At 75.7% G+C, this 56024-nt stretch carries 56 protein-coding genes (2 of these 56 only partly in view); 13 read left to right on the top strand and 43 right to left on the bottom strand.

The annotated features are described in order from the left end of the window. Positions 1–113, bottom strand: partial view of a fumarate reductase/succinate dehydrogenase flavoprotein subunit gene (locus LN037_RS21295; RefSeq protein ID WP_230756456.1) — the 5' portion only. It extends 1870 nt beyond the left edge of the window; 113 of the gene's 1983 nt are visible here — the first part of the coding sequence; the start codon lies at positions 111–113; its stop codon lies beyond the left edge, outside the window. 2 nt (positions 114–115) lie between these two features. Then, positions 116–805, bottom strand: coding sequence for a succinate dehydrogenase cytochrome b subunit (locus tag LN037_RS21290; protein WP_230756453.1), 690 nt, complete (start codon positions 803–805; stop codon positions 116–118). 77 nt (positions 806–882) lie between these two features. Between LN037_RS21290 and LN037_RS21285 the strand changes: the two genes are divergently transcribed. Beyond that, a complete protein-coding gene (locus tag LN037_RS21285; RefSeq protein WP_230756451.1) occupies positions 883–1854 on the top strand; it encodes a LysR family transcriptional regulator in 972 nt (323 codons plus the stop codon). A 54-nt stretch (positions 1855–1908) separates the two neighbouring features. Here the strand turns inward: LN037_RS21285 and LN037_RS21280 are convergent, their stop codons facing one another. Genes LN037_RS21280 through LN037_RS21240 form a run of 9 tightly spaced genes read right to left on the bottom strand, consistent with a single transcriptional unit; the run spans position 1909 to position 11317 of the window. After that, positions 1909–2694: a PIG-L deacetylase family protein gene (locus LN037_RS21280; protein WP_230756448.1), complete on the bottom strand. Its 786-nt coding sequence runs from the start codon at positions 2692–2694 to the stop codon at positions 1909–1911. After that, positions 2691–3935, bottom strand: a complete 1245-nt coding sequence (locus LN037_RS21275; protein WP_230756445.1) for a glycosyltransferase family 4 protein — start codon at positions 3933–3935, stop codon at positions 2691–2693. Before LN037_RS21275 ends, LN037_RS21280 begins: the two co-directional genes overlap by 4 nt. After that, positions 3932–4768 (bottom strand): sugar phosphate isomerase/epimerase family protein, encoded by an 837-nt coding sequence (locus LN037_RS21270; RefSeq protein WP_230756444.1) that lies wholly within the window; start codon positions 4766–4768, stop codon positions 3932–3934. Before LN037_RS21270 ends, LN037_RS21275 begins: the two co-directional genes overlap by 4 nt. Beyond that, entirely contained in the window at positions 4765–6294 is a 1530-nt protein-coding gene (locus LN037_RS21265; protein WP_230756440.1) for a YcaO-like family protein, read from the bottom strand. The genes LN037_RS21270 and LN037_RS21265 overlap by 4 nt, the downstream gene beginning before the upstream one ends. Beyond that, positions 6291–7121, bottom strand: a complete 831-nt coding sequence (locus LN037_RS21260) for an MBL fold metallo-hydrolase (protein WP_230756436.1) — start codon at positions 7119–7121, stop codon at positions 6291–6293. Before LN037_RS21260 ends, LN037_RS21265 begins: the two co-directional genes overlap by 4 nt. Further along, positions 7112–8116 (bottom strand): Gfo/Idh/MocA family protein, encoded by a 1005-nt coding sequence (locus LN037_RS21255; protein WP_230756433.1) that lies wholly within the window; start codon positions 8114–8116, stop codon positions 7112–7114. The genes LN037_RS21260 and LN037_RS21255 overlap by 10 nt, the downstream gene beginning before the upstream one ends. After that, the gene (locus LN037_RS21250; RefSeq protein ID WP_230756431.1) at positions 8110–9246 is read right to left on the bottom strand and encodes a class I SAM-dependent methyltransferase; all 1137 of its coding nucleotides are present in this window, start codon (positions 9244–9246) and stop codon (positions 8110–8112) included. The genes LN037_RS21255 and LN037_RS21250 overlap by 7 nt, the downstream gene beginning before the upstream one ends. Beyond that, on the bottom strand, positions 9243–10142 hold the full coding sequence (locus LN037_RS21245) for a hypothetical protein (RefSeq protein WP_230756430.1): 900 nt from the start codon (positions 10140–10142) through the stop codon (positions 9243–9245). The genes LN037_RS21250 and LN037_RS21245 overlap by 4 nt, the downstream gene beginning before the upstream one ends. Beyond that, complete coding sequence (locus LN037_RS21240; protein WP_230756428.1) at positions 10142–11317, bottom strand: inositol-3-phosphate synthase; 1176 nt, start codon at positions 11315–11317, stop codon at positions 10142–10144. The genes LN037_RS21245 and LN037_RS21240 overlap by 1 nt, the downstream gene beginning before the upstream one ends. A gap of 158 nt (positions 11318–11475) precedes the next feature. Between LN037_RS21240 and LN037_RS21235 the strand changes: the two genes are divergently transcribed. Further along, positions 11476–12456 carry an NAD-dependent epimerase/dehydratase family protein gene (locus tag LN037_RS21235; protein WP_230756426.1) on the top strand — a complete coding sequence of 327 codons (981 nt, stop codon included), beginning with the start codon at positions 11476–11478 and terminating at the stop codon, positions 12454–12456. On the opposite strand, the gene LN037_RS21230 is transcribed toward LN037_RS21235, so the two are convergent. Further along, a complete protein-coding gene (locus tag LN037_RS21230) occupies positions 12443–13699 on the bottom strand; it encodes a winged helix-turn-helix domain-containing protein (protein ID WP_230756574.1) in 1257 nt (418 codons plus the stop codon). The two genes, LN037_RS21235 and LN037_RS21230, sit on opposite strands and share 14 nt — an antisense overlap. Positions 13700–13807: 108 nt before the next feature. Between LN037_RS21230 and LN037_RS21225 the strand changes: the two genes are divergently transcribed. After that, positions 13808–14074, top strand: a complete 267-nt coding sequence (locus LN037_RS21225; protein ID WP_230756424.1) for a DUF8836 family protein — start codon at positions 13808–13810, stop codon at positions 14072–14074. Between the two features lie 9 nt (positions 14075–14083). Here the strand turns inward: LN037_RS21225 and LN037_RS21220 are convergent, their stop codons facing one another. Then, complete coding sequence (locus tag LN037_RS21220) at positions 14084–14575, bottom strand: beta-class carbonic anhydrase (RefSeq protein WP_230756422.1); 492 nt, start codon at positions 14573–14575, stop codon at positions 14084–14086. A 100-nt stretch (positions 14576–14675) separates the two neighbouring features. Between LN037_RS21220 and LN037_RS21215 the strand changes: the two genes are divergently transcribed. Continuing rightward, complete coding sequence (locus tag LN037_RS21215) at positions 14676–15260, top strand: GNAT family N-acetyltransferase (protein ID WP_230756418.1); 585 nt, start codon at positions 14676–14678, stop codon at positions 15258–15260. 15 nt (positions 15261–15275) lie between these two features. On the opposite strand, the gene dapB is transcribed toward LN037_RS21215, so the two are convergent. From dapB to rimP, 16 genes are all read right to left on the bottom strand, one after another. Further along, the gene (dapB, locus tag LN037_RS21210; RefSeq protein WP_308286172.1) at positions 15276–16022 is read right to left on the bottom strand and encodes a 4-hydroxy-tetrahydrodipicolinate reductase; all 747 of its coding nucleotides are present in this window, start codon (positions 16020–16022) and stop codon (positions 15276–15278) included. Beyond that, positions 16019–17311: a M16 family metallopeptidase gene (locus LN037_RS21205; RefSeq protein WP_230756413.1), complete on the bottom strand. Its 1293-nt coding sequence runs from the start codon at positions 17309–17311 to the stop codon at positions 16019–16021. Before LN037_RS21205 ends, dapB begins: the two co-directional genes overlap by 4 nt. A 56-nt stretch (positions 17312–17367) precedes the next feature. After that, positions 17368–19647: a polyribonucleotide nucleotidyltransferase gene (locus LN037_RS21200; RefSeq protein ID WP_230756411.1), complete on the bottom strand. Its 2280-nt coding sequence runs from the start codon at positions 19645–19647 to the stop codon at positions 17368–17370. A gap of 213 nt (positions 19648–19860) precedes the next feature. Further along, positions 19861–20130, bottom strand: coding sequence for a 30S ribosomal protein S15 (rpsO, locus tag LN037_RS21195; RefSeq protein WP_230756408.1), 270 nt, complete (start codon positions 20128–20130; stop codon positions 19861–19863). Between the two features lie 151 nt (positions 20131–20281). Further along, entirely contained in the window at positions 20282–20788 is a 507-nt protein-coding gene (locus LN037_RS21190; protein ID WP_230756406.1) for a 2'-5' RNA ligase family protein, read from the bottom strand. After that, positions 20788–21729 carry a bifunctional riboflavin kinase/FAD synthetase gene (locus LN037_RS21185; RefSeq protein WP_230756403.1) on the bottom strand — a complete coding sequence of 314 codons (942 nt, stop codon included), beginning with the start codon at positions 21727–21729 and terminating at the stop codon, positions 20788–20790. The genes LN037_RS21190 and LN037_RS21185 overlap by 1 nt, the downstream gene beginning before the upstream one ends. A gap of 119 nt (positions 21730–21848) precedes the next feature. Beyond that, positions 21849–22775: a tRNA pseudouridine(55) synthase TruB gene (truB, locus tag LN037_RS21180; protein WP_230756400.1), complete on the bottom strand. Its 927-nt coding sequence runs from the start codon at positions 22773–22775 to the stop codon at positions 21849–21851. 39 nt (positions 22776–22814) lie between these two features. Beyond that, positions 22815–23504 (bottom strand): hypothetical protein, encoded by a 690-nt coding sequence (locus tag LN037_RS21175; RefSeq protein ID WP_230756396.1) that lies wholly within the window; start codon positions 23502–23504, stop codon positions 22815–22817. Between the two features lie 50 nt (positions 23505–23554). Continuing rightward, positions 23555–24316 carry a 3-oxoacyl-ACP reductase FabG gene (gene fabG, locus LN037_RS21170; protein WP_230756394.1) on the bottom strand — a complete coding sequence of 254 codons (762 nt, stop codon included), beginning with the start codon at positions 24314–24316 and terminating at the stop codon, positions 23555–23557. Positions 24317–24393: 77 nt separating this feature from the next. Then, positions 24394–25710 carry an MATE family efflux transporter gene (locus tag LN037_RS21165; protein ID WP_230756391.1) on the bottom strand — a complete coding sequence of 439 codons (1317 nt, stop codon included), beginning with the start codon at positions 25708–25710 and terminating at the stop codon, positions 24394–24396. Positions 25711–25781: 71 nt separating this feature from the next. Beyond that, positions 25782–26273 carry a 30S ribosome-binding factor RbfA gene (gene rbfA / locus LN037_RS21160; protein WP_230756388.1) on the bottom strand — a complete coding sequence of 164 codons (492 nt, stop codon included), beginning with the start codon at positions 26271–26273 and terminating at the stop codon, positions 25782–25784. A 21-nt stretch (positions 26274–26294) separates the two neighbouring features. Continuing rightward, positions 26295–26591, bottom strand: a complete 297-nt coding sequence (locus LN037_RS21155; protein WP_230756385.1) for a DUF503 domain-containing protein — start codon at positions 26589–26591, stop codon at positions 26295–26297. 4 nt (positions 26592–26595) lie between these two features. Beyond that, a complete protein-coding gene (gene infB / locus LN037_RS21150) occupies positions 26596–29706 on the bottom strand; it encodes a translation initiation factor IF-2 (protein WP_230756382.1) in 3111 nt (1036 codons plus the stop codon). 61 nt (positions 29707–29767) lie between these two features. Beyond that, on the bottom strand, positions 29768–30157 hold the full coding sequence (locus LN037_RS21145; RefSeq protein ID WP_230756380.1) for a YlxR family protein: 390 nt from the start codon (positions 30155–30157) through the stop codon (positions 29768–29770). Positions 30158–30207: 50 nt separating this feature from the next. Continuing rightward, positions 30208–31206, bottom strand: coding sequence for a transcription termination factor NusA (gene nusA, locus LN037_RS21140; RefSeq protein WP_230756377.1), 999 nt, complete (start codon positions 31204–31206; stop codon positions 30208–30210). Beyond that, positions 31203–31802 carry a ribosome maturation factor RimP gene (gene rimP, locus LN037_RS21135; RefSeq protein WP_230756374.1) on the bottom strand — a complete coding sequence of 200 codons (600 nt, stop codon included), beginning with the start codon at positions 31800–31802 and terminating at the stop codon, positions 31203–31205. Before rimP ends, nusA begins: the two co-directional genes overlap by 4 nt. A 114-nt stretch (positions 31803–31916) precedes the next feature. On the opposite strand from rimP, the gene LN037_RS21130 reads away from it, so the two are divergent. Further along, positions 31917–32375: a hypothetical protein gene (locus tag LN037_RS21130; RefSeq protein ID WP_230756372.1), complete on the top strand. Its 459-nt coding sequence runs from the start codon at positions 31917–31919 to the stop codon at positions 32373–32375. Continuing rightward, positions 32372–32830, top strand: coding sequence for a ferritin-like domain-containing protein (locus LN037_RS21125; RefSeq protein ID WP_230756370.1), 459 nt, complete (start codon positions 32372–32374; stop codon positions 32828–32830). Before LN037_RS21130 ends, LN037_RS21125 begins: the two co-directional genes overlap by 4 nt. 12 nt (positions 32831–32842) lie before the next feature. Here the strand turns inward: LN037_RS21125 and LN037_RS21120 are convergent, their stop codons facing one another. Next, positions 32843–34156 (bottom strand): hypothetical protein, encoded by a 1314-nt coding sequence (locus LN037_RS21120; protein WP_230756367.1) that lies wholly within the window; start codon positions 34154–34156, stop codon positions 32843–32845. A gap of 89 nt (positions 34157–34245) precedes the next feature. Further along, the gene (locus tag LN037_RS21115) at positions 34246–35031 is read right to left on the bottom strand and encodes an SDR family oxidoreductase (RefSeq protein WP_230756365.1); all 786 of its coding nucleotides are present in this window, start codon (positions 35029–35031) and stop codon (positions 34246–34248) included. 124 nt (positions 35032–35155) lie between these two features. Here LN037_RS21115 and LN037_RS21110 point away from each other — a divergent pair, with 124 nt between their 5' ends. Together LN037_RS21110 and LN037_RS21105 are read left to right on the top strand one after the other, a co-directional pair. Further along, positions 35156–35566: a secondary thiamine-phosphate synthase enzyme YjbQ gene (locus LN037_RS21110; protein WP_230756362.1), complete on the top strand. Its 411-nt coding sequence runs from the start codon at positions 35156–35158 to the stop codon at positions 35564–35566. A gap of 24 nt (positions 35567–35590) precedes the next feature. Then, a complete protein-coding gene (locus tag LN037_RS21105) occupies positions 35591–36835 on the top strand; it encodes a geranylgeranyl reductase family protein (protein WP_230756355.1) in 1245 nt (414 codons plus the stop codon). Positions 36836–37691: 856 nt separating this feature from the next. Here the strand turns inward: LN037_RS21105 and LN037_RS21100 are convergent. The 4 genes from LN037_RS21100 to LN037_RS21085 form a co-directional block, all read right to left on the bottom strand. After that, the gene (locus LN037_RS21100) at positions 37692–38735 is read right to left on the bottom strand and encodes an alcohol dehydrogenase catalytic domain-containing protein (protein ID WP_230756351.1); all 1044 of its coding nucleotides are present in this window, start codon (positions 38733–38735) and stop codon (positions 37692–37694) included. A gap of 149 nt (positions 38736–38884) precedes the next feature. Beyond that, positions 38885–40696 carry a helix-turn-helix domain-containing protein gene (locus tag LN037_RS33785; RefSeq protein ID WP_230756348.1) on the bottom strand — a complete coding sequence of 604 codons (1812 nt, stop codon included), beginning with the start codon at positions 40694–40696 and terminating at the stop codon, positions 38885–38887. A gap of 75 nt (positions 40697–40771) precedes the next feature. Further along, positions 40772–41212: an SRPBCC domain-containing protein gene (locus tag LN037_RS21090; RefSeq protein WP_230756336.1), complete on the bottom strand. Its 441-nt coding sequence runs from the start codon at positions 41210–41212 to the stop codon at positions 40772–40774. Then, complete coding sequence (locus tag LN037_RS21085) at positions 41196–42473, bottom strand: ROK family transcriptional regulator (RefSeq protein WP_230756333.1); 1278 nt, start codon at positions 42471–42473, stop codon at positions 41196–41198. Before LN037_RS21085 ends, LN037_RS21090 begins: the two co-directional genes overlap by 17 nt. A gap of 56 nt (positions 42474–42529) precedes the next feature. On the opposite strand from LN037_RS21085, the gene LN037_RS21080 reads away from it, so the two are divergent. Continuing rightward, positions 42530–43123, top strand: coding sequence for an HAD-IA family hydrolase (locus LN037_RS21080; protein WP_230756331.1), 594 nt, complete (start codon positions 42530–42532; stop codon positions 43121–43123). Continuing rightward, the gene (locus LN037_RS21075; protein ID WP_230756323.1) at positions 43120–44319 is read left to right on the top strand and encodes an MFS transporter; all 1200 of its coding nucleotides are present in this window, start codon (positions 43120–43122) and stop codon (positions 44317–44319) included. Before LN037_RS21080 ends, LN037_RS21075 begins: the two co-directional genes overlap by 4 nt. A gap of 291 nt (positions 44320–44610) precedes the next feature. On the opposite strand, the gene LN037_RS21070 is transcribed toward LN037_RS21075, so the two are convergent. Both LN037_RS21070 and LN037_RS21065 read right to left on the bottom strand, forming a co-directional pair. Further along, a complete protein-coding gene (locus tag LN037_RS21070; RefSeq protein WP_230756320.1) occupies positions 44611–45270 on the bottom strand; it encodes a hypothetical protein in 660 nt (219 codons plus the stop codon). A 42-nt stretch (positions 45271–45312) separates the two neighbouring features. Next, positions 45313–47064: a proline--tRNA ligase gene (locus LN037_RS21065; RefSeq protein ID WP_230756317.1), complete on the bottom strand. Its 1752-nt coding sequence runs from the start codon at positions 47062–47064 to the stop codon at positions 45313–45315. A 59-nt stretch (positions 47065–47123) separates the two neighbouring features. Here LN037_RS21065 and LN037_RS21060 point away from each other — a divergent pair, with 59 nt between their 5' ends. Further along, positions 47124–48275, top strand: coding sequence for an outer membrane protein assembly factor BamB family protein (locus LN037_RS21060; RefSeq protein WP_230756314.1), 1152 nt, complete (start codon positions 47124–47126; stop codon positions 48273–48275). 1 nt (position 48276) lies between these two features. On the opposite strand, the gene LN037_RS21055 is transcribed toward LN037_RS21060, so the two are convergent. The 3 genes from LN037_RS21055 to LN037_RS21045 all read right to left on the bottom strand — a co-directional run bounded on the left by LN037_RS21055 (position 48277) and on the right by LN037_RS21045 (position 52707). Beyond that, entirely contained in the window at positions 48277–51003 is a 2727-nt protein-coding gene (locus LN037_RS21055; protein WP_230756311.1) for a hypothetical protein, read from the bottom strand. A 127-nt stretch (positions 51004–51130) separates the two neighbouring features. Beyond that, entirely contained in the window at positions 51131–52219 is a 1089-nt protein-coding gene (locus tag LN037_RS21050) for a class I tRNA ligase family protein (protein ID WP_255694594.1), read from the bottom strand. Between the two features lie 50 nt (positions 52220–52269). Continuing rightward, positions 52270–52707 carry a LapA family protein gene (locus LN037_RS21045; protein ID WP_230756309.1) on the bottom strand — a complete coding sequence of 146 codons (438 nt, stop codon included), beginning with the start codon at positions 52705–52707 and terminating at the stop codon, positions 52270–52272. A gap of 171 nt (positions 52708–52878) precedes the next feature. Here LN037_RS21045 and LN037_RS21040 point away from each other — a divergent pair, with 171 nt between their 5' ends. Next, positions 52879–53145, top strand: a complete 267-nt coding sequence (locus LN037_RS21040) for a hypothetical protein (RefSeq protein ID WP_230756308.1) — start codon at positions 52879–52881, stop codon at positions 53143–53145. A gap of 55 nt (positions 53146–53200) precedes the next feature. Then, a complete protein-coding gene (locus tag LN037_RS21035) occupies positions 53201–53794 on the top strand; it encodes a GNAT family N-acetyltransferase (protein ID WP_230756307.1) in 594 nt (197 codons plus the stop codon). Here LN037_RS21035 and LN037_RS21030 read toward each other — a convergent pair. The 3 genes in view from LN037_RS21030 to LN037_RS21020 are tightly spaced (each overlapping or abutting the next) and all read right to left on the bottom strand, a layout consistent with a single transcriptional unit that may run on beyond the window. Continuing rightward, entirely contained in the window at positions 53748–55253 is a 1506-nt protein-coding gene (locus tag LN037_RS21030) for an ABC transporter ATP-binding protein (RefSeq protein ID WP_230756306.1), read from the bottom strand. The genes LN037_RS21035 and LN037_RS21030 overlap by 47 nt on opposite strands. Beyond that, entirely contained in the window at positions 55250–56020 is a 771-nt protein-coding gene (locus LN037_RS21025) for an ABC transporter permease subunit (protein ID WP_230756304.1), read from the bottom strand. The genes LN037_RS21030 and LN037_RS21025 overlap by 4 nt, the downstream gene beginning before the upstream one ends. Continuing rightward, positions 56017–56024, bottom strand: the 3' end of a protein-coding gene (locus LN037_RS21020) for an ABC transporter permease (RefSeq protein WP_230756303.1). Its footprint extends 967 nt past the window's final position; only the last 8 of its 975 coding nucleotides appear in the window; the start codon falls outside the window, past its right edge; the stop codon is at positions 56017–56019. Before LN037_RS21020 ends, LN037_RS21025 begins: the two co-directional genes overlap by 4 nt.

Genomic DNA, 56024 nt, shown 5'->3' with positions numbered 1-56024 from the left:
CTCCACCGGTCGCCCACCGGGCTGTCGGGGGCGCGGTCGTCGGCGATCGGGTCGCCGAGCAACCAGCGGCCCTCGCCCTGCACCGCCGTCGGCTCCTGCTGCAGCTCTGACATGGTCACCTCACCAGACCGAACATGACGGACACCGGGATGATCGCGAAGCCGACGGCGATGACGACGCCGACGACGATCGAGAACGACTTCAACGCGTGCTGCTTGACGGCACTGTTGCCGCCCAGCGTCTGGATGCCCGACCACAGGCCATGGCTGATGTGGAAGCTCAGGGCGACCATCGCGACGATGTAGAAGATCGCCACGATCGGCCGGTCGAAGCTCGCCACGAGCTTGGCGTAGGCGCCCCCGGCGGGGTCCGGGTTCACGGTGCCGAGGGTGAGGTCGAGGATGTGCCAGATCACGAACAGCGCGATGATCACGCCGCCCCACCGCATGGTGCGGGCCGCGTAGCTGCCCTGGTGCCCCTTGTGCTGGTACCCGACCGGCCGCGCGCGCTTCGCCTTGTACCAGAGGCTGAAGGCCGCGGCCATGTGCAGCACGACGGACGCGAGCAGGACGACGCGGATGATCCACAGGACGCCCTCGTAGCCGAAGATCTCGGCCCCGAGCGTCCGGAGGTGTTCGGAGTACGCGTCGAACGTCTCCTGCCCGAAGAAGATCTTCAGGTTGCCGATCATGTGGGCGATCACGTACAGCAAGAAGATCACGCCCGTCACGGCCATGACGAACTTCTTGCCGACGGACGAACCCCACGTCCTCGTCACGATGTTGCGCTGCTGGGTCAGGACCACGGCGACACGCTAAGCCCGGGAACACGCCGACTGCCAATGCATGCAAGTCGGTTCAGCGATGCTCTTAAGCTATCGAGGTGACCCTCAAACAGCTCATCTACTTCCTCGCTGTGGCGGACACGGGACGGTTCGTGCAGGCAGCGGCGGATGTGCGGGTCGCCCAGCCCACGCTGAGCCGACAGGTCCAGGCACTCGAAGATGATCTCGGTGAGACCTTGTTCACGCGGGGTAGGGATCACGTCACACTCACATCGGCGGGCGAGACCCTGCTGCCCCTCGCGCGGCGCATCGTGGCCGACGTCGAGACCGCCCGGCTGGAGATCGCCGAGCTGGCGAACCTGCGCCGCGGGCGCCTCCGGCTGGGGGCCACGCCCTCCCTCTGCGTCAGCGTCGTCGCGGACGTCCTCGCGGTGTTCCACGACTCCTACCCCGGCGTCTCCCTGCAGATCTCCGAGGGCGGGTCGCGGGATCTCGTGGGCGACCTGGAGGACGGGCAGCTCGACCTCGCGCTGGTCATCCACCAGGCCGACGGGTTCCCGACGACGGGTCCGGCGGGGGTCCCCCTCGCGCTCACCCCGGTCCTGCGCGAGGAGCTGGTGGCGGTCTCCGCGACGGCCGGCCGGGCCCCGCTCGACGAGGTGCTCGGCGACCACGCGGGCATCGCCGAGATCGCCCGGCACCCCCTGGTGCTGAACCGCCCCGGCTACGAGCTGCGCGAGGCGGTGCTGTCCGCGTGCGCGGCGGCCGGGGTGACGCCGCGGATCGCCGTGGAGGGCGGCGAGATGGACGCGGTGCTGCGCATGGTGGAGCGCGGGCTGGGCGTGGCGATCGTGCCGAGCCTGGTCCTCGCGGGCCGCACGGGGCTGCACACCACGCGGCTCGACGGCACCGGCTGGACGCACCGCACGATCGTGCTGGCGCACCGCACCGACGTCGCGCCCACGCGGGCGGCGGAGGCGTTCCGCGAGACGCTCCTGGCCGTGCTGGCCCGCACCTCGCGCACCGGCGGCCTGCCGCCGGGAGTCCGGTTCATCCATCCGTCGTCCTAGGTCACTCGATCCTGACGGCGGGTACCCACGGCCGCGCCCGCTCCACCCCGCGGGTCAGGACGCCCCGAGCAGCGCGGCCAGCACCCCGCCCGCGCGCGGGCCGACCCGCAGTGCCTCCACCGCGGTCCCCGTCCCGGTCCGCGCGGCCTCGTCCCGGGCCAGGGCCTCGAGGGCCGGGCCGGCGGCGTCGGCCGACCCGAACTGGAACGGCACCTGGGTGCGGTAGCAGGCGACCGCGGCGGCCTTGCGGTCCAGCTCGCCGGTGACGTCGACGGCGACCTCCCGCCCCGTCACGTGGTCCATCGGCGTCGCGTCGGGGCGGCGCGCGACGTAGGGGGTGTCGCGCCACCAGCCGCAGCGCGCGGGATCGACGAGCCCGGCCACGACCGCCGACACCCACTGGTGGTCGACGTGGTCGCCGAGGGCCTGCGGGGCGAGCACGAGGTCGGCACCCGCGAGCACCGGGGCCAGGGCCTCGGTGAGCGGGCGCGCCACGACGTCGCCCCCGCGCCGGCCCGCGAACAGCGCCGCGGCCGAGTCGTACCCGCGGTGGGGCGCCTCGAGCAGGCCCAGGTGCCGCGGCGCCGCGCCGAGGACGTCGAGCGCGTCGCGGTCCTCCGTGCGGCGCAGCGCCATGTAGTCGACGTCCGCGGCCAGGCCCTTGTCGAGCTGGGTCGACAGGGCGAACGGGGTCGCCACCGCGGGGTCGACCGAGCCGGTGAAGCAGGTGACGACGGTGACCCCGGTGACGTCCGACGATCCCGCGAGCCGCGCCAGGGTGCCGCCCACCGAGAACACGGCGTCGTCGAGGTGCGGGCTGACCGCCACGACCCGCGTCACAGGAGGTGGGGCGCCGCGCGGAACCGGCAGGACGGGTCCACGGGCGGGTCGGGGATCGCGGGCACGGGGACGTCGCGGACCGTGTCGTACACGTCGGTGACCCGGTCGGCGATCACCGGCCAGGACCACACCGCCCGCACCTCGTCGAGGGCACGGGCGGCCATGGCCCGCCGCAGGGACCCGTCGTCGAGCACCCGCGCGATCCCGGCCGCGAGGGCCGCGGGGTCCTTGGCCGGGACGAGGACACCGTTGTCGTCCGGGCGGACGCAGTCGCGGACCCCGACCACGTCGGTGGACACCACGGGCAGGCCGGAGGCCATCGCCTCGAGGATGGTGTTGGAGAAGCCCTCGGCGTAGGTGGGGCTGACGAAGACGTCGCCGAGCCCGTACACCTCGTGGGCCCGCTCGTAGGGCGTGTAGCCGAGCTGGGACACGTGGTCGTCCAGGCCCAGCTCGGTGACCCGCTCCGCGACGAGGGCGGTGTCCGGCCCGATCCCGGAGACGACGAGGCGGACGTCGCGCCCGCCGTCGAGCAGGGTGCGGTGCGCCTCGAGCAGGTCGAGCACGCCCTTCCGGGCGTCGACGCGACCGTGGTAGAGCAGCGTCGGGGGCTCGCGCAGGGCCCCCGGCTCGTGCGCCGGGGTGAAGCGCTCGGTGTCGGTGGCGCCGGAGACGATCGTCCAGCGGGCCGGGTCGACGTCGTGCCGGGCCGACACCTCCGCGGCGAACGACGGCGACCCGATCACCAGCGCCGGGGCGTGCGTGAACACCGCGCGGACGAGGTCGCGGTGGGTGTCGCAGCAGGTGCCGACCCAGTGGCCGTCGCCGCCCTGCACGCTGACCACCGCGGGCAGCCCGAGACCGTGCGCGGCCCGCAGCACCGCCAGCCCGTTGGGGTAGGCGTACTGGGCGTGCAGCACGTCGAACGGCCGCTGCGCGTGCAGGCGGGCGATCGTGGCCTGCATCGTCGCGACGTCGGCCTCGAACGCGGCGGGCCGGCCCGCGACGACCTCCTGCTCGCCGTGGGCCTCCAGCGCCACCACCTCGACGCCTGCGGGGACGCGCTCGGGCGGCGGGGGGCCGCCGCCGTACACCGCGCGTCCGGCCGGGTCGCCGCGGTACTGCGAGATCATCGTGACGTCGTGGCCCGCCCGCACCAGGTGGCGCAGCAGGTTCTCCGCGTAGGCGCTCATGCCCGACACCGCGGGCCAGTAGCGGCGCGAGACGAAACAGATCCTCATCGGGCGTCCTCCAGGGCGCGCAGCGTCGCGATGGCCTCCGGCACGAGCCGGTCGGCGCGGTGGGAGTCGCGGGAGAGCTCGAGGCTGACCAGCCCGTCGTGCCCCACCGCGCCGAGCGCCGCGACGACCGCGCCGAGGTCCATGTCCCCCTCGCCGGGGGCGCGGTGGTCGTGGACGCCGCGCGGCATGTCCTCGACGGCGACCGCCCCGAGCTGCGGGGCGAACGCCCGGACCGCGTCGGCGGGGTCCCAGCGCCCGGACACGATGCAGTGCCCGGTGTCGAGCGCGAGCGCGATGCCCGGCACCTCGGCCTGCAGCGCGGACCAGTCGTCGAGGTCGTCGACGAGCATGCCGGGCTCCGGCTCGACCGCGACCGTCACGCCCCGGCCTCGGGCGTACTCGGTGACGGCGGCGACCCCGTGCACCAGCTGTTTCCACGCCTCGTCGCGGTCGAGCCCGGCGGCGAGCACACCGGCCCAGAACGAGACGGCCTCGCTCCCGAGGTCGGCCGCGACGTCGACGCACAGCCGCAGGAACGCGACGCGGCGGGTCCGGTCGGCCGGCTCGGCGCTGACGAGTGTCGGGTGGTGCTTGCGCCGCGGGTCGAGCAGGAACCGGGCACCGGTCTCGACGACGCTGCACAGCCCGAGTCCCCGGAGCCGGTCGGCCAGGGCCGCGGTGCGGCGCGCGAGCTCGGGGGCGAAGGGGTCGTGGTGGGCGACGTCGAGGGTCAGCGCGACGCCGGCGTAGCCGTGGTCGGCGAGCAGCGCGAGGGCGTCGTCGAGCCGGTGCGACGACAGGCCGTTCGTGTTGTAGGCCCAGCGCAGGCTCATCGCAGCTCCACCTCCTCGCCCGCGGCGACCCGGGCGACGGCGTGCCGGGTCGGTTCGCGGTAGAGGGGGTAGAGGTCGCCGACCACCCGGTCGACGCGGTCGCGGTCGAGCCAGGCGCGGTCGTCGCCACGCTCGTCGCCGAGGCGCGCCGCCTCGTCGTCGGGCAGGAGCACCGGCCGCGCCCCGGGCGACGGCGGGGCGCCCAGCCCGACGAGGCCGAACGCCGGGTCGTGCGGGTCGGCCGCCCGGTCGAGCAGCCGGTCGACGCCGCGGCGCCCGATCCGGCCGTAGGACATCGTCTCGACCTCGAGCCCGGGCACGATCACCTTGACCGCACACGCGCCGTCCCGGTCGGCGAGGACCGCGAGCACGTCGAACTCCCGCAGCCGCCCCATGAGGTCGTCGAGGAGGGCGACGGGCTCGCCGACCGCGGTGGTGGGCAGCTCGTCGAAGCGCATCCGCGTGTGCTCGGCGAGCACGGGCTCGAGCAGGCCGCGCAGCTCGTCGGCGCCGCGGGCGGTCCAGTCCTGCATGGTGGTGAAGGCGCGGGCCTCCTGCGCGGGCAGCGGCTGGGCGAGCTCGCGGTCCCAGTAGCTCGTCGGCGCCAGCGGCCGGACGGTGTCGAGGGCGGCGTGGGCGAAGGTCTTGCGCACCCGCGCGGAGCAGAACTCGAGCAGCGCCTTCTGCAGGGCGACCTCGCGGTCGGGGTGCGCGGCCTCCCCGCAGGCCGTCAGGGCGATCGGGTGCGGCGGGTCCCCCGCCACGTCGTGGCCGACGACGTGCAGGTCGGTGACGCCGAAGGCGGTGGTGGCGAGCTTCGGCACGACCCGGATCCCGACCGAGCGCAGGTGCGCGAGCAGCGCCCGGGTGTCCGGGTCGGCCACGAACCCGTCGTCGGGCCCGGTGTCGAGGACGATCCCGCGGTCGAGGGCCCGGAACGCGGTGCTGTTGCCGTCGCGCTGGAGGAGCTCGCCGAGGGCGTGCGCGAGGGCGCGCTCGACGGTGTCGCCGGCGCCGCAGCCGTTGGTGATGACGGTGGTGAGCCGCTCGGCCGGGTCCTGCCACGGCAGGTCGACGGGGTACGCGGCCGCGAACTCGGCCGGCACCAGGACGGTCTCCCCCGTGCGCACGCGGGTGGCGGGGAGCCACCAGCGCTCGGCGTCGGGGTCATAGGTGCCGCCCGCCGGCAGCGTCAGGCGGAGCGGGTCGACCACGCCGTCGTCGCCGTACCGGGCGCGCAGCGCGGTCCAGGAGTCGCGGGTGCGTGTCAGGGTCCGCAGGTGCCGGGAGAGCAGCATCTCCTCGGCGAGCTCTGCGCGGGCCGCGACCCGGGCGCGCTCGACGGACAGGCCGTAGCCGAACGAGCCCGACCGCGGCCACTCGCCGGTGGGGTCGGCGAAGTCGGCGGCGACCACGTGGACCCCGGTGCGGTCGGCCTCCCGGAGCTCGATCTCGTCGGTCTCCCCCGGGGGCAGCGCCGCGGTGTAGTCGCGGGCCGTGGCGTCCAGGGCGTCGAGCACGCTCACGAGAGCTCCGCCAGCGGGATCGGCCCGGCGACCGGCTGCGCGGACAGCAGACGGTCGTAGAGCGCGAGCACGTGGGCGGTGGTGACGCCCTCGACGAACTCGAACGGCGTGGCGACGGCGTCGAACTCGAGGTTGCCGATGACCTTGTACGCGTCCCGGATCTCCTGGTGGGAGAGCGGGATCTGGGCGTGGTAGGCCTTGTGGGCGGAGAGCCCCGTCGCGCGGCCCTCGTCGTCGAGCGCGGCCTTGAGCATGTCGCCGCAGAACAGGACCCGGCGCCGCTCGTCGTGCAGGACCATGTGGCCGTCGAAGTGCCCGCCGGTGCGGTGGGCGACGAGGCCGGGCGCGAACTCGTGGCGGTCGTCGAGGGGCCAGGTGACCCGGAAGGCCTTCGTCCACTCCAGGTCGCGCACCCCGATCGCCAGGACCGGCGGGTCGAGCGCGTCCTGCAGCTGGAACAGCGCGCCGTAGCCGTGGACGTGGCTCGCCGCGAGCGCCGCCAGGCCGCCGCGACGGCGGATCTCGGCGAGCCCGTCGTCGGGGTAGAAGCCCGCGCCCTCCCAGCCGATCAGACCGGCCTCGGTCTCGATGACCCAGCCGCACGTGCCCAGCCCCACCTGCGGCTCGCACCAGAACCCCGTGATGCCGGGGCGCACCTCGGCCCAGCGCGCCTCGCGGCCGCGGGCGATCTCCGTCAGCGGCCGGAAGTCCCAGCCGTCGTCGGGCAGGGCGTTGCGGACGTCGACGCACACCGGGCAGGCCGGGGGCGTGGCGAACCAGCGCTGCCAGTGTCCGCAGTTGGTGCAGGTCCAGGGGCTCAGGGGCACGGTGCCTCCAGGGCGGTCAGGAGCAGGTCGTGGAGGGCGAGGTCGCGGGCGAGCGGGTAGGGCCAGGCCACCTCGCCGCGCACGGCGGCGCCGAACGCCGCGACCTGGCGCTCGAAGGGGCCGTCGGAGTCGAACGCGATCACCTCGGCGTCGCCGGTGGCGGCGTCGAGGAACGTCAGCGCCCCGCCCGCGACCTGGCCGAGCGTGTCCTCGGCGACCAGCTGCCCGCGGGTGCCGACGACCTCGAGGCGCCGGCGTGGCAGGGCGTCGGGCAGGGCGAAGCTGACGTGGGCGCTGAACAGCGTGCCGGTGGCGGTGGCGCCCACGAGCACGGCGCCGTCGTCGGCCGCCGGGTCGGCGTAGGGGTGCACCCGACGGCGGGTCACGGCGGTGAGGCTCGTGACGTCCTCACCGAGCAGGGTGCCCGCGAGGTCGAGGCCGTGCGGCGCCAGGTCGATCGCCGCGCCGCCGCCGGCCAGGGCGGTGTCGACGCGCCAGTTGGTGTCGGCGCGGCTGTGCGGCGGGGTCCACGCCGGCGGCAGCCAGCAGCCGTAGACGATCCGGACGGCCGTCACGGTGCCGACGCGACCGTCGGCGACCAGCGCCGCGATCCGGCGGTGGGCGGGGTGGAACCGCTGGTCGAACGCCGTCGCCACGAGCACCTCACCGGCGGCGTCCACCATGGCGCCCGCGTCCTCCCGGGTGTGCGCCATCGGCTTCTCGCACAGCACCGGGACGCCGGCCCCGGCGACCGCGCGGACCACCGGCAGGTGGGCGTGGTTGGGGGTGGCCACGTAGACCGCGTCGGGCCGCTCCCCGAGCAGCACGTCGAGGTCGGTGGTGGCGACGACGTCCCCGGGCAGGCCGTCGAGCGCGGCCGGGTCGCGGTCGCAGACGCCGACGAGCCGCGCCCGCGGGTCGGCGGCGATCGCGGGGAGCACGTGGTCGCGGGCCACCCAGCCGAGCCCGACGACACCCCACCGGGTGCTCACCATCGCGTCGGCAGCTCGACGAGGACCCGGCGGCGCACGGCCTGCTCGCGGTCGAGGTCGGCGGGCACGTGCTCGGGCAGGTAGTCCGCGACCCGGTCGCCGTACTCGGCGCCCCACCGCGCGTTCGGCCAGTGCCGCACGCCGTCGCGGTAGAGCGGGTTGCGGTGCAGCTCCGCGCCCGGCGACGGCCCGAGCAGCGCCGGGCGCGGCGGCACGGCGGCCCGGTCGAGGGCCAGGGCCACGGCCTCGGTGGCGTCGAGGTCGGTCCCGACGGCGGGTCGCGCGGGCCGGGCGTCCAGCGCGGCGCGGGTGAGCTCCTCCTCGGTGTACGTGCGCGCGTCGGGCAGCATCGCCGCCCACTCGGCCGGGCGGCGCGGACGGCCGGCGGCCCCCAGCGGGTGGTCGGCGTTGTGGCAGTGCGCGGCGAGCACCGCACCGCCGGGGCCCGCCAGGTCCGCGGCGCGGTGCAGGACGTCCGCGGGCTCGTCGAGGAAGTAGAGGGTGTCGTGGCAGGAGACCCAGGCGTCGCCGGTGGTCGTCAGGGGCCAGGGCGAGCGGAGGTCGGCGCAGACCAGGCGGACGTCGGCGTCGGCCGGCAGCACGAAGCGGCGGGCGAGCCACAGCTTGGCGAAGACGATGTCGATCCCGGTGGCGCCGGCGCACTCCCCCGGCTCGAGGACGAGGCGGCGCAGCAGGTGTCCCGCACCGCACGCGAGGTCGACGACCTCGCGGCCCGCGGGCGGGTGGGTGGCGACGAGCGCCGTCACCGCGAGTCCCGACGGGTCGTGGTCGCGGTGCAGGAAGTAGTCGCCGACCCGTCCGAGCCCGAGCGCGGCGGCCGCGTCCCGCAGCGTCGTCGTGGGGTCGGCGGCCGCCGCGTGGACGGCGGCGAGCCGCTCGGGCGGCGGGGGCGGCTGGTCCCACCAGTCGTCGTTGTCGGCGAGCAGCACGGCCGCGGCGTCGGCCACGCGGCCGTCGTCGAGGGCGGCCAGGGCCTCGGCCGCGAGCTCGTCGCGGCCGGTCCGCAGGTAGGGGATGCCGTCGAGGACGGGCCGGCGTCGCTCGCCGTCGGACAGCGAGTGCACGGTGTCCGCCACCAGCGGGCGACGCGATTGCGGGTCGAGGAGCGTCACGGTGCCAGCCCCGCCTCGGTGAGCACGGCGTCGTGGAAGGCCGAGACCGGCGAGACGTGCACCAGCTCCAGGTCGACGAGCGCGTCGGCGGCGGTGAACGCGGCGGCCCGCGCGTGGTGGTGGACCTGCAGCACCCGGTCGAGCACGTCGGCGGCGTGGAAGGCGCGCCCGAGCGGGGTGTCGGCGTCGGTGCGCGCGGCGAGGAGCAGCCGCAGGCGGTCGGCGAGCAGCGGGGGCAGCGCCGCGAGCTCGCGCTCGGTGAGCCGCTCGAGCACGCCGTCGAGGTGGTCGCCGAGCAGGATCTCGCCGGCGAACCCGGCGTCGGGCAGCGCGACGTTGTGCAGGTGGTGGGCGAGCCCGAGCAGGAACGCCTCGCCGAGGTCCGCGCCGTAGCCCGGGGCGAGCAGCGCGCCGTACACCGCGACCGCCCAGCAGTGCTCGCCGTGGTCCTCCGGGGGCTCGACGATCAGGCGGGGCCGGCCGGGAGCGGTCGCCCCGGCCCGCGGCTGGTCGACGAGGGTGACCGCGAAGGGCGGGGCGGTCAGCGGGTCGCCGACCGGGTCGGGCGCGTTCGTGAGCCGGGCCCGGAGCTCGGCGGGAAGGACGGCGCCGACCTCCGCGACGGCCCGGGCCCGGACGGCCCGCGCCTCGTCGTCGGTGAGCCCGGCGTCGCGCAGGACCGCGCCGTCGAGGCCGGCGAGGCGGGCCCCGGCGACCGCGGCGGCGCACTCCGCCTCGGCCACCGTCGTGGGGTCCGCCCCCGCGACCAGCGCCGACCAGGCGCGCAGGAAGGCCTGGTCGGCAAGGGAGCCGGGGCGGCCGGCGACGTGCACGCGCTTCAGGTCGCCGATCTCCCGGAACGTCCCGACGAGCTCGCCGGGACCGGCGGTGACCATCACGCGAGCCAGTCGCGCAGCACCTGCTCCTGGCGGTAGAGCGCGTGCTCGGGCTCGGAGCCGTCGCGGGTGATGGGCTGCTTGAAGAAGTAGCCGAGCTGCTCCTGCGCACCGCCCTCGCCGCGGCGGGCGGCCTCGTCGACCATGCGCGCGAGCTCGAGCACCAGCGGCGCGGCCAGGATCGAGTCCCGGCACAGGAAGTCCACCTTGACCTGCATCTTCTGCCCGAGGAAGCCGGTCAGGTCGATGTTGTCCCAGGCCTCCTTCTGGTCCCCGCGCGGCCGGTAGTAGTCGATCCGGACGATGTGGTCCTCGACCTCGTAGCCGAGGCACTGGTCGAGGACCGTGCCCTTGGTCTGCAGCTTGCTCGACAGCGAGTCGGCGTCCTCGAGGATCTGGCCGTCGCGGTTGCCGAGGATGTTGGTGGAGTACCAGCCGTCGACGTGCAGCGACCGCGACCGGAACGCCGGGGCGAGGACCGTCTTCATCATCGTCTGGCCGGTCTTGCCGTCCTTGCCCGACACGGGGACACCGCGCTCGAGGGCCAGCTCGAGCAGGGCGGGGATGTCCGCCGACGCGCTCGGCGTGAAGTTCACGTACGGCGAGTCCGAGGTGATCGCCGCGTAGGCGTAGATCATGCTCGGGCTGATCACCGGGTCGTCCGCGTCGAGCGCCGACTCGAACGCCTCCGGGGTCTGCAGCGACGGCAGCGTCAGGTCCGGCCACCGCTCGGTGGACGCGAGGTTCACGACGACGACGCGGTCGAGGTCGTGCTCGGTGCGGAAGCGCTCGATGTCGCTGCGGATGTGGTCGACCCGCCCGCGCAGCGTCGAGATCGGGATGACGTTCGCCCCGATCGCGTTGCGGCAGTAGTCCGGGTCCGCGACGGCGGGCCACGGCGCCACGGCCGCGAGGCCCGCGCCGGCGGCCTCGACCACGCGCGGCTCGAGCACGCCGTGCAGGTGGGCGGCCTTCGCGAGGTCGTCCCCGTCGAGGTCCCAGCCCCCGAACACCAGCGAGGTGTAGGGCACCAGCGAGGTCACGTCCGCGAACGGCAGGCCCTCGTGGCCGCACGCCCCGACCTTCAGCAGCTCGACCCCCGCGATGGCCGTGGTGGCGACCGCGCCCCCGACCCCGACCACGGCCACACCGACCTTGCGCTGCTCGTCCGACACCCGAGTCCTCCTCGTCGCAGGCGCGGTCCGGCGGTTCCCCGCGGACCGACTCCGGTGTGCTCCCCGACCGGCCGGGCCGCGCAAACGGCGGTTCTCCTGCTCCGTGGCGTCGGCGACGCGGGCGCGTGACCGGACGCGGCGGGTGGGTAGCCGCGCGGGTGCACCTCCTCGTCCTCGGCGGCGGGGGGTTCCTCGGCCGCCACGTCGCGGCCGCGGGCCTCGACGCCGGCCACGCCGTCACCGTGCTCTCCCGCAGCGGCTCGCCGCCCCTCGACGGCGTGGAGGCGCTGGCCGGGGACCGGCAGGGCGACCTCTCCGCCCTGGACGGCCGCCGCTTCGACGCCGTGCTCGACACGTTCTCCGACCCCGACGCGGTGGCCCGCACCGCGGCCTCGCTCTCCGGGGCGGCCGGGGTCTACGGCTACGTGTCGGGGATGAGCGTCTACGACCCGGAGGGCCCGACGGTGCCGGGCGCCGGTGACCCGGTGCGGCGGCCCGGGGCCGCGGACGACGTGCTGCAGGACCGGTCCCTCGACAAGCTCGCCGCCGAGGCCGCCGTGGCCGACCGGTTCGACGGGCCGGCACCGGTGTTCCGGGTCGGGATCATGGTGGGGCCGCACGACCCCACCGACCGGTTCACGTGGTGGCCGGTGCGGGCGGCCCGGGCCCTGGCGGGCTCGGCGTCGCGCACCGTGCTCGCGCCCGGCGACCCCGGCCGCGTCGTGCAGTACAGCGACGCCCGCGACATCGCCGCCTTCATGGTGTCGGCGCTCGACCGCCGGCTCGCGGGCGTCTTCGACACCGTCGGCCCGGGCCGCGCGCAGCCGCTGTCCGCGGTGCTGGAGGAGTGCGTGGTCGCCGCCGGCGGGCGGCCGGGTGACGTCGAGTGGGCGTGGGCGGACGAGGACTACCTCCGGACGTCGTTGCGCGACGTCGACGAGGAGGCGCGGCCGCTGTGGTTCCCCGAGGACCAGATCCCGCAGGACGCGATCGACGCCTCCGCGGCCCTGCAGGCCGGACTGCGGTTCCGCCCCGCCGTCGAGACCGCCCGGGACGTGCTGGAGCAGGCCGCCGGGCGGTGGGACCTCGCCGCGGGCTTCGACGCGGCCCGGGAGGCGGCGCTCGTCAGGGCACGGTGAGTCGCTCGCTCGCGAGCGCCCGGGAGAGCGCCGGCGCGAGCGGGCCGCCCTCGACGACGACGTCGTCCACGCCGAGCCAGGCGGCCATGTCCCGCAGCGCGCCCGCGAGCTCGGCCGCCACCCGGGCCTCGTCGGCGCCGCGCTCGACGCACTCCGGCTCGGCGAACGCGGCCGGCACGCGCAGCACGCCGGCCGCCCGGTCGGTCTTGAGGTCGACCCGGCCCACGAGCTGCCCGTCGAGCAGGAACGGGAAGACGTAGTAGCCGTGGGTGCGCTGCTCGGCGGGCGTGTAGATGCCGATGCGGTAGGTGAAGCCGAAGATGCGCACGGTGCGGGGGCGGAACCAGATCAGCGGGTCGAACGGGGCGAGCAGCGCCCGCCCGGTGACCCGGCGCGGGACGCGCGTGCCCGGCAACCGGTACGCGGGCGCACCCCACCCGGCGACCTCCACCTCCTCGAGCTCCCCCGCGTCGACCAGCTCGGCCACCGCGACCCGGCTCTCCGCGGGCGGCAGCCGGTAGTGGTCGCGCAGGTCGGGTTCCGTGGCCACGCCGTGCGCCGCCGCGGCCCGCAGGGTGAGCCGCCGCATCGACTCGGCGCGGTCGGGGTGCTGCGCGAACACGTCGGGCGGGAGCACGTCCTCGCTCACCGCGTAGGCGCGGCGGAAGCCGCGCCGCGTCCCCGTCGTCAGGACCCCCGTGGCGAAGAGGTGCTCGCAGGCGACCTTGACGTCCGAGCGGTGCCACCACCCGCCGTGCGCGCGGGCGCGGCGCTCCCCGCCGTCGCCGAGCACCGCCTCGACCTCGCGCGCCTCGAGCGGACCGTGCGCGGCGACGGCGTCGTGCACCGCGTCGAGGATGTCCGGCCGATGGTCCATGGCGTTGCCGAGCCACCGGCTGGTGCGCGCGGTGTTGTCCCGCATCCGCCAGCGCAGCAGCGGCCAGTCCTCCACCGGCACCAGGCTCGCCTCGTGCGCCCAGAACTCGACGAACGCCCGGCGGCGCCGGTCGGCCGCCGTGTGCGGCCAGGCCAGCGCGTCGAGGACGTCCCGGTCGTACGCGCCGAGGCGCGCGAAGACCGGCGCGTAGTGCGCCCGCACCGCGACGTTCACCGAGTCGAGCTGGAGCAGACCGAGGTGGCGGACGAGCCGGGTGAGCCCGCCACGGTTCGGCGCGCCGGGCCGCGGCGGGGCGTCCAGCCCCTGCGCGCCGAGCACCGCCCGCCGCGCCGCCGCCGCGCCCATCCGCTCCGGTGCTCCCACGGGCCCGAATCCTGCCAGCCACCCCCGACAACCACCGGAATGGAGCTGCCCGCACCGGCGTTGACCAGGGAGAACGCTGAAGGAGGACCCATGATCGGAGATCGTGTCGAGATCGTCGTGGACGCCGGTGGCAGCACCCGCACGTGGGACGTCACGGCCACCCGGGCGGGCCGTCGGGTCGAAGTGGCGCACGGGCGCGGCGTCGTCGAGGTGAGCGAGGTGACCCGCGGCGGCACGCCGGTGCGCACCGCGCGGTTCATGTCCTCGCGCGTGCTCGCCCTCGTCGAGCACCCGGCCTCGGCGGTGCGGCTCGCCGACGACGAGCCGCCCGCGCTGCCGCTGCCGCGCCCGGCCTGAGCAGCGCGGTCAGGAGACCTCGGTGAGCGTGCCGGCGTCGACGTCGTAGACGAACCCGCGCACCGCGTCGGTGTGCAGCAGGAACGGGCAGGAGCGGACCGCGGCCAGCGAGTCGCGGACGTCCTGCTCGGTGTCGGAGAACGCGCCCGGGGCCCACGACGGCTTCTGCCCGCAGGCGCTCTCCAGCTCGCCCACGAAGTCGTCGTCGGCGAAGGTCGCCATGCCGCACCTGGTGTGGTGAACGAGCACGACCTCGGTGGTGTTCAGCTTGCGCTGGCTGATCGTCAGCGACCGCAGCACGTCGTCGGTGACCACGCCGCCCGCGTTGCGGATGACGTGCGCCTCCCCCGGCCCCAGTCCGAGCGTGCGGTAGACGTCGAGGCGGGCGTCCATGCAGGCAACCACGGCGACGTGGCGCGACGGCGGGCCGGGCTGCCCGCCGTCGGTGAAGCCCGCGGCGAACGACTCGTTGGCGGCCAGCAGCTCGTCGGTGACGGACACGGGAGCTCCCTGTCTCTCGGGGGTATGCGTCGTCGGTGATCATTCCCGACGCCGGGTGGGGTCGACGTCGGGCGGTGACCCTCGTCCTAGTGTCGTGGGCATGGCCCTCGCGCACGTCCGCCCCGCGACCCCCGACGACGCCGCCGCCGTCACCGCGGTGCAGCGCGAGGTCTGGACGACCGCCTGGGCCGGTTTCCTGCCCGCCGGCCTCACCGAGGGGTTCGACGACGAGGCCGTGACCGCCGCGTGGGGCCGCTCCGTCGAGGGGCTGCTCGTGGCCACCGAGGGCGACGCGGTGACCGGGTTCGCGCTCGCCGGACCCGCCTCCTCCGACGACCTCGCCGACGCCGTCGGCTCCGTCCCCGACGACGCCGGGTCGGTGGGCCTCGTCGCGACGCTCCTGGTGTCACCACGCTGGGGCCGCCGCGGGCACGGGGGTCGGCTGCTCGTCACCGCGGCCGAGGCGCTGCGCGCCGGCGGCGCCACCCGGGGCGTGACCTGGGTGCCCGAGCGCGACGCCGCGTCGCCGGCGTTCTACGCGCGGGCCGGGTGGGAGCCGGACGGCACGGTGCGCACGCTCGACGCCGGTGGCCGCCCGCTACGCGAGGTCCGGCTCGGCGGGCCGCTCGACCTCGGGTTCGCCGTGGTGCCGACCGCGGAGGACCTGGGCCTGCCGCTGCTGTGACGGGCGGCCCCGGGCTCACTCGAGGTCGAGCACCGACTCCAGGCCGATCGTGAGGCCCGGGCGGGACACGACCGAGCGCACCGCCAGGAGCACGCCGGGCATGAACGAGGCGCGGTCGAACGAGTCGTGCCGGATCGTCAGGGTCTCCCCCGCGCTGCCGAGCAGGACCTCCTGGTGGGCGACCAGGCCCGCCATGCGCACCGCGTGGACGTGCACGCCGTCGACGGTGGCGCCGCGGGCGTGGTCGGGGTCGTGGGTCGTCGCGTCCGGGCCCGCACCGAGCCCCGCCGCCGCCCGCGCCTCGCCGATCATCTGGGCGGTGCGCGTCGCCGTGCCGGAGGGGGCGTCGGCCTTGTTCGGGTGGTGCAGCTCGACGACCTCGACCGAGTCGTAGAACCGCGCCGCCTGCGCCGCGAACCGCATCATCAGCACGGCGCCGATCCCGAAGTTCGGGACCACCATGACGCCGAGCCCGTCGGTGCCCTCGAGCCGTCCCCGCAGCTCGTCGAGCGCCTCGGTGGTCAGGCCGCTCGTGCCGACGACGCCGTGGACGCCGTGGTCCACGAGCCAGCGGACGTTGTCGGCCACGGCCGCGGGGTGGGTGAAGTCGACGGCCACCTGCGCGCCGGCGTCGGCGAGCGCCGAGATCGGGTCGCCCTCGTCGACGGTGGCCACCAGCTCGAGGTCGTCCGCGCCCTCGACGGCCCGGCACGTCTCGGATCCCATGCGTCCCCGGGCCCCGAGCACTCCGACGCGAATCACTCCGCCACCTCACGCACCTCGTCGGGAAGATCGTCGGCGTCAGCGTAGGGCCCGACGACGGCGGCGGTCACCGGCGTGGTCAACAGCTCGCGGGCGACCGCGGTGACGTCGTCGACGGTCACCGCCTGCACCCGCGCGAGCGCCTCGCCCAGGTCGAGCGGGGCCGCCGGTCCGTCGAGCTCGCGGCGGCCGAGCCAGCTCATCCGCGACGGCGTGTCCTCGAGCCCGAGCACGTACTCGCCCCGCAGCTGCCCCTGCGCGCGGACCAGCTCGGCGTCGGTGATCCCGTGGGCGGCGAGGTCGCCGAGCTGGGCGCGGAGCACCCCGGCCGCCGTCCCGAGCCGCTCCGGCGCGCAGCCGACGTAGACGCTGAGCACGCCCAGGTCGGAGTAGCCGGTGGCCGAGGAGTACACCGAGTACGCCAGGCCCCGGCGTTCCCGGACCTCCTGGAACAGCCGTGAGCTCGTGCCGCCGCCGAGCACGGTGGACAGCACCAGCTGCGCCTCCCACCGCGGGTCGCCGCGGCGGATCGACGGCACGCCCAGCATGAGGTGGGCCTGCTCGGTGTCGTCCTCGCGCACGGAGAGCCGGTCGGCGGGGGTCGGCACGGCGGCGGGTGCGCCCGACCGGGCCGCCGCCGCGGCGGCGCTACCGGTGAGCCGGTCGCCGAACGCGGCCGCGACCGCCTCGAGCACCTCGGCGTGCGCGACGTTGCCCGCCACGGCCAGGACCGACCGCGACGGCACGTAGTGCGCGCCGTGGAAGCGGGCGAGGACGTCGCGGGTCATGTCCCCGACCGACTCCTCGGACCCCACCACCGGGCCGCCCAGCGGGTGGTCGCCCAGCAGGAGGTCGTCGAAGTCGTCGGCGAGCAGGTCCTCGGGGTCGTCGTCGCGGCCCGCGATCTCGGAGAGGACGACGTCACGCTCGAGTTCGACGTCGGCGGCGTCCATGACCCCGTTCAGGACGACGTCGCAGACCACGTCGACCGCGAGCCGGAGGTCCGAGTCGAGCACGTGCGCGTAGAAGCACGTGTGCTCCTTGGAGGTGAACGCGTTGAGATCGCCCCCGACGGCGTCGATCTCCTCGGCGATCTGCCGCGCGGTGCGCCGTGGCGTGCCCTTGAACAGCAGGTGCTCGAGGAAGTGCGCCGCGCCGCGCGCGGCCGGGTCGAACCCCGGCTCGTCGCGCGAGCCGACGTCGACCCACAGGCCGACGGCGGCCGACCGGGCCCCGGCGACGTGCTCGGTCACCACCCGCAGGCCCCCGGGGAGCACGGTGCGTGCCACCCCGGGGCCCGGGTGTTCGGTGGTGACGAGCCCGTCGGCGGGACCGATCAGGCCGGTCAGGAGGACGCCTCCGCGGTGGCCTTCTCGTCGGCGGAGTCGGTCGCCTCGGGCGCGGTGCCGTTCGAGGCGTCCTCCTCCTTGACCGGGAGCAGGCTGATCTTGCCGCGGTTGTCGATGTCGGTGATCTCGACGCGGATCTTGTCGCCGACGTTCACGACGTCCTCGACCTTGCCGATCCGCTTGCCGCCACCGAGCTTCGAGATGTGGACCAGGCCGTCGCGGCCGGGCACCAGCGACACGAACGCGCCGAAGGCGGCCGTCTTGACGACGGTGCCGAGGTAGCGCTCGCCGATCTTCGGCATCTGCGGGTTGGCGATGGCGTTGATCTTGTCGACCGCCGCCTGGGCGCTGGGCCCGTCGGCCGCACCGACGTAGATCGTGCCGTCGTCCTCGATGGAGATGTCGGCGCCGGTCTCCTCGGTGATCGAGTTGATCATCTTGCCCTTCGGGCCGATGACCTCGCCGATCTTGTCGACCGGGACCTTCACCGTGGTGATGCGCGGGGCGAACTCGCTCATCTCGTCCGGCGAGTCGATGGCCTCGGCCATGACGTCGAGGATCGCGAGGCGGGCGCCGCGGGCCTGGGTGAGGGCCTTGGCCAGGACCTCGGAGGGGATGCCGTCGAGCTTCGTGTCCAGCTGCAGCGCCGTCACGAAGTCCTTGGTGCCGGCGACCTTGAAGTCCATGTCCCCGAACGCGTCCTCGGCGCCGAGGATGTCGGTCAGCGCGACGAAGGTGTCCTTGCCGTCGACCTCGCCGGAGACCAGGCCCATCGCGATGCCCGCGACCGGCGCCTTCAGCGGCACACCGGCGTTGAGCAGCGACATCGTCGAGGCGCAGACCGAGCCCATCGACGTCGAGCCGTTGGAGCCGAGGGCCTCGGAGACCTGCCGGATCGCGTAGGGGAACTCCTCGCGGGTCGGCAGGACCGGCACCAGCGCGCGCTCGGCGAGCGCGCCGTGCCCGATCTCGCGGCGCTTCGGGGAGCCGACGCGCCCGGTCTCGCCGGTGGAGAACGGCGGGAAGTTGTAGTGGTGCATGTAGCGCTTCGTCGTCTCCGGGGTGAGGGAGTCGATCGACTGCTCCATGCGCAGCATGTTCAGCGTGGTGACGCCGAGGATCTGCGTCTCGCCGCGCTCGAACAGGGCCGAGCCGTGGGCCCGCGGGATGACCTCGACCTCGGCGGCCAGCGGGCGGATGTCGGTGACGCCGCGGCCGTCGATGCGGAAGCCCTCGGTGAGAATCTTCTTGCGGACGGTCGACTTGGTCAGCGACCGGAACGCCTCGCCGATCTCCTTCTCGCGGCCCTCGAACTTCGGGGCGAGCTCGGTGACCAGACGCTCCTTGACCGCGTCCTGGGCGGCGTCGCGCTCCTGCTTGCCGGAGATCGCGAGCGCCTTGTCGAGCTCGTCGCCGGCGGCGGAGGTCACGGCGTCGAGGACGTCGGACTGGTACGGCGGGAAGGTCGGGTAGTCCTTCGTGGCCACCCCGAGCGAGGTGTAGAGGTTCTGCTGCGCCTCGCACAGCGTGCGCAGGAACGGCTTCGCGGCCTCCATGCCGGCGGCCACGATCTCCTCGGTGGGCGCCTGGGCGCCGCCCGCGACGAGCGAGACGGCCTTGTCGGTCGCCTCCGCCTCGACCATGGAGATCGCGACGTCGCTGCCGTCGGAGGTGATCGAGCCCGCGATCACCATGTCGAACACGGCGTGCTCGAGCTGCTCCCACGTCGGGAACGCGACCCACTGCCCGTTGATCAGGGCGACGCGGGTGGCGCCGACCGGGCCCTCGAAGGGCAGGCCGGAGATCTGGGTGGAGGCCGACGCGGCGTTGATCGCCAGCACGTCGTAGGGGTCGTTCGGGTCCAGGCTCTGGACCGTGACGACGACCTGGACCTCGTTGCGCAGGTTCGCGGCGAACGTCGGGCGCAGCGGGCGGTCGATGAGGCGGCAGGTGAGGATCGCGTCGGTCGACGGGCGGCCCTCGCGGCGGAAGAACGAGCCGGGGATGCGCCCGACCGCGTACATCCGCTCCTCGACGTCCACGGTCAGCGGGAAGAAGTCGAAGTTGTCCTTCGGCCGCTTCGACGCGGTGGTCGCCGAGAGGAGCATCGTCTCCTCGTCGAGGTACGCGACGACGGCGCCGGCCGCCTGGCGGGCCAACCGGCCCGACTCGAAGCGGATCGTGCGGCTGCCGAACGTGCCGTTGTCGAGGACGGCGGTGGTCTCGTGGACACCGGTCTCGGTGTCGACGACGGCCGGGGTGGCGGAGTTCGCCATGGGTGGGTTCCTCCAGAGGGAACGGACTGGCGAGTCCCGCGCCTTCCCACCTGGTGACGTGACCGGTCTTCGATCGAAGCCCCCGGACGCCGGTTCCGGGAGCCACTGTCGAGGACCGGGTCCTCCCCGGGTGGGGCGACGGCGGCGGGGCTCGTGTTCAGGTGTGGGAGTGCAGATCGGGCCGCCCGCGACGTGTCGCGGGCGGCCCGGGGATCAGCGGCGCAGGCCGAGACGCTCGATCAGCGTCCGGTAGCGGTTGATGTCCACCGACGCCACGTACTTCAGCAGCCGGCGGCGGCGACCCACCAGCAGCAGCAGGCCGCGGCGGGAGTGGTGGTCGTGCTTGTGCATCTTCAGGTGCTCGGTGAGCTGGACGATCCGCTTGGTCAGCAGCGCCACCTGGGCCTCGGGCGAACCCGTGTCGGTGGTGTGCACGCCGTACTCGGAGAGGATCGACTTCTTCTGCTCGGTGGTCAGGGCCACGTCGGTGGTGCTCCTCGTGTCTTCGTCGTCGTACCCGGGGCGAGCCCGGTACCGTGTGCCGTCCCGACGGCGGGTGGGCGGCCGATCGAGCCGCTCGCGTGTACCGATCGGTGTCCGGCCGCCACGGACCGCAGCCGGATCGTGGTCGAGTCTACCGGTGACCTCCGACGGCCTCGTCGGCGCCCGGGGGCGCGACCAGCGGGAACTCCTCGATCACCCGGTAGGGCGACCCGCTCGCCACCAGCACGATCGCCCGCGGGGTCCAGCTCGGGCCCGCGTGGGCCTCGAGGCCCGGGGGCACCGACGGCGCGCGTCCCCGGCACCGCGCGACGGTCAGGTGGGCGACGTGGTCGGCGGGGTCGGTGCCGACCGCGCGCAGCAGCGCGTGCCAGGTGTCCCGGTCGTGCGCGTGCACCCCCAGCCACAGCGCCGTGCCGAAGACCCCGGCGCCTCCGCACGCGAGGGCGGGCGCCCGCAGCGGCGCACCCCGCAGCCCGGCGGCCACCGCGTCCGGGTCGGCGTCGGCGTGGAACCGCAGGGTCACGTGCCGCCGCTCGCGGGCGACCGGGCGCCACCGGTCGCGGTCGAGGTCCGCGACCGCCCCGTCGACGGCCGCGTCCACGGCCTCGTCCGGGAGGACCGCGACGAACAGCCGCACTAGATCCCGAGGAGCTTCCGGGTGTTCGCGACGTCGCCGTCCATGGCCGTGATCAGCTCCTCCACCGAGTCGAAGCGCTCCTGGCCCCGCACCCGGGCGACGAACTCGACGCCGACGCGCTGGCCGTAGAAGTCCTCGGTGTGGTCGAGGACGAACGCCTCGACGGTGCGCTGCTGCCCGGAGAAGGTCGGGTTCGTGCCCACCGAGACCGCCGTCGGCAGCTTCTCTCCGTCGCGCAGGAACCAGCCCGCGTACACGCCGTCGGCGGGGACCGCGGCGTGCGCGGTGACCGACACGTTCGCCGTCGGGTAGCCGAGGTCGCGACCCCGCTGGTCGCCCTTGACCACCACGCCCTCCACGCGGTGCGGGCGGCCGAGGGCGTCCGCGGCGGCCTCGACGTCCCCCGCGGCGATGCAGCTGCGGATGTAGGTCGACGAGTAGGTCACCGTGCGCCCCCGATCTCCGTCGGCGACCAGGTCCAGCCCGATCGCCTCGAACCCGAACCGCTGGCCGAGCCGCTCCAGCTCCGGCACGTCGCCGGCGGCGCGGTAGCCGTACGTGAAGTTCTTCCCGACCACCACGGCCGAGGCGTGCAACCGGTCCACCAGCAGCTCGTGGACGAACTCGTCCGGCTCGACGCGCGCGAAGTCGGTGGTGAACGGCAGGACCCAGAAGGCGTCGACGCCGAGCTCGGCCACCAGGTCCGCGCGGCGCGCGAGCGTGGTCAGCTGCGCCGGGTGCGAGCCGGGACGCAGCACCTCGCTGGGGTGCGGGTCGAAGGTGATGAGGGTGGTGGGCAGCCCCCCGAGCTCGCGGGCCCGGTCGACCGCGTACCCGATGAGCTGCTGGTGGCCCCGGTGCACGCCGTCGAAGACGCCGATGGTCACCACGCAGCGTCCCCAGCCCGGGGGGACGCCGTCACGGCCGCGCCAGCGTTGCACGTGCTTCGGGCCTCCCCGCGCGCTGCGGTGTCGTCGGATCGCGCTCAGCCTACGGGCGCACCCGGGGGGCTTCCCGGTGACGGGGGCGGCGTCACCTCCCGGGTGTTCCCGCCGCCGGCTCAGGTCGCGGGCGCGAGCACCAGGACCGGGCGCGCCCGGCCGTCGGAATCGGCGACGAGGCCGATCACGTGCCCGTCGGGGCCGAACACCGCCGTGGTGCCCGGGCCGCCGGTCGGCGGCAGCGGACGCCCGTGGGCGAGGTCGGCCGCTCCGGCGGCGTCGACGTCGCGCCGCGGGAACGCCGTGCCCGTCGCGGCGTCCAGGTCGAGCGAGAGTCCGGCGCGGCTGGCCTCGCCGTCGGCCTCCGCGACCATCTCGTCCACGGTGCGGGCGTGGGCGAGCGTGAACGGCCCGACGCGCGTCCGGCGCAGCGCCGTCAGGTGCCCGCCGACGCCGAGCCCGGCCCCGAGGTCGCGGGCGAGCGCCCGCACGTAGGTGCCCGACGAGCAGTCGACGAGCACGTCGAGGTCCAGCCGCTCCCCCTCGCGGCGGCGGGCCAGCACGTCGAAGCGCCCCACGTGCACCGGCCGCGCGGGCAGCTCGACCTCCTCCCCCGCCCGCACCCGCTCGTACGCGCGGCGCCCGTCGACCTTGATGGCCGACACCGCGCTCGGCACCTGCTCGATGTCCCCGGTCAGGGCGGCCACCCCGGCGTCGACCGCGGCGTCGGTGACCCCGCTCGCGTCCGCCGACGAGACCACCTCGCCCTCGGCGTCGTCGGTGCCGGTGGCGGCGCCGAGCCGGATCGTCGCGAGGTAGGTCTTGGTGTCGAGCGCGAGGTGCCCCAACAGCTTGGTCGCCCGCTCCACACCGAGGACCAGGACGCCGGTGGCCATCGGGTCGAGCGTGCCGGCGTGCCCGACCTTCCGGGTGCCCACGAGGCGACGGGCCTTCCCGACGACGTCGTGCGAGGTCCACCCGCCCGGCTTGTCGACGACGAGGAGGCCGGGCGGCGGAGGTGGGCGGCGGGGGGTGCGGGCGTTCATCGCCGCGGATCCTCCCCTGCCCGCGCCGGGCGACCGGCGTCAGGGGGACACGCGGTCGAACGGGATCGACACCGCGGGCACGGACGGCGGGGCCGGGACGTCCGCCGGTCCGTGCGCCCACACCGGGAGCGCCGCGAGCCACGCGGCGGCGGGCGGGTCGCCGCCGTGCGCGCCCTCCCAGGGCACGGCGAGCCACCCCGTCGTCGTCACGGTGGACGGGGTGCCGGTCCACACGAGCACGACGTGGCGCAGGCCGGGCGCGGCCTCGGGCGGGTCCCGGGGTGCGGGGACCCCGTCGAGGGCCAGCTGTCCGCCGACCGGCACGTAGCCCGCCCCGTTCTCGGCCGCGGCCGCCGCCCGGATCGTCCCGTCCCAGCGCAGGGCACCGAAGACGGGGGCCGCGCCGTGACCCGGCGGCGCCTTCATCGCGTGCAGCGCCACGTGCTCGTGCTCGACGACCAGCGAGTTGCGGGGCGCGCCGATCCGCACCCCGCGACCCGCCCACTCCCCGGCCACGGCGAGCAGCCGGATCCGCAGGTTCTCCGACGACGTGAGCCCGAGCGTGAGCGCCGTGTCCCCCGCGACGGCCGGGTCGTGGCGCGCGACGTTGTGCTCCCACACCGCGGCGACGGCCTCCTCGAGGAGCCCGAGCACCCCGAGGGCCCGCCACCGGTCCCGCACCTCCCGGAGCCACGCCATGGCCCCGGGGTCCCACACCGTCCCGCTCATGACCGCAGGGAAGCACGCACCCCCGACAGTCACCCCCGTCGGCAGGAGACCTACGTCTTCGGGCCACCCGCGACGTAGATGACCTGGCCGGACACGTATCCGGCGCGCTCGTCGACGAAGAAGGACACCATGTTCGCGATGTCCTCCGGGACCCCGACGCGCTGCACCGGGATCTCCTTGGCGCGCGCGGCCTGCCACTCCTCCCAGTCCTGCCCGAGCCGCTCCGCGGTCGCCTTCGTCATCTCCGAGGCGATGAAGCCCGGGGCGACGCAGTTGGCGGTGATGCCGAAGCGGCCGAGCTCGATGGCGAGGGTCTTGGTGAAGCCCTGCAGCCCGGCCTTGGCCGCGGAGTAGTTGACCTGGCCGCGGTTGCCCAGCGCCGAGGTCGACGAGAGGTTCACGATCCGCCCGAACTGCTCGGCGACCATGTGCCCCTGCACGGCGCGGGTCATGAGGAACGAGCCGCGCAGGTGCACGCCCATGACCTGGTCCCAGTCGGACTCGGTCATCTTGAACAGCAGGTTGTCCCGCGTGATGCCGGCGTTGTTGATCAGCACGGTGGGCGGGCCGAGCTCCGCGACGATCCGCTCGACCGCCGCGGTCACGGCGTCGGCGTCCGAGACGTCCGCGCCGACCGCGATGGCCTTCCCGCCGGCCTCGGTGATGGCGTCCGCGGTGCCCTTGGCGGCCGACTCGTCGAGGTCGATCACCGCGACGGCCAGCCCGTCGGCGGCCAGACGCAGCGCGGTCGCGGCCCCGAGTCCGCGGGCGGCACCCGTGACGATCGCGACGCGGGGGGTGGGAGCGGTCATGACAGAGGGACCTCCAGGGACGGGTCGATTCGGCCCCATCCTGCACCCGCTCCATTCCCGACGACGGGTGGGACCGGTCACGCCTGACCGGTCACCATCCACCGGTCCCCGCGCGCCCGCAGGCCCACCCCGACCGCCCGGCCGAGCATGAACAGCGACAGCCCGGCCCACACGCCGGCGAGGCCCCAGCCGAACGCCAGCGACGCCCAGATCGCGGGCAGGAACCCGACGAGCGCGCAGCCGAGCGTGAGCCGGCGCAGGAACGCCGCGTCCGCGGCGCCGAGCAGCACCCCGTCGAGGGCGAACACGAAGCCGGCGACCGGTTGCAGGGCGACGAAGAACCACCACGCGGCGGGGATCGTCGCGAGGACGGCCGCGTCCGGGGTGAACACCCGCGGCAGGACGCCCGCGAGCGCGGCGAACAGGAGGCCCGCGACGACGCCGAGCGCGATCCCGTACCAGGTCACACGCCGGGTGACGGTGCGCGCCGACCCGGCCGCCGACGCCCCGAGGGCCGCCCCGACGAGCTGCTGCGCGGCGATGGCCAGCGAGTCGAGCACCGTCGCCATGAAGGTCCACAGCTGCAGCACGACCTGGTGGGCGGCCACCGACGCCGCCCCGAAGCGCGCGCACACGGCCGTCGCCGAGAGGAAGCACGCCTGGAAGGCGAGGCTGCGCAGCAGCAGGTCACGTCCCAGGCCGAGCTGCGCGCGCAGGTCGGCGGCGACCGGGCGCAGCGTCACCCCGAGGCGGACGCTCTCGCGGACCAGCGCGCCGACGAAGAGCAGGAGCACGATCGTCTGCGCCCCGACGTTGGCGATGGCCGAGCCCTCCAGCCCGAGGCCGACGCCGTGCACCAGGATCGGGCAGACGATCGCGGAGGCCCCGTTGCCGGCCAGCACCACGACGACGGGGGCGCGGGTCGACTGCACGCCGCGCATCCAGCCGTTGCCGGCCATCGCGACGAGGATGCCGGGCGCGCCGAACAGGGCGATCCGCATCCAGTCGACCGCCTCGTCGGCCAGCACCCCGCCACCACCGAGGCCGTCGGCGACCGGCCGGGCGATCAGCTGGCCGATCACGATCACGGCGATCCCCGCGAACAACGCCAGCCAGGTGGCGGCCACCCCCTCGGCCACCGCCCGGTCGCGATGGCCCGCCCCGAAGGCGCGGGCGGCGCGGGCGGTCGTGCCGTAGGCGAGGAAGGTGCCGAGCGACGACACCTGCGCGAGGACGACCGCCCCGACGGCGAGCGCGCCCAGCGGCAACGCCCCGAGCCGCCCGACCACGGCGGTGTCGACGAGCAGGTAGAGCGGTTCGGCGACCAGCACGACCAGGGCGGCCGCGGACAGCGACAGCACCCGGGTCGGCCCGGCGTCGAGCGAGGTGGTCACGGGCTCCCCGACGATGTCGGATGTCCTGTCACTGGGTGCACGCAGTGACGCATTGCCGGCACCGGGAGGTGCTACCCCCGCGGCCGGTCGTCCCCGTCGAGGGACCCGTCGGACCCGGCGGGCTCGTCGTCGAGGTCGTCGTCCTCGTGCGGGGTGCGGTACGGGTCGGCCTCGCCGGCGTAGGTCGCGCCCGCGGCGAGCGAGGCGACCTCCTGGTCGGCGGCCCGCACGCCCGCGAGCAGTTCCTCCATGCGCGCGGCCCCCTCGGGCACGGCGTCGGCCACGAAGGTGATCGACGGGGTGTGGCGCACCCCGGTCTGACGGCCGACCGCGGTGCGCACGACCCCGGTGGCGCTGGCCAGCGCCGCCGCCGAGTTCTGCTGGTCGGTCTCGTCGCCGTAGACGGTGTAGTACACGGTCGCCTCGCGCAGGTCCGCGGTGAGGCGGGCGTCGGTGATGGTGACCAGCTTGAGCCGCGGGTCCTTCACCTCGTGCTCCAGCGTCGAGGCGACGATCTGGATGATCCGCTTGGCGAGGCGCCGGGCGCGGGGTGCATCGGCCATCTCGGGCCATCCTCCAACAGATCAGTCGTCGTGCGGGCCCATCCAGCGGGTCCGCGCGGAGAGCACCTGGAACTCGGGGTGGGAGCTCACGAGGCGCTCGCAGTTCTCGAGCACGTCACCGACGTGCCCGGCGTCCGCGGCCACCACCGCCACGCCGATGAGGGCGCGGCGGTGGAGGTCGAGGTGTCCGGCCTCGGCGACCGAGACCGCGTACTTGCGCCGCAGCTCGGCGACGACCGGTCGCACCACGGAGCGCTTCTCCTTGATGCTCCCGACGTCGCCGAGCAGCAGGTCGAGCTCGAGCACACCTACGAACACGAGATCACTCGCGCGGCTTCTCCCGCATCTCGTAGGTCATGATCTTGTCGTCGACCTTGATGTCGTTGAACGACCCGAGCGTCAGACCGCACTCGTAGCCGTCGCGGACCTCGGTGGCGTCGTCCTTGAACCGTCGCAGCGAGGCGATGGTCAGGTTCTCCGCGATGACGGCACCGTCGCGCACCAGGCGTGCCTTGGCGTTGCGGCGGATGATCCCGTCGGTCACCAGGCAGCCGGCGATCGTGCCGAACTTGGAGGAGCGGAACACGTCGCGGATCTCCGCGGTGCCGAGCTCGACCTCCTCGTAGATCGGCTTGAGCATGCCCTTGAGGGCCGCCTCGATCTCGTCGATGGCCTGGTAGATCACCGAGTAGTAGCGGATGTCGACGCCCTCGCGGTTGGCCAGCTCCGTGGCCTTGCCCTCGGCACGGACGTTGAAGCCCATGACGATGACGTCCGACGCGATCGCGAGGTTGATGTCGCCCTCGGTGATCGCACCGACCCCGCGGTGGAGCACCCGGAGCTGGACCTCGTCGCCGACGTCGAGCTTCACGAGCGCGTCCTCGAGCGCCTCGACCGTACCCGAGTTGTCACCCTTGATGATCAGGTTGAGCTCGTTGGTCTCCTTCAGCGCGGCGTCGAGGTCCTCGAGCGAGATGCGCTTGCGGCGGCTGGCCAGCTGCGCGTTGCGCTCGCGGGCACGACGCCGGTCGGCGATCTGCCGGGCCACGCGGTCCTCGTCGACGACCAGGAACGTGTCGCCCGCGCCGGGCACCGACGTGAAGCCGATGACCTGGACCGGACGCGAGGGCAGCGCCTCGCGCACGTCCTCGCCGAACTCGTCGAGCATCCGTCGGACACGCCCGGAGGCGTCGCCCGCGACCACCGAGTCGCCGACGCGGAGCGTGCCGCGCTGGACCAGGACGGTCGCGACGGGGCCGCGGCCACGGTCGAGGTGCGCCTCGATCGCGACACCCTGGGCCTCCATGTCCGGGTTGGCCCGGAGGTCCAGCGAGGCGTCCGCGGTGAGCAGGACGGCCTCGAGCAGCCCGTCGATGTTGATGTTCTGCCGCGCCGAGATGTCGACGAACATCGTGTCGCCACCGAACTCCTCGGCGACGAGGTTGTACTCGGTGAGCTGCTGACGGATCTTGGCGGGGTTGGCCCCCTCCTTGTCGATCTTGTTCACCGCGACCACGATCGGCACGTCGGCCGCCTGGGCGTGGTTGATCGCCTCCACCGTCTGCGGCATGACGCCGTCGTCGGCCGCGACCACGATCACCGCGATGTCCGTGGACTTCGCACCACGGGCACGCATGGCGGTGAACGCCTCGTGACCCGGGGTGTCGATGAAGGTGATGAGCCGCTCCTGGCCCTCCAGCTCGGTCTCGACCTGGTAGGCGCCGATGTGCTGGGTGATGCCGCCGGCCTCGCCCTCGGCCACCTTCGTCTTGCGGATGGTGTCCAGCAGGCGCGTCTTGCCGTGGTCGACGTGACCCATGACGGTGACGACCGGCGGACGGGCCGCCAGGTCCTCCTCGTCGCCCTCGTCGGAGCCGTAGCTGATGGAGAACGACTCCAGCAGCTCGCGGTCCTCCTCCTCGGGGGACACGACCTGCACGTCGTAGTTCATCTCGCTGCCGAGCAGCTCGAGGATGTCGTCGGACACCGACTGGGTGGCCGTGACCATCTCGCCCAGGTGGAACAGCACCTGGACCAGCGACGCCGGGTTGGCGTCGATCTTCTCGGCGAAGTCGGTCAGCGACGCGCCGCGGGGCAGCCGGACGGTCTCGCCCTTGCCCTTCGGCAGGCGGACACCGCCGACCGACGGCGCCTGCATGTTGTCGAATTCCTGACGCTTCTGCCGCTTCGACTTGCGCCCCCGACGCGCGGGACCGCCCGGGCGACCGAACGCACCGGCGGCGCCACCGCCACGGCCGCGGCCACCGCCGCCGCCGGGACGACCGCGGAAACCGCCCGCGGGCGCGCCGCCACCGCCACCGGGGCCACCGCCACCGGGACGGAAGCCACCGCCGCCACCACCGGGACGACCGCCGCCACCGGGACGACCGCCGGGGCCGCCACGGCCGGGTCCACCGGGTCCGCCACGACCGGGCGCGCCGGCGGGACGGGCCGGCATCATGCCGGGGTTCGGACGGGGCGGCATGTTGCCGGGGGTCGCGCCCCCGGTGCCACCGGGACGCGGCGGACGGTCGCCCGCCGCGGGCCGCTCGCCGTCCCGCGGCGGACGCGGCATCGGGGCCTCGCCGTCACGCGGCGGACGCGGCGGGCGCTCGCCCGAGCCACCACCGCCGGGACGCGGCGCCTGCGGACGGGGCGGGGCCCCGGAGCCGACGCCGAACGGGTTGTTGCCGACGCGCGGGGTCTTCGGACCCGGACGCGGCGCGGCCGGCCGCGGCGCGACCGTGGAGTCGGAGCCGGCGCTCGCGGCGGCGGGACGCTCCTGCCCCGGGCGCGGTGCACCCGGGCGCTGGTCGCGCTGCTCGCCGGGACGACCCTGGCCGGGACGGGGACCGCCCTGACGCTGGTCGCCGCCGCGCTCGACGGAGCCGCCGCGCTGGCTGCCCGGCTTCGGGATGCCGCGCTGCTGGCGGTCGGGGCGGTCGGTGCCGCTCGGGCGCGGGCCGCGGTCGGCGGGGCCGGAACCGGGGCGCGGGCCGGGACGCTCGGCGCCGGGGCGCGGGGCGTCGGACGGCTTCGGGGCCGCCGGACCGGGCGTCGGCGCGGCGGGGGCCGCGGGCGCGGAGGCGGCGGGCGCCTCCGGCGCGGCCGGACCGGGCGTCGGGGTCGCGCCGGGGCGCGGACCGGGCGTCGCCGGGGCCGGAGCCGGGGCGGAGCCGTTGCCGGAGCCGTTGCCGGAGCCGTTGCCGCCGGCGGAGGGGCCGCCGGAGCGGCCACCGGGGCGCGGCCCGCGGGAGGACCCGCCGTTGCCGCCGCTGCCCATCGAGTCGCGCAGCTTGCGCGCGACCGGAGCCTCCACCGTCGAGGACGCGGACTTCACGAACTCGCCGAGGGACTCCAACTGCGAAAGTACCTGCTTGCTGGTGACGCCGAGCTCCTTCGCGAGCTCGTGCACCCGGGCCTTGCCTGCCACTGATCTCCTCATTCTCGAGGTCGGCGGCGTGCCCGCGACCTCGTGTCCTACGCCTGCGCGCTCATCGCGAGTGCTTCACGGCTGGCTCATGGGGGTCGACCTGCTTCCTGGTGTTCCGACCCCGACGGGCGTCGGGGCCTGCGCTCGGGTCGGTCGGTGTCGGCTGCGGCGCGAGCAGTGCGTGCAGGGCGTCGAGGTCCAGCGGCCCCGGGACGCGCAGCGCCCGGGGGAACGCCGATCGGCGCTCCGCGCGGTGCAGACAGTCGGTGTCGGGGTGCACCCAGGCACCCCGCCCCGGCTCGCGACGCCGTGGGTCGGGCACACAGGTCCCGTCCACGGCCACCACTCGCAGCAGTTCCGACACCGGCCCCCGCGATCGGCACCCCACACAGGTGCGCACCGGTCCTTCGATCGGTGGAACCTCGTGGTGAGCCGGACGGGTCCGGGCCATGTCTGACTCTACCGCGTTCTCCCCGCGGCGCCGAAGCCCCGTACCCACCCTCAGGGTGCGACGAGGTCGGACCCGGGCTCGGCGTCCGAGCGGATGTCGATCCGCCAGCCGGTGAGCCGGGCGGCGAGGCGGGCGTTCTGGCCCTCCTTGCCGATCGCCAGCGAGAGCTGGTAGTCGGGCACGACGACGCGGGCCGCGCGGGCCCGGAGGTCGACGACCTCGACCGAGACCACCTTCGACGGCGAGAGGGCGTTGCCCACGAACTCCGCCGGGTCGTCCGAGTGGTCGATGATGTCGATCTTCTCACCGTGCAGCTCGTCCATCACGCCGCGCACCCGCGCGCCCATCGGGCCGATGCAGGCGCCCTTGGCGTTCAGGCCGGGCACGGTGGACCGGACGGCGATCTTCGAGCGGTACCCCGCCTCGCGCGCGATGGCGGTGATCTCCACGGCCCCGCTCGCGATCTCGGGGACCTCGAAGGCGAACAGCTTCCGGACGAGGTTGGGGTGCGTCCGCGACAGCGTCACCGCCGTGCCCCGCGGGGTCCGGCTGACACCGACGACGTAACAGCGCACCCGCTCGCCGTGTTCCAGCTTCTCGCCGGGCACCTGCTCGGCGGACGGGATGACGCCCTCGATCGTGCCGATGTCGACGACCACGACGCCGCGGGCGTTCGCCCGGGCGTCGCGCTGCACGACCCCGGACACGACCTCGCCCTCGCGGGTGGCGTACTCGCCGTAGCTGCGGTCGTTCTCCGCGTCGCGCAGCTTCGCGACCACCACCTGCCGGGCGGTCGTCGCCGCGATCCGGTCGAAGCCCGCCGGGGTGTCGTCGACCTCGCCGACGGTCTCGCCGTCCTCGCCGGTCTCGGGGACGAGCACGCGGATCTCGCCGGAGGTGCGGTCGACCTCGGCGCGGGCACCCGGGGTCTCGTTCCCGGCCTGGCGGTAGGCGGTCAGCAGGGCCGACTCGATGGCCGCGACGACCGTCTCGAAGGCGATGTCCTTGTCGCGCTCGATCGCGCGCAGGGCCATCAGGTCGACCTTCACTGCTGCTGCTCCTTCTCGGTGGGTCCGGCTCCGCCGCGCTGCGCGTCCTTCTGCCGTCGATCGTCCCGCAGGGCCTCGACCTGCGCCTCGGGCGCCGGCTTGAACTCGACCTCGACCCCGGCCCGCTCCACCCGCTCCAGCGGGATCTCCTGCAACCCCTTCTCGACGGCGAGCGTGACCGTCGCGTCGGTCACGGCACCGACCCGGCCCGAGAGCTTCGTGCCGTCGTCGAGGGTGACCGCCACGCGGCGCAGCCACGCCTTCTGCCAGTGCCGCGGCTCGGTGAGCGGCCGGTCGGTGCCCGGCGTCGAGACCTCGAGGGTGTACTCGCCGAGCACCGCCCCCTGCGCCGCCTCGTGGGCGTCGACCGCGGACGACACGTCGCGGCTCAGGGCCGCGACGGCGTCCAGGTCGACGCCGCCGGCGGGCCCGTCGTCGACGGCGGGCGCGTCAGGGGTGTCGACGGTGACGCGGACGACGTGACGGCGGCCGGCGGGCCGCACGTCGAGGTCGTCGAGCACGAAGCCGGCCCGCTCGACGACGTCGGTCACGACGGGCGTCAGGGCGGTCGCGGCGGCACCGGTGGGTGGGCCCACGGGCACGGGTCTGCCTCCAGGACGGGTGAGGGAGCGGTGTCCCCACAGTAGTCCCGCCCTCCGACGCCCCGTCGCTCCGCTCGCCCCGCCCGGCGACTGGCACGATGACCGGTGATGCCGCACCTCTCCCGCCGATCCTTCGTCGTCCTGACGGCGGGTGTGGCCACCCTGGGGGCCGCGGGGTGCGCGCGGGACGACCGGCCGGACGAGCTCGAGGCGCCCTGGACGGCGGCCCGCGCCGACGCCGCGCTGGCCACGGCGGCGGCGGGCGCGTTCCCCGACGCGGCGGCCCGCCTCACCCCCGTCGCCGACGCGCGGCGCACCCACGCCGAGGCGCTCGCGATCGAGATCCGGCGGGCCCGCCCGGACCGGGCGGAGGTGCTCGACGCGCCCCCACCGGCCGTCGGGAACCCGTCGTCCGCGGCGGACGCCGTGGCGGCGCTGACGCGGTCGCTGGGCGCCGCGCGCGACGCCGGGGCCGCCCTCGCCGTCACCACGGCGCGGTACCGGGCGGGGCTCGTCGCGTCGGTCGCCGCCTCCTGCGCGGGCTGGGCGGAGGCGCTCGCGTCGTGAGTGCACCCGTCCCCGACTCCGACGGCGCGCCCGCGGCCGCCCAGGCCGCGCTGGGCGCCGAGCACGCGGCCGTGTGGTGCTGCGGGCTCGCGACCGCCTTCCTGCCCGCCTCGGCCGCCCAGCCGCTCGCGGACGCGGCCCTGGCGCACCGGCAGCGCCGCGACGCCCTGGTCGCCCGCCTCGAGGCGTCCGGGGAGCAGCCGGTGCCCGCCGCGGCCGCCTATGCGACGCCGCGGCCGGTGACCGACGCGGCGAGTGCCGCGGCGCTGCTGGTGACCGCCGAGGACGACGTGGCGGGCGCCTGGCGCGCGCTCCTGGAGCGGACCGACGACCGCGACCTGCGCACCACCGGGGTGGAGGCGATGACCGCCGCGACGACGGTGGGACGGCGCTGGCGGATCCTGGCCGGCGTCACGCCGACGGTGCCGAGCCTGCCGGGGTCGGCGCCGGCCTGAGATCGGCGCCGGCTACCGCAGGCCGAGGGCCGTGCGGGCGAGACGGTCGAGCGTCGACTCCGGGACCCGCGCGCCACCGGTGCCGTCGGTCTCGGTGATGACGACCGTCTCCCCCAGCTGCGTCGACGAGTACCCCGCGCCGGAGAGCCCGGCCGGGGCGCCCGGGTAGCCGCGGCCCTCGCGGAGCAGATCCGCGACGTTGCCCGTGCCCGAGGAGTCGACCAGCGACTTGAGCGCGGCGGCCGACGCGGCGTCGTGCATCTGCACCACCGCCACGGACGCGACCACCGCGGTCCCGTCCGCGTCGCCGGTCCACAGCGCGCGGTCGAGCCGGGTGCAGGGCCGCTCGCGCAGGAACTGCACCGCGAGGCCGTAGGCGTGGCCCTCGCAGGTGGCGTCGGTCGTGACGACCCGCTGGGTCCAGGAGACGCCGTCCACCACCCGGACCGGGTCGGCCGAGATCTCCTCGGGTGCCGCCCCGGTCCCCCGCACGACGAGGACCGCGACGCCGAGCGCGAGTCCGAACGCGGCGACGGCGGCCAGCCCGAGACCGCGCCACGAGGCCATCCACGCGGGCAGCGCCACCGTGCGGCGGGCCCGACGGCGACGGCGGGTGTCGGCGGGGACGCTGCCGAGCCGCGGGGACTCCTCGGGCGTGGCGGGCAGACCGGCCGGGGCCGCCGGCGCCGCGGGCACCGCCGGGATCGGGGTGGTGGTCGGGCGCGCGAGGGGGCCGCCCGGGTTGGAGACGGCGGCGGAGCGCGCCGAGGGGACCGCCCCGGGGGGCAGGGACACCTCGAACCCGGCCGCCGCGAGGTCGGCCGCGTCGGGCACGAACTCGGCGAGCCGCCAGGCGGCGAAGAGCCGGCGCACCTCGGCGGCGTCGAGCACGGTGGGGCCGGACGAGGCGGTCAGCACCAGGGTCGCCGCGGTGGCCACCCCGATCCCCGCGTCCTCGGCCGTGCGCTCCGGGTCGGCCCGGTCGGGCGCGGCGCGGTCGACGACGGGCACGACCTGCCGGGGGGCGGTCGGCGTCGGGTCGGCGAGCGCGAGCAGGCGGTCGATCTCCGCGGCCGCCCGGTCCTGCGAGCCCTGCGGACCCGCGCCACCCGTCGTCGGGACCCCGACCGGGACCCGTACCGCCGCCGGGACGAGGCCGAGGACCCCGTCCGGCCGCAGCACCAGGGCGTCGAGGACGCCGTCCGGGCCGCCGGGCAGGGCCACGGCCACCCCGGGGGCCGTCGGGAGCCCGTCGAGCAGGCGACGGATCCGACGCACGCGCTCCGGTGCGATCCCGTGTCGGGGATCCGGGGCGACGAGGAGCATCCGACCTCCACGATCGGGTGACAGCGGGCGGCGCTCACGGTAGCCCGCGAGATCACGGAAGTGTCACGGACCCCGGTGTGCCCCGCGTGTCACCCGGTCGGCCGACGCCGCTCCCCGATGCGCGCGACCATCGGGGTGAGCGTGCGGGCTGCCACGGGGAGCAGCGACTGCGTCCGGGTGAGCCAGCCCCGCCACCCCGGCAGGACCCGCAGCTCCCGCTTCCCGTCGAGCATCGCGATCCCGGCGGCGACCACCTCGTCGACGCCGAGCACGCGCGGGCCGGTGAAGAGCAGGGCCGACGACGGACGGTCCGACACGGCGCGCAGCAGGTCGGTCGAGACCGCGTCCGGGCACAGCGCGAGGCAGCGGATCGGCCGGCGGGCACCACCGAGCTCGGTGTGCAGGGCCTGGACGTAGGACAGCGCCGCGGCCTTGGACGCGCCGTAGATCGCGAGACCCGGCGTCGGGCCGAGCCCGGAGAGCGAGACGACGTTGAGGATGTCGCCGCGGCGCATGACGTCGACCGCCGCGCGGCAGCCGTGGACGACCCCGAGGGTGTTGATCTCGATCGTCGCGGTCACCTCGGCGTCCGTGGCGTCCCAGACCGGCGCGGTGGAGAGCACGCCCGCGTTGTTCACCCAGACCGTGACCTCGCCCAGGTCGGCCGCGGCGGCGGCCACCGAGCGCTGGGCCCCGGCGTCGCGCACGTCGAGCGGCAGCGCGGTCGACGGGCCGGGCAGGGCCTCGGCGGTGCGCGTGGCGGCGGCGCCGTCGACGTCGGTGACCACGACGTGCAACCCGCGCTCGCTCAGCGCCCGGGCCAGCCCGGCACCGATCCCCCGTCCCGCACCGGTGACGACGGCGACGTCGGTCATGTGGTCCTCCCTCTCCTCCGTGGCAGCGAAGCGTCGTTGCTGTCATCCAGTGGCAGTGGAGCCGCTTCCTCGCGCCGGAGTCTCGCGCACCCGACGTCGGGAGCGCGGACGTAGGCTCGTCGTGATGCGCAGCGAGGAGATCGAGGTCCGCACCGGCGGCCAGGAGACGGTCCGGGACGTCACGGCGGAGTGCGAGCGGTTCCTGCGCGACGCGGGCGCCGAGGACGGGCTGCTGCACGTGTTCGTCCCGCACGCGACCGCGGGGATCGCGGTGATCGAGACGGGCGCCGGGTCGGACACGGACCTGCTGGCGCAGCTGCGCGAGCTCCTCCCCGCCGACGACCGCTGGGGCCACCGCCACGGCTCCCCCGGCCACGGGCGCGACCACGTGCTCCCCGCGCTGGTCGCCCCGTCGATGACGGTGCCGGTGCTCGGTGGCCGGATGGCCCTCGGCACCTGGCAGTCGGTGTGCCTGGTCGACACCAACACCGACAACCCGTCGCGCAAGATTCGTCTCAGCCTGCTCGCGGGCTGAGCGGATCTTGGCATCCTGGAGCACGTGAACACCGACGTCCTCGTCATCGGCGCCGGCCCGGCCGGCTCGTCCGCGGCCGCGTGGGCCGCGCAGGCGGGTCACGACGTCGTCCTCGCCGACGCCGCCGTCTTCCCCCGCGACAAGGCCTGCGGCGACGGGCTGACGCCCCGCGCGATCGCCGAGCTGACGAAGCTCGGGCTCGGCGAGTGGGTCCGTGGCCGCGGGGAGAACCGCGGCCTGCGCGCCGCGGGCTTCGGGCAGCTCCTGACGCTGCCGTGGCCGGGAGGCTCGCTCCCCGCCCACGGGGGCGCGGTGGCCCGGACCGAGCTCGACGCGCGCATCCGGTCGGTGGCGCTCGACCGCGGTGCTGTGCCCGTGGAGGGCCGCCGCGCGGTGGACGTGGAGTTCGCCGGGGACGCGGTGTCCGCGGTCGTGTTCGACGACGGGTCGCGCATCTCCTGCCGGCGGCTGATCGTGGCCGACGGGGCGAAGTCCACCCTCGGCCGCGTGCTCGGGCGGGTCTGGCACAAGGACACCGCCTTCGGGGTCGCGGCGCGGGGCTACATCACGTCCGGCCGCCACGACGACCCGTGGATCTCCTCGCACCTCGAGCTGCGCGGCACCGAGAACGAGGTGCTCTCCGGCTACGGCTGGGTGTTCCCGCTGCACGACGGGTCCGTGAACATCGGCGTCGGCACGCTCGCCACCGACAAGCGGCCCGCCAACGTGCGGCTGCGCTCGCTCATCGCGCACTACGCCGCGCAGCGCCGGGAGGACTGGCAGCTCTCCGGCGAGGTGCGCGACGTCGCGTCGGCGCTGCTGCCCATGGGCGGGGCGGTCTCGGGCGTGGCGGGGCGGAACTGGGCGCTGGTCGGTGACGCCGCGGGCTGTGTGAACCCGCTGAACGGCGAGGGGATCGACTACGGACTCGAGACCGGCCGGCTGGTCGTGGGCCTGCTGCCCGAGGACGACTGGTCGCTCGCATGGCCCGCGACGCTGCGGGAGCACTACGGCTCGGCGTTCTCCATCGCCCGCCGCCTCGCCAAGCTCCTGACGGTGCCGAAGCTGCTGCCGGTCGCGGGCCCGGTGGGCATGCGGTCGAAGGCCCTGATGACGGTGGCCCTGCGGGTGATGGGGAACCTCGTCACGGAGGAGGACCACGACGTGGTCGCCCGCGCCTGGCGGTTGGCGGGCAGGGCGTCGCTGCGCGCCGACGAGCTGCCGCCTTTCCCGGCCGCGGACCTGCGCACGCCGGTCGCCGCGGGCTGATCCCGACGGCGGCGTCTCGCGGAGGGTCGAGCCGCGTCCTTCGCGACGAAGCGTGACTGTCGGACCCTCGTACTAGTGTTCGAATCATGCCGCAGGACCTGCCGTCGGACCCCCGTACCGAGCTGGCGACGATGCTCGCCGACTCGGGTCTGCCGCTGCTCGCGCGCGCCGTCGCGGCGGGCGCCGTCAGCGGCCCCGGCGTGCGCGCGGTACTCGACTGCCTGGCCTCGCTGGCCGCCGACGGCCACGACGACGGCGCCCTGGCGGAGGCCGAGGAGTTCCTGACCGCCATCGCCGCGGCCACCGACCCGGCACATGTCGCGCGGGAACTGCGCGTGCACTGCGACGAGGTCCTGCGGCCGCACCTCGACGAGACCGGCACCGACGAGCTGGACGACGACGAACTCGACGACGAACTCGACGACGAGCTCCGGTTCGAGGAGCCCGCCGCCGTCCGGCCCGCGATCGCCACGGCTCGGCCCGACGCGCCGGCATCCGCCGAGGCCCACGACGAGCTGCGCCACGACGAGCTCGCACCCGCGACCGACGGGCCCGCGCCCTGTGCGCCCGTCCCCGTCGCCGACGTCGGACCGCACGAGCGCGGGCCGCTCCGACTGCCCGTCGTCCGCGGTCGACCTGCTGCCGGACGGCTCCGGCGTCGACGCCCGGTGCGCCCGATCGCACGCGAGAGCCCCGGCGCCCACCTCGACCCAGGGCTGCGCCGGCCAGGGTCCCTGCCCACCGGATCGTCGGTCGCCGACACCCATCGGTGCCGCCGGGTAGGGCGGGCACCCCCACCGGAACCCGCCCCCGCCACCGGTGCGCGGCACGTCCGCCCACCCCCGCCGGTGCCGGGTCAGGGCGTGATGACGACCTTCAGCGCCAGGTTCGCCGCGGCGTTGCCGAACACGTCGTACGCCTCGTCGATCTGGTCGAACGTGAACGAGTGCGTCCCCATCTTCTCGGCGGGGATGCGTCCCGACGCGACCATCTTGAGCAGGGTCGGGATCGACACGGTGTCGACCAGGCCCATCGTCAGGGTCACGTTGGCGATCCACATGTCCTGCATGGGGATCTCGACCGGGGTGCCGTGCACGCCGACGTTCGCGATCGTCCCGCCGGGCCGCACGAGCGAGGCCGCGGTCAGCAGGGTCTCCGGGTAGCCGACGGCCTCGATCGCGACGTCGACCCCGAGTCCGTCGGTCAGGCCGACCACGTCGGAGACCGTGCCCGGGCCGACCTCGACCGCGTCGGTCGCGCCGAACTCGAGGGCCTTCTCGAGCCGGAACTTGTTGGAGTCGATGGCGATCACCTTGGAGGCGCCCCACAGACCCGTCGTCAGGACCGCGGAGAGCCCGACCGCCCCGGCCCCGACCACCGCCACGGTGTGGCCGGGTCGGACGCCGCCCGCGAGCACGCCGACCTCGTACCCGGTGGGCAGCGAGTCGGCCAGGAAGATGGCCTGCTCGTCGGTGACCTCCGGCGGCACGATGTAGAGGGAGGTGTCGGCGTAGGGCACGCGCACGTACTCGGCCTGCGTGCCGTCGATGAGGTGGCCGAAGATCCAGCCGATCCCGCCGACGGTCTGGCAGTGCGACGGCATGCCGCGCTGGCAGTACTCGCAGCGCCCGCACTTCGTGATCGCCGGGACGAGGACCCGGTCGCCCACCGAGAACCCGCGGACCGCGCCGCCGACCTCGGTCACCGTGCCGACGGCCTCGTGCCCGAGGATGCGGCCGTCGGTCACCGCCGGCACGTCGCCCTGCAGGATGTGCAGGTCGGTGCCGCAGATGGTGGTGGTGTCGACCTTGACCACGACGTCGGTGGGTTCGACGATCGCGGCGTCGGGAACGTCCTCCCACGCCTTCTGGCCGGGTCCGTGGTACACAAGGGCCTTCATCGCGACCTCCGCTGGTTCGCCCGCTGAGCGTCCTCGACGCTATGGCGTGGGCCACAGCCCGACTGTCCGATTCCGGGACACTCCGCGACGGCCGTCCGCGGGCCCACGAGGGCAGGTGTCCCGCAGGCGGGACGGACCGGGGCGGCGCGTCAGGCGATGTAGCTGATCCCGAAGGCGTCGATCTTGCGGTAGAGCGACGAGCGCGCGATCCCGAGCATCGCGGCGGCCTTGTAGCGGTTGCCACGCGTCTCGTAGAGCGCGTGGATGATGGCGTCGGCCTGCGCGGTCTCGAGCATCGTCAGGCGCGGCGCGCTCGTGAAGCACAGCGCCGGCAGGTCGGGCGGCTGCACGATGCCGACCGGCTTGCGCGCGACGACGTAGCGCAGCACGTCCTCGAGCTCGGCGATGTTGCCGGGCCACGCGTAGCCCTCGAGCACCCGGACGACCTGGTGGGAGAGCCGCACCGACCGGCCGCCGCTGGTCGAGCGCAGCACCGCCTGCGCGATCCCGGCGAGCTCGTCGGTGCGGTGGCGCAGGGCGGGGACACGCACCGTGTCGTGGAAGTGGCGCAGGAGCAGGCCGTACGGACGCCCGGCGTCGACCGCGCTCGAGTCGAGACAGCCGACGACCACCACGCGGCCGGGCATCGCGGTCAGCGGGCGGAGCGCCTCGTCGAGCCGGCGGGCCGCGACCGGGGTCAGGGCGTGCACCTGGTCGAGCAGCACCAGGTGGGCGTCGGCGCCGGCGGGGTCGAGGCGCAGGTCGTCGACCGGGCCGGAGCAGTCCACGGTCGTCGACGTACCGCGCGGGAACAGCGAGAGGAAGCGTTCGCGCGCGAGGGTCCGCTTGCCCACCCCGGTCTCGCCCACCAGCAGTAGGTGCCGCCGGCGGCCGAGCGCGGCGGTGGCGTCGCGGCGCATCCGGTCGTAGGGCCCGAACAGGTCCTGCGTCGCGCGTCGCCGCGCCTCCTCCCCCGACGTCGGGTCGCGGCGCAGGTCCGCCGCGAAGTCCCGCCGGGCGGTGGGCGCGACGTGCGAGCCCTGCCGGCGCCGCGCCTCGCGTGCCGCGACGCTGACCCGCCCGGCGCCCGCGTGCACCGCCACCGGGCCGCCCGCCAGGACCGCGCCGAACAGTTCGCCGTCCTCCCCGCGGATCTCCCGCAGGTCGACCTCGGCGCACGTCCCGGACGGCAGGTCGAGGTGGCGGGGGCCGCCGGTCTCGTCGAGCAGGACGCAGGCGGTGAGCGTGTCGCCGAGGGTGCGCCGGTCGGCGTCGGGCAGCCCGGCCACCTCGCGGCCCAGCCAGGTCTCGTCGCCGGTCGCCGCGACCACCCACGGCACGCCCTCCGCGCGGAGGGCGGACATCGCGTCGTGGACGGCGAGCACCCGGCGGCGCCGGTCGCGCTCGTCGTGGTCTGCCACGGCGTCGGCGAGCAGCCGGGCCACGGCGGGCGGGGCGGGGTCCCCGGCGTGCGCGACCAGCACGATTCCGCCGCCGACGACCGGGGCGGCCGCCTCCCGGAACACCCGCCAGGCGGGGTGGAGGTGTTCCGGGCCCTCGACGAGCACGGTGCGGCGCAGGCGTCCGCCGACCGCCGCCGCCGTGGTCCCGACGGACTCCTCGTCGCAGCGGTGACCCGGCACGAACCCGGCCGCGTCGAGGAGTTCGCCGAGCGCCGGGTCGGTGTCGTAGCGCACCCGGACGACGCCGTCGTCACCGACGAGCGCGACCGACCACCCCGACCCGCCGTTCTCGCGGGCGAACCGGTGCAGGACGGCGTCGGCGGCCGCGACGAGCGGGCCGCCGTCGTGGTGCCCGACGAACGGGGGGTCCGCCGGGACGGTGGGCGAGCGCTCCCAGGACGCCACGATCTCCTCGCGGACGACCCCGTCGGGCAGCGCCGCCCGACCGCCGCGCCGGAAACGTTCGCGGGCGGCGTCGAGCACGCGGGCCGCCGTCACACCCCCGGACGCTAGGCCGCGCCGCGGTGCGCGGGCCAGAAAGCGGACGGGTCGGCAGACCCTGCACGCGGGTGGTCAGGCCGCGGGGTCCCACGGCGGCATCGGCTCGCCCGACTGCGCGGCGGCGAGCCGGGCGAGGTACCACGTCCAGCCGGCGGCGAGGTCCTCGCGCGCGACGGTGCCGTCGAGGCGCTGGGTGAGGACGAGCTCGGTGCCGTCGCCGTGCGCGGAGAGCGTGACGTCGAGGTGCCACGAGTCCGAGCCGGACGGGAGGTCGACCACGAGGCGGTGCGGGGGCTCGCAGACCTCGATCACCACGTCGACCGGATCGTCGACCGCACCACCCGCGTCGACCTCGCCCGTCACGGTGAGGCGGACCGTGCCGGTCGCGGGGTCCCCGGTCCAGGTGCCGAACCAGCGCCCGAGTCGGTCCGACTCGGTCAGGGCGGACCAGATGTCCTCCACCGGGTCGGGGTAGGTCCGTCGGACCACGAGGTCCTCAGCCGGTGCGGTCATGGTCGGTCTCCTCGGGGGTGTTCCGCCGGGCGCGCCGGCCGCGGCGCACCTCGGTGTCCAGGGCGTCCAGCCGCGCGGCGGGACCCGCCGTCGGGACGGACTCGGCCGCGAGCGCCGCACGGGCCAGCCCCTCGGCGCTCGTCACCTCGTCGAGGGCCAGGGCGACCGCGCCGTGCAGGGCGGCGTCCGACCCGTGCACGGCGTCGCGCACCGGCGGCGGCGCGTCCCGGCGCCAGCTCATCAGGCCCGCCCGGTAGGTCTCGTCGAACGCCGCGCCGCGCAGGCGCGGGGCGAGGCCGCCGAGGACGACGACGTCGGGGTCGTGCGCGTTGACCAGGCCCGCGAGGCCGCGACCGAGCGCCGCCGACGCCCCGGACACCGCGGCCGCGGCGGCGGGGTCGGACCGGTCGAGCACCGTCGCCGCGAACGTGCGCGGGTCCGTCGGCGCAGGTACGCCGAGGCGGCGGGCCAGGCCGTACCCGTCGACCTCGGGGCCCCAGCAGCCGCGCGCCCCGCAGGCGCAGACCACCGCCGGGTCGCCGAACGGCAGGTGCCCGAACTCCCCCGCGGCCCCGTGCGCCCCGGTCTGCGGGCGACCGTCGATGAGCAGCGTGCCGCCGAGGCCGACCTCGACCAGCACCGTGAGCGCCGTCCCCACGCCCGCCGCGGCCCCCGACCGTGCCTCGGCCAGCCCGGCGAGGGTCGCGTCGTTGCCCTGCAGGACCGGCAGCGACCCGGTCCCGGTGAGCCGCGCGAGGTCCAGCGTCGTCCAGTCGAGCTCCCCGGAGCGGACCACGCGGCCGTCGGCGAGCGGCGCCGGGAACGACACCGCCAGCGCCAGCGCGCCCCGGGCGCCGACGGCCCGGGCCACCTCCTCGGGGCAGGCGCGGGCCCGCCGTCCGGAAGCCACCACCGTGGGCACCCCGTCGAGTCCCGCGACGCCGAGCCGCCAGTCCTCGTGCCGCAGGTCCAGCCCGAGCACGGTCGGCCCGTCGGGAGCGGGCACGAGGCGCGTCGTCGGGCGGCCCCGGCCCGAGACCGGCGCCCGCTCCTCCTCGACCCAGCCGGCGGCGCGCAACCGGGCCACGGTCTCGGTGGTCGTGGCGCTCGACAGCCGCAGCTCGTCGGCGAGGGCGACCCGCGTCAGCCCGGGCGCGCACCGGACCGCGTCCAGCACGCGGGCCGCGGTGCGCCAGCGGTCGACCGCGGCGCGACCGGGTTCACACCGGGATCCGGGGTCGGGACCCGTCGTCGGGAACACACGACCATTATGCTCGGTTGGCGAGAAAAAGCGACCACGAGATGAACGGAGGGGTGATGACGCCGGACGCGGTGCTGTTCGACATGGACGGCACGCTCGTGGACTCCGACGCCGTCGTCGAGCGGGTGTGGCGCGCGTGGGCCCGCGAGAACGACGTCGACGAGGACCTCGTCCTCGCGACGATGCCGGGTCGCCCCGCCGCCGACACCGTCCGTGCGCTGCGCCCCGACCTGGACGCCGAGGCGCACGGCCGCGCCCAGCTCGAGCGTGAGTACGTCGACCTCGACGGCGTCGTCGCCGCCCCCGGCGCCCACGAGCTGCTCGTCGCGCTCGCGCGGGCCGAGGTGCCCTGGGCGGTCGTGACCAGCGCCGACACCCGGCTCGCCGAGCTCCGCCTCGGCGCCGCGGGCATCACCCCGCCCCTGCTCGTCACCCGCGACCTGCTCACCCACGGCAAGCCCCACCCCGAGGGCTACCTGCGGGCCGCCGAGCTGCTCGGCGTCGACCCGACCCGCTGCCTCGTCGTCGAGGACACCGCCACCGGCGCCGCCGCCGGGAAGGCCGCCGGCGCGCGGGTCGCCGGACTCAAGGGGATCGACGCGGATCTCCCCCTCCCCAGCCTCACCGACCTGTTGGAGCTGACGCGATGAGCGCCGTCCTCGAGCACACGACCGGCGACACCCGCCGTCGTTCCGTCCCCACCGGCGTGAGCCTCGCCGCGCTGAGCCTCGGCGGGCTCGCCATCGGTACCACCGAGTTCGCCAGCATGGGCGTGCTGCCCGGCTTCGCCGCCGATCTCGGGGTCTCCGTCCCGACGGCGGGTGTGGCCATCAGCGCCTACGCGCTCGGCGTCGTCGTCGGCGCCCCGCTGATCGCGATCGCCGGCGCCCGGTGGGCCCGCAAGAAGCTGATCGTGGCCCTCGCGACCGCGTTGGTGGTGTTCAACGCGCTGTCCGCGCTCGCGCCCGCGTTCCTGCCGTTCGTGGCGCTGCGCTTCCTCGCCGGGCTGCCGCACGGCGCCTACTTCGGCACGGCCGCGGTGCTGGGGGCCGCGCTGGTCGAACCCGCCCGGCGGGCCCGCGCCCTGGCCGCGGTGATGCTGGGCCTGACCATCGCCAACATCGTCGGCGTCCCCGCCGCGACCTGGCTCGGCGAGACGTTCGGCTGGCGGTCGGCGTACCTCGCGGTCACGGTCATCGCGGTGATCACCGTCCTCGCGGTGACGTTCCTCGTGCCCGATGCCGCGTCCGCCCAGGGCGGCAGCGTCCGCGGCGAGCTCACCGCGCTCACCCGCCCGCAGGTGTGGCTCACGCTCGGCGCGATCAGCGCGGGCTTCGGCGGCCTGTTCGCGGTGTACAGCTACATCAACCCGATCCTGACGAACCAGGCCGGCGTCGACGCGGGAACGGTCCCGCTGCTGCTCGGGGCGTTGGGCGTCGGGATGACGGTGGGCAACGTCGTCGGCGGCCGGCTCGCCGAGCGGGCGCCGCGCGCCACCATCGCGGGCGCGCTCGGGATCTACACGCTGGTCCTCGTGGCGTTCGTGTTCGCCGCCCACCAGGCGCTGACGGCGACCGTCGGGCTGTTCCTGCTGGGCTTCGTCGGGATGTCGGCCGGTCCGGCGCTCATGGGCCGGCTCATGGACTTCGCCGCCGACGGCCCCTCGCTCGCCGCGGCCAGCTTCCACTCGGCGTTCAACGTCGCCAACGCGATCGGCGCCGCCCTCGGCGGGGCGGTGCTCGCCGCGGGCCTCGGCTACGACGCCCCCGCCCTCGTCGGCGCGGTGCTGCCGCTGCTCGGACTGGTCGTGTTCGGCGTCAGCGTGGCCCTCGAGCGCCGGGCCTGAAGCCGGGCGGATACCCCGCCCGACCCGGCGTCAGGCGGGGTCGTCCGGGTGTCCTCCCCCGGGCCGTCGTCCCTCTCCGCGAGCCCGTGATCGTCCGTCGGAGCGGTCCTGGTGCTCCTGGCGGGTGGGCCTTCCCGACGACGGGTCACACGGCTCCGACCTGCGCCGACACTTCCCGGCCGGGAGATCGGGGGCACGCGTCGCGCCCCGACCCGGCGTCGGGAAGGAGCGAGCGGTGCGAGTGGTGGTGCGCAGGAACCCGGCTCCCCCACGGACGCGGTACCGACCGCGTCACCGGCGGCGCCGGTCGCGCGCGGCCGGGATGCTCCTGGCCGCGGTCGTGGCGGCGGGCGCGGTGCTCGGGGTGGCCGGGGTCGCGACGGTGCTCATCCTCGGGACCGCCACCGACCCGACCGGCGCGGTGCGCCCGGCCGTGCCCGAGGGCGCGACCCCGCCCGGGCCGGCCGTCGCGGCGGTGACGACGACGCTGCCGGTGCCGGGCGACCCGGGTGCACCGCCGGTCGTGGCGCCGGTGGCCGGGTCGGCGGTCGTGCCGCCGGGGGCGTCCTGGAGTGCCGCGGCGCCGGAGTCCGCGCCGGGCGCGGCGTCCGGCGGCGCAGCGGCGTCGTCGCGGGTCCGGGGCTCGTCGTCCGGGGGCTCGGCGTCCGGGGGCTCGGCGTCGGGGGGCTCGGCGTCGGGGTCGTCCGGGGGCTCGTCGTCCGGCGGCGGGTCGTCCGGGTCGACGGCGTCGTCGGGAACGGGTGGATCGTCGGGCAGCCCGAAGCCGACGGGCGGATCCGGGTCCTCCGGCAGCGGTTCGTCGGGCGGCTCCTCCGGCTCCGGTGGCTCCTCCGGTGGCGGACTGAAGGTCTGCGCGAAGGTCGTCGCCGGGGTGTGCGTGGGCGTCGGCTGAGCCCGCGCCCCGCCCGACGGTGCCGCCGTTCCTGTCACTGGGTGCACGCAGTGACGCACTGCCGGCACCGGGCGAGCGGCTCAGGCGCCGCCGGTCAGCGCCGACACCACGTCGTCGACCGGCACCTCGCGCCGCTCGCCCGACCGGCGCTCGGTCACCTCGACGACGCCGTTCGCCAACCCGCGCCCGACCGTGATCGAGGTCGGCATCCCGAGCAGCTCGGCGTCGGCGAACTTGACGCCCGGGGAGGCCTTGCGGTCGTCGAGGAGCACCTCGAGGCCCGCCTCGGCGAGGCCGGCGGCGATCGTCTCGGCGGCGGCGCGCTGGGCGTCGTCCTTCCCGGCGATCACCAGGTGCACGTCGAAGGGCGCGACCTCGCGGGGCCACACCAGGCCCTTGGCGTCGGCGTGCTGCTCGGTGATCGCGGCGACCGCACGGGAGACCCCGACGCCGTAGGAGCCCATCGTCACCGTCGTCCGCTTGCCGTCGGCGCCGAGCGCCTCGAGCCCGAGCGCCTGCGCGTACTTGCGGCCGAGCTGGAAGATGTGGCCCATCTCGATGCCGCGGGCGGCGACGAGGGTGCCCGCCCCGTCGGGCGACGGGTCGCCCTCGCGGACCTCGGCCGCCTCGATCGTGCCGTCGGGGGTGAAGTCGCGGCCGCAGACCAGGTCGAAGACGTGCCGCCCGGGCTCGTCGGCGCCGGTGACCCAGGCGGTGCCGGTGACGATGCGCGGGTCCACGAGGAAGCGCACGCCGTTCTTCTGCAGGCCGACCGGGCCGATGTAGCCCTTGGTCAGGAACCGGTTGCGGGCGAAGTCCGCGTCCTCGAGCAGCGCGACCTCGGCGGGCGAGACCGCCGCCTCGAGCCGCTTCATGTCGACCTCGCGGTCGCCGGGGACGCCGACGCCGAGCAGCTGCCACTCGTCCGACCCGGGCAGCCGCGTCTTGACCATGACGTTCTTCAGCGTGTCCGCCGCGGTGTAGTCGCGGTCCGGGGCGATCTCCCGCGCGACGGCGACGAGCGACTCGATCGTCGGGGTGTCGGGGGTGTCGTGGACGACCGCCTCGGGCTTGTCGTCGATCGACTGCTCCGGAGGCGGCGTCGTCGTCACCGCTTCGACGTTCGCGGCGTACCCCGACTCGAGGCACCGCACGTAGGTGTCCTCGCCCGCCTCGCAGGGCGCGAGGAACTCCTCGGAGGCCGACCCGCCCATCGCGCCCGACATCGCCGACACGATCTGGATCTCCAGCCCGAGCCGGTCGAAGAGCTTCTGGTAGGCCAGCCGGTGGGCGGCGTAGGACTCGGCGAGTCCCTCGTCGGTGAGGTCGAAGGAGTAGGAGTCCTTCATCGTGAACTCGCGGCCGCGCAGGATGCCCGCTCGGGGACGCTCCTCGTCCCGGTACTTCGTCTGGATCTGGTAGAGCGTCACCGGGAAGTCCCGGTACGACGACGTCTCCCCCTTCACCATCAGCGTGAAGAGCTCCTCGTGGGTCGGCCCGAGGAGGTAGTCGGCCTGCTTGCGGTCCTTGAGCCGGAAGAGCGTGTCGCCGTACTCGGTCCAGCGGCCGGTCGCCTCGTAGGGCTCACGGGGCAGCAGCGCGGGGAAGTGGACCTCCTGCGCGCCGATCGCGTCCATCTCCTCGCGCACGATGCGCTCGACGTTGCGCAGCACGCGCACGCCCAGCGGCAGCCAGGAGTAGATGCCGGGCGCGACCCGGCGCACGTACCCCGCGCGCACGAGCAGCTTGTGGCTGGTCACCTCGGCGTCGGCCGGGTCCTCGCGCAGGGTGCGCAGGAACAACTCGGACATGCGGGTGACGCCTCGTGCCATGCCCGGAGCCTACTGACGGCCCGCCACCGGGATTCGCCAGCGGGGTCAGACTGCTCGTCATGGTGCGGCTCGTGGTCGTGGCGGTGGCCGTCCTGCTCCTCGCGAGCTGTGGTGGGGCCCCGACGGTCGCGACGACCGCCGCGCCGGTCGCGCCCGCCCCGGTCCCCACGACGCCGACCGCCGTCGCCTGGCGGTGGACCGCGCCGACCCCGCTGCACGCCGTCGTCCGGGCGGGCGCCGGGGTGGTGGTGGCCGGCGACGACGGGGTGACCGCCCTCGACGGGGTCACCGGCACCGAGCGCTGGCGGTCCGCCCGGCCCGGGCGGCTGCTCACGCTCGCGCAGGCCACGCCCGACGGCGGGTCGCTGGTCCTCGGGCACGACGACGGGTCGGTGACGGCGCTCGACGCGGTCACCGGCGTCGAGCGGTGGACCGACGAGGTCGACGGCGAGCCGGTCCCGACCCTCACGGACGCCGTCGTCGTCCTGGTCCGCACCCGCGGGGCGGGCGCCGAGCAGGTGGCCCGCGACCTGCGCACCGGCGATGAGCTCTGGACACGCTCGACCGGCCCGGGCTGCGAGCAGCGCACCGTCGCACCGCAGTGGTCGGCCGGGGTGGTCCCGGTCGCGGAGTGGTGCGCGGGCCGCACCGTGCTGCGCGGGCTGGACGAGCGCACCGGCGTGGAGCGGTGGCGGCTCGACGCGGGGCCCGCCGGGAGCGCGGGCGGAGCCGGCCTGGCCTCCGCGACCGACGGGAGCCTCGTCGTCGTGACGGGCCCGGAGCCGCGGCTGCTCGTCGACCCGCGGACCGGCGCCGTGCGGGCCCGGGTGCCGCGGACCGCGGGGTCGCCGCTGCTCGGCGACGGGGAGCCGCGGGTGGAGCTGCTCAACCGCATCGTGCCCGCCGTCGCGCGGCTCGACCCCGCCACCGGGACGGCGGTGCCCGCACCACCCGCACCGTGCGCGCAGCCGAGCCTGCTCGCACTGGCCGGGTCGACCGTGCAGGCGTGCGGCAACGACCCGGACGGGCTGGGCGACCCCGTGGTCGTCGACGGCCGACCGCCGCTCGACCTCGGCGAGCTCGCGCCCGACGACGGGCGTCCGCTCGGCCGACCGGACCGGGTGCCCGAGGACCCGGTGCTCGTGCCCGCACCGGGCGCGGTCGTCGTCGCGAACCGGTCGACCCGGTCGGTCGTGGTGGGACTGCGGTGACCTACTGGTAGGTGACCAGGTCCGGCGGCGGCGTCAGGGCGAGCGCCTGCTGCGGGGTGAGGGTCGGGGTGTCCTCGTCGATGAACAGCTTGAACCCGAGGTGGAGCTGCTGCGGGCGCTGCAGTTCCTGGTACTTGCCGATCTTGTTCGGCGGCGCCCCGAAGCCGTCGATGTGCTGCACGACGGCGAGCTGCGGCGGCGTCTGCAGCCGCTCCGGGTTCGTGATCATGTTCGGCGTGAACTGGTGCAGGACGAACAGCTTCTGCGGCAGGTTGTTCGTCGTGACGAGGTTCGCCAGCCAGGACGACACCTGGTTGACCTCGTCCGCACTGACCGTCCCGATGGTCTTCCCGGGCACCTGACCGGGCGGCATGCGCCACTCCGGATCGAGCGCGAGGCCGACGTCCGGCTCGCGCAGGAGGGCCTCCCACGGCCTGACGGCGGTCATGAAGTCCGCCCGCCCGGGCTGGATGTCGATGATCATGACCTGCTGCTTCGCGCGGGCCGCCTCGAGGTACTGCCGGGCCTCGGCCTGGTCGATGTCGCTGTGGTACGTCCCGTCGGGCCCGGGCGTGCTGTTGGCGATCGAGACGATCAGCTCCATCGCGGGGAGCACCGTCTTCCCCGGGGTCGCGAACGGCGCCGCCGCGGCCTCGAGCCGGGTCGCCGCCTCGGCGGGCGAGCCCTCGCCGAGGACGCCGAGCGCGTCGGTCCCCGCCGTGCCGTAGTAGGCGACGACCCGGTGCTGCGGGAAGAACGTCGTGCCGCCGCGCGGGAGCTGGGGCACGGGTGGCGGCGCGGGCGGGGCCGCGGTGTCGGCGGGCACCGTCAGCGCGGGCTCCCCCACCGCCGCGCGCGGCGGCGTCGAGCCGCCGGCGTGATCGGTGATCAGCGCGACGAGCCCCAGGAAGGCCGCGAGCACGAGCGCGGCGAGCACGAAGGCGAACAGCACCCGTCGACGACGACGCCGGTCCCGCACGAGTCCGGGTCGCGGCTCGGTCGTGGGGCGCGGCTCCTCGACCGGCGAGATCACGTCGGTCCGCTCGGACGGCGTGATCTCGGTGCGCTCGGACGCCGACTCCGGCTCGGCGGTGGCCGGGGTGGTCGCCTTCGCCGCGACCGGGGCCGCCGCGAGGTCGGCCTTCCCGACGGCGGGTCGGCTCGGCGTCGTCGGCGCCTCCGCGATCCGCGCGGAGGGCTCCCCGGTGTTCTCGGTGTTCTCGGTGTCGGCGCTGGGGGCGGTCGACGTCGACGGGCGGTCGGTGTCGATCTCCTCGCGCGGCCGGTCCGTGGAGGGAGCCGGTGTCGCTTCAGCCGGGGCGGCCGGTGTGGCGGTCTGCGCCGTCGTGGTCCGGCCGCGGTCGTCGCGGCGGTGGTAGCGGCCGGCGATGGCGCCCGCGACCGCACCGACACCGGCCGCAGCGGCCCCGAGGACGGCGCCGCCCTTGCCCGGACCGCGTCGCGGCGACTCGGTCGGCGCGGTGTCGACCCGGTCGATGACCTCGGTCCCGCGCTCGTCGGCGGCCGCAGGCGAACCCGTTCCGGCCGCACCGCGTCGCGGCGACTCGGTCGGCGCGGTGTCGACCCGGTCGATGACCTCGGTGCCACGTTCGTCGGTGGCCGCGGGCCGAGCGGCAGCGGCCGGACCGCGTCGCGACGACTCGGGCGCGGCGTCGGCCTTCGTGCCGCGCTCCCCGGCGCCCGCCGAGGCGGCGGCTGCGCCTGCGACTCCCGCGGCAGCGGCGGTCCCGGCGGCCGCCGCGGCTCCACCCGGTCCGCCACGCGGCGACCGGGCCTGCGCGGTGTCGGCCTTCGGCGTCGTGGGGGGCGTCGAGGCACCACGCTGCTCGGGACGGGCCGGGGCGGAGCCGGTGGTCCGTACCGTGTCGGGCTCGGTGGGGCGCGGGCGGGATCGCTCCGTGGTGCCGCGCGACGTCGCGGCGCGGCCCGACGGGACGGTGTCCTGCTCGCGCGGCGTGGCCGGGGCGTCGTCGGGCGACGGCGTGAGGCCGGGCGTGCGCCACGGTGGGGTGCGCGGAGGGACGACGGTGTCGGCCCCGGCGGCCGCCTCGTTCCCGGTGTCGGAGTCGGCCTCGTCATCGGGGTCGGCGTCGCGCGTCGGGGCGTCGGGTGGAGCGGTCGGGCGCTTCCAGGGGGCGGGCGAGGCCGGGGCGGAGGTCGTCGTCGAGCGGACGCGGTTCCACAGCGACGGGCGCGGCGCAGGCGCGGACGACGGAGCCTGCGCGGACGACGGAGCCTGCGCGGACGACGGAGCCTGCGCGGACGACGGAGCCGCGGCGTCGGTCGGCGCACCGTCCGGTCGGGTCGGCGGGCCGGACTCGTCACGCCCGGAGTCGGGGCGCTCGTCGGAGGTCGGGGTCGGCTCGCTCGTCGGCGGGGCGACCACGTCGTGCGCGATGTCGGGACCGGCCGGCTTCGACGCGACGGGCGTGTCCGCCCCCTCCGACGCCTCCGACGCCTCCGACTCGGCCGGCTCCACCGACGTGGTGGCTCCTGGCTCGGCCTCGGGTGCGGGGCGGTCGACGTCGGGCGTCCGGGGCGCTCCGGAGCTCCGACCGGCGTCCTTGTCGCGCCGCCGGGACCGCCACGAGGACCGGGAGGTCGGCTCGTCGACCGGCGCCGCCGGGTCGTCGTTCTCGGGCGACGTCCGCGGCGCGGGTGGCTCGGTCGGCTTCAGCGTCACCTCGTCGGGACCGCCCCAGCGCATCACGCCCTCCTCCGCACCCCCCGGGACGACTCGAGCGTCGTGACCCGACGTCACACCGTAGGCAGCGGACCCCCGTTTCGCGGCACATCCGTCCCGCGTGTCACAGAAGCATCACCGGGCGCGGTGATCAGGTCAGCCCCAACACGGAGAGCGCCACCCGCGCGGCCTCCCCGCCCTCGGCCTCCGCGACGGCGAGCGCGGCGGGGACGTCGAGGTCGTCGAGCAGCGCCCCGACGACCGCGTCGGTGGCGCCCGCACCGTCGACGTGCCGCCCGGCGGCCGAGAAGAGGCGCTCGAGCCGGTCGGCGGCCGCGGCGACGTCGTCGGGCCGGACGTCCCACGCCTGCGCCCACGGCCGGTCGAGCACGAGGAGGCGCACCGCGGCGGCGGGCCAGGACTCGAGCAGGTCGGACACGAGCACGAGGTTGCCCGCCGACTTCGCCATCTTGGCGCCATCGACCTGCACCGTCCCGACGTGCAGGCGCGCCCGGGCGAAGGGGCGCACCCCGGTCATCGCCTCGGCCATCGCGCCCATGGCGGTGTGGTGCGGGTGGCGCAGGTCCGCGCCGCCGACGTGCAGGTCGACCGCCGGGCCGAGCACCGACAGCGCCATCGCCGCGCACTCCGCGTGCCAGCCGGGGCGGCCGTCGCCCCACGGGCTGGGCCACGCCGCCTCTCCCGGCAGGGCGGGGCGCCAGACCGTGGGGTCGGCCGGGTCGTCGGCGCGGGCCGAGGGCGGGACCTGCGAGGACCCGTCGTCGGGAAGCGCCGTGATCCCGACGGCGGCGGCGCGCAGCAGCACCTCCCCGTCCCGCTCGTAGGCGACGCCGCGCTCGAGGAGACCGGCGGCGAGGCGGACGACGTCGTCGACGTGGTTGTGCGCCCGGGGCTCGTGGGCCGGCGGGCGCACGTTCAGGGCGGCCATGTCCCGGTCGAAACGGAACTGGCCGACGGCGGCGAAGCTGTCGAACCGGCTGCCGGCCCGTTCGGCGGCGGCGTCGAGCACGTCGTCGACGTCGGTGACGTTGCGGCAGACCTCGACGGTCACGCCGACCCGGCGCAGCACGCGGGAGGCGACGTCGGCCCAGACGAAGGTGGCGGCGTGCCCGAGGTGGGTCGTGTCGTACGGGGTGATGCCGCAGACGTAGGCACGGGCGTGCCCGACCGTCGGGAGCGGTTCTCCGGCGAGGGCGAGGCGCGAGGTCACGCCCGCCATCCTGCCCCGCGGGAGACGCAGCGGAGCAGAGCTCGACCCTCGTATTCCGTCTAGCGCTTCGGCCCCCGCGCGGCGCGCCGCCACTGGATCATCCGCCCGAGCCCGGGGATGGCCAGGAGCAGCACGCCCGCGATCGCCGAGAACAGCATCCAGATGCCGAGCGGCAGCTCCGCCTGCAGGCCGAGGAACTGCACCCGCGCCGGGTCGAGGTTCTGCAGGATGAAGATCAGGAGGAAGACCAGGACGACCGCACCCAGGATCAGCCCGACCCATGCGCCGCCGATGCGGGTGAGGCCGGGACCGGACTTCTTCGGGGTCGCGTGGGTGCGGGTCGGCGCCCCGGCCGTGCCGCCGGGGATGCGCTCGGTCTCGCGCTCCGCGGGCGGCGGGGTGTCCCGGCGGGCGACGGTCTTCTGCTCGACGGTGGGTCCGTCGGCGGGGGACGGCGCGGTCAGGTCGGGAGTCGCTGCCGCGTCCTTCTCGGTCATGCGCTCATCCTGGCGTCTCGTCCGCCTCACCGGGAACCGACACGTCCGGGAGGAGGCCGCGGAGCACCGGACCGAGGACGTCCGCGAGCCGGTCGCACCCGGCCCGGGCGCACAGCCGGTCCACATCGATCTCCGAGCTCGGCCCCACCGCCGGGACCCAGGCTCGTCGTCATGACCGGGAACCGCTTCGGACTGACCGCCGCCCTCGCCGGGATCGCCGCGCTCGGCGGGGCCGGCACGCTCGCCGCCGTCGCCCCGTCCGCCGGGTCGACCGCGGTGCGGCACGTCGTGGTCGCCGAGAGCACGACGTCCGGGCTGCTCGCCGCGGGCACCACCGGCACGAGCACCGCCCGCGCCCGCGGCACCGCCTCCGTCCCGGGCGCGGGGCCGTTCCCGCACACCGGCGCCCCGATCACGAGCGGCCTGTTCGACCTCTGACCCCGTTCCCGACGGCGGGTCCTGCCGCGCTCTGCAGTTGCCATAGGGTCGCGACATGATCCGCACCGACGGCTACCTCGTCCGTCCCGTCGACGACGCCGACCGCGGCGGACCGGTGCTCGACGGCGCCCGGTCGGTCATGCTCGACACCTTCTACGGCGAGCTCGGCACGGGGTACGTGCCGCGGTGGCACCGCGACGTCGTCGACCTCGAGGGCACCTACCTGGACACCCCGCGCCAGCACCTCGTCGTCGCCCTCGCGCCCGGCGGCGAGGTGGTCGGGACGACGGCCGTGCGCAACCAGGGGCCGAACCACCCGCCGCACGCGCCGTGGCTGGTCGAGCGCTACTCCGGGCCGACGGTCGCGCAGATCTTCCGCGTGTACGTCCGGGCCGCGCACCGGCGCCGGGGGCTCGCCCGCGAGCTGGTCGCGGCCGCCGTCGACGCGGTGGCGGCCGACGGCGGCTACGACACGATCTACCTGCACTCGAACGTCTCCGTGCCGGGCGCGGAGGCGTTCTGGCGCGGCCTGGCCCGCGAGGTGCACGACGGTCGCGCGGACGGCACGAGCGTCGTGCACTTCGAGATCGACGTCCCCGCGCTCACCGCGTCGGGGTCGGCACCGGGGAGCCCAGCAGCGCGCGGGTGAGGTCCTCGCGGGGATCGGCGAGCACCTGCGCCGCCGGTCCCCGCTCGACCACCCGCCCGTCGTCGAGCACGACCACCTCGTCCGCGAGCCGGGTGACCACCGCCGGGTCGTGGGTCACCACGAGCAGCGCCGCCCCGATCCCGTCGAGCAGGTCGAGGATCCCGGCGCGGGTGAGCGTGTCCAGCCCGGCGGTCACCTCGTCGCAGACGAGCACGTCCGGTTCCGCGAGCAGGGCCCGCGCGAGGGCCGCGCGGGCCAGTTCACCGCCGGAGAGCGACCGGGGCGGCCGCGTCACGACCGCCTCGTCCAGCCCCACCCGGGCCAGCATTGCGCGCGCCCGCGCCTCGGCGTCGTCGTGGCCGCGCAGCAGCAGGGCGGTCCGGGCGACCTGGGCGAGGACGGGACGGTGCTCGTCGAACGAGGCCCGCGCGTCCTGGAAGACGTACTGGACGGCCGCGACCTGCTCCCGACGACGCCGGGTCAGGCGCGGCGCGAGCGGCTCGCCGCGCAGCTCCACCCGTCCCGACGACGGGGCGTGCAGGCCGGCGAGCACGCGCGCGAGGGTCGTCTTGCCGCTGCCCGACCGGCCGACCAGCGCGACCCGGGCGCCGGGTCCCAGCTCCAGCGACACCCCGTGCAGCGCGCGCCGGGACCGGCCGCGCGCCCGGTGGTCGGCGGTGACGTCGGTGGCCGCGAGCAGGGGTGCCTCCGGTGTCAGCCGTGGCCCACCGCTGACACTGGGCGCGCACCGTGGGCCACCGCTGACACCGGAGGTGCCGTCGGCCCCCACGAGTGCCCGCGTGTACGCGTGCCGCGGCGCGCCCAGCACCTCGGCGGCCGGGCCCTGCTCCACCGCCACGCCGTCGCGCAGCACCACCACGTCGTCGGCCAGGGCCCGCACGAGCGCCAGGTCGTGGCTGCAGAGCACGAGCGTCACGCCGTCCGCGACGACCGCCGCCAGCTCCTCCGCCACCCGACGGCGGGTCGGGGTGTCCTGCCCGGTGGTCGGCTCGTCGGCCACGATCACCTGCGCGCCGCCGAGCAGCGCCTGGGCGAGCACGACCCGCTGCTGCTGCCCGCCCGAGAGCTGGTGGCGGTGCCGGCCGAGGAGTTCGTCGGGATCGGCCACCTGGGCCCGGCGCAGCGCCTCGTGCACGGCCGCGCGCGGCCGGCCGTGATGTCGCGCGATCTCCCGCAGCACCGACCCGACCCGCCGCACCGGGTGCAGCACCGCGCCCGGGTGCTGGGGGACGTAGCCGACGGACCCGTCCACCGCGACCGCGCCCGACACGGACGTCCCCGCCCGGGCCTCGCCCAGCAGCGCCAGGGCCGTCGAGGTCTTGCCGCTGCCCGACTCCCCCACCAGCGCGAGCACGCGACCGGCCCGGACGGCGAACGACAGGTCGTTCACCAGGACGGACGCCCCGGCCGTGATCCGGAGCCCTTCCACGGAGATCACCGGGCGCCTCCCAGCAGCCGGTCGGAGGTCAGGTTCGCCCCGACCGACAGCGCGATGATCAGCAGCGCCGGCACGACGGTCGCCGCCGGGTTGACGAACAGCCCGTCGCGGTTGGCGTCGACCATCACGGCCCAGTTCGGGTCGTCCGCCGACAGCCCCACGCCGAGGAAGGCCGCCGACGCCACCAGGTACAGCGCGCCGGTGAACCGCGTGCCGACGTCGGTGAGCACCACCCGGCGCACCGAGCGCAGCACGTAGGCGCCGACCCGGACGCGGCCCTCGCCCTGCATCCGCAGCGCCTCCACCGTCGTCCCGGCGGCCACCGCGAGCGCGGTCGCCCGCACGATCCGGACGACGTCGGGCAGGTTGATCAGGGCCACGACCGCGGCCACGACCAGCGCGGATCCCGGGACGATCGGGACGAGCAGCAGCACCAGCAGCATCGAGGGCATCGCGACGACGACGTCGAGCGGGCGCATCACGGCCTCGTCCACCGCGCGGCGCGCCGTGGTCGCCGCGAGCAGCGCCAGGGGCACGGCGACCGCGTAGGTCACGAGCGTCGCGAGCACCGCGACCCCGACCACCGACGCTCCCCCGCGCAGCACCTGGCCCAGCACGTCGCGGCCGACGAAGTCGCCGCCGAACACCCCGGTGCTCCCGAACGCCACGCCGCGGCCGGAGAACGCCGGCGCCACGAGCGGACCCACGACCGTCACCAGCAGCGGGACCGCGAGCAGCACGAGCCCGGGCAGCAGCCGGCCCCTCACGACG

It is taken from the genome of Actinomycetospora soli, from assembly GCF_021026295.1.
Taxonomy (GTDB): Bacteria; Actinomycetota; Actinomycetes; order Mycobacteriales; family Pseudonocardiaceae; genus Actinomycetospora; species Actinomycetospora soli.
This window is presented reverse-complemented; position numbering and strand designations above follow the sequence as displayed.

What these genes read in the sequence shown, in the direction of transcription:
- LN037_RS21275 (WP_230756445.1), bottom strand. Translation starts at nt 3,935, where the DNA reads ATGAGGATCTGTTTCGTCTCGCGCCGCTACTGGCCCGCGGTGTCGGGC.
- LN037_RS21270 (WP_230756444.1), bottom strand. Translation starts at nt 4,768, where the DNA reads ATGAGCCTGCGCTGGGCCTACAACACGAACGGCCTGTCGTCGCACCGG.
- LN037_RS21255 (WP_230756433.1), bottom strand. Translation starts at nt 8,116, where the DNA reads ATGGTGAGCACCCGGTGGGGTGTCGTCGGGCTCGGCTGGGTGGCCCGC.
- LN037_RS21245 (WP_230756430.1), bottom strand. Translation starts at nt 10,142, where the DNA reads ATGGTCACCGCCGGTCCCGGCGAGCTCGTCGGGACGTTCCGGGAGATC.
- LN037_RS21230 (WP_230756574.1), bottom strand. Translation starts at nt 13,699, where the DNA reads ATGGGCGCGGCGGCGGCGCGGCGGGCGGTGCTCGGCGCGCAGGGGCTG.
- LN037_RS21225 (WP_230756424.1), top strand. Translation starts at nt 13,808, where the DNA reads ATGATCGGAGATCGTGTCGAGATCGTCGTGGACGCCGGTGGCAGCACC.
- LN037_RS21215 (WP_230756418.1), top strand. Translation starts at nt 14,676, where the DNA reads ATGGCCCTCGCGCACGTCCGCCCCGCGACCCCCGACGACGCCGCCGCC.
- LN037_RS21200 (WP_230756411.1), bottom strand. Translation starts at nt 19,647, where the DNA reads ATGGCGAACTCCGCCACCCCGGCCGTCGTCGACACCGAGACCGGTGTC.
- truB (WP_230756400.1), bottom strand. Translation starts at nt 22,775, where the DNA reads ATGAACGCCCGCACCCCCCGCCGCCCACCTCCGCCGCCCGGCCTCCTC.
- LN037_RS21175 (WP_230756396.1), bottom strand. Translation starts at nt 23,504, where the DNA reads ATGAGCGGGACGGTGTGGGACCCCGGGGCCATGGCGTGGCTCCGGGAG.
- fabG (WP_230756394.1), bottom strand. Translation starts at nt 24,316, where the DNA reads ATGACCGCTCCCACCCCCCGCGTCGCGATCGTCACGGGTGCCGCCCGC.
- rbfA (WP_230756388.1), bottom strand. Translation starts at nt 26,273, where the DNA reads ATGGCCGATGCACCCCGCGCCCGGCGCCTCGCCAAGCGGATCATCCAG.
- LN037_RS21145 (WP_230756380.1), bottom strand. Translation starts at nt 30,157, where the DNA reads ATGGCCCGGACCCGTCCGGCTCACCACGAGGTTCCACCGATCGAAGGA.
- LN037_RS21130 (WP_230756372.1), top strand. Translation starts at nt 31,917, where the DNA reads ATGCCGCACCTCTCCCGCCGATCCTTCGTCGTCCTGACGGCGGGTGTG.
- LN037_RS21120 (WP_230756367.1), bottom strand. Translation starts at nt 34,156, where the DNA reads ATGCTCCTCGTCGCCCCGGATCCCCGACACGGGATCGCACCGGAGCGC.
- LN037_RS21115 (WP_230756365.1), bottom strand. Translation starts at nt 35,031, where the DNA reads ATGACCGACGTCGCCGTCGTCACCGGTGCGGGACGGGGGATCGGTGCC.
- LN037_RS21110 (WP_230756362.1), top strand. Translation starts at nt 35,156, where the DNA reads ATGCGCAGCGAGGAGATCGAGGTCCGCACCGGCGGCCAGGAGACGGTC.
- LN037_RS21100 (WP_230756351.1), bottom strand. Translation starts at nt 38,735, where the DNA reads ATGAAGGCCCTTGTGTACCACGGACCCGGCCAGAAGGCGTGGGAGGAC.
- LN037_RS21090 (WP_230756336.1), bottom strand. Translation starts at nt 41,212, where the DNA reads ATGACCGCACCGGCTGAGGACCTCGTGGTCCGACGGACCTACCCCGAC.
- LN037_RS21080 (WP_230756331.1), top strand. Translation starts at nt 42,530, where the DNA reads ATGACGCCGGACGCGGTGCTGTTCGACATGGACGGCACGCTCGTGGAC.
- LN037_RS21075 (WP_230756323.1), top strand. Translation starts at nt 43,120, where the DNA reads ATGAGCGCCGTCCTCGAGCACACGACCGGCGACACCCGCCGTCGTTCC.
- LN037_RS21065 (WP_230756317.1), bottom strand. Translation starts at nt 47,064, where the DNA reads ATGGCACGAGGCGTCACCCGCATGTCCGAGTTGTTCCTGCGCACCCTG.
- LN037_RS21060 (WP_230756314.1), top strand. Translation starts at nt 47,124, where the DNA reads ATGGTGCGGCTCGTGGTCGTGGCGGTGGCCGTCCTGCTCCTCGCGAGC.
- LN037_RS21055 (WP_230756311.1), bottom strand. Translation starts at nt 51,003, where the DNA reads ATGCGCTGGGGCGGTCCCGACGAGGTGACGCTGAAGCCGACCGAGCCA.
- LN037_RS21050 (WP_255694594.1), bottom strand. Translation starts at nt 52,219, where the DNA reads ATGGCGGGCGTGACCTCGCGCCTCGCCCTCGCCGGAGAACCGCTCCCG.
- LN037_RS21045 (WP_230756309.1), bottom strand. Translation starts at nt 52,707, where the DNA reads ATGACCGAGAAGGACGCGGCAGCGACTCCCGACCTGACCGCGCCGTCC.
- LN037_RS21040 (WP_230756308.1), top strand. Translation starts at nt 52,879, where the DNA reads ATGACCGGGAACCGCTTCGGACTGACCGCCGCCCTCGCCGGGATCGCC.
- LN037_RS21035 (WP_230756307.1), top strand. Translation starts at nt 53,201, where the DNA reads ATGATCCGCACCGACGGCTACCTCGTCCGTCCCGTCGACGACGCCGAC.